We start from the raw sequence: 57,671 nt of genomic DNA on the forward strand, positions 1-57,671 counted from the left end.
TCAGCCAGTCCTTCCACGAAAGGCTGCACCAGATCCTGTTCTTTAACATGACCGGATGCCAACGCAGCATCCAGCGACATGCGCTTCACGCCTTGCAGACCGTCGGCCAGCAGCGCGTTGGCTCTGTCTTCAACCACTTTGGTAACATTAGTATCAGCCGGACCACCGTTAGGCGGATTGTACTTAATACCGCCGTCTTCCGGCGGGTTGTGAGACGGCGTGATCACAATGCCATCAGCCAGCGGGCCGCCTTTTTTATTATGGACCAGTATTGCATTCGACACGGCAGGCGTTGGCGTAAAGCCGTTATTTTCCTGCACGATGACATCAACGCCGTTCGCCGCCAGCACTTCCAGTACAGAGATGAAAGCCGGTTCAGACAACGCGTGGGTGTCCTTGCCCACATAGCACGGGCCAGTAATCCCGTTTTTCGCACGCTCTTCAGCAATCGCCTGAGCGATAGCCAGAATATGCGGCTCGTTAAAACTATGACGACCTGCACTGCCGCGATGTCCGGACGTACCGAACTTGACGGCGTGCTCAGCGTTCCCTGCCGTTGGTTTCAGTACGTAGTACTGTGCCGTCAGTTGAGCGACGTTAATCAAATCACTCTGTTGCGCAGGTTGACCTGCACGGTTGTGGATTGCCATTGCCTGGTCCTTCTAATGCAAGGATTAAATTGTTCCGCAAACCTTTTCAATCAATTCCGCAGGGAATTGCATTGACTGCATGATGTGCTCAACCATGCTGCATTTACGGCCGGTATTGGTATTGGTGATCACCCAGTACGGCGTGCCTGGCACGTGCTTCGGTTTGGTTTGATTACCATTTTTCAACAGCGTCTGTTCATCCGCTGCAAAATAAACGCGCGTACGTCCGTGCAACGATTCCGTTGCTTCGGCGAACGCGTTGTGATCCAGTGAATAGAGTGTAGACAGCACCAGCATAAAGCGATTTACTGCTTTCTTCTGTTCAGCGTATTCGTCGGACAGCAGCAGTTCACGCATCGCGCGCACTTTATCTTTTACGGGGTTAACCGGCTTGGCTTCCACGACAGCTTGCACAGCGCGGACTTCTTTTACTACCGGAATGACAGGCTGTGATGCGGCGGAAAATTTCAACATACGCCGTAAAATGTCGGATGCGCTCTCGCCGATATGCTTGGTGTGGCTGGCAATATAGCTATAGAGTTCATCATCAACTTCAATCGTTTTCATCTTAATCCAGTGCAGTGTTTAGCTGAATACAAGTTGTTGGGTCAACACGCGTAGTGTAAAGGCAAATCCCAACAGCGGATAGCGTCAAGCCTGGTGGCACGCAAAACTCGGAGTAACCGTAGTTGTTGCAGCCATGTGGCAGAATGGTCAACATGATACCCTAACCCGTCAGTGTGAAAAAAAGAACTTTGCCATGAAATTGAATATCCGAGCGCAATCTGCGCAAAACCTGCACAATAATTCTCCCATCGTCCTGGTTCACGGCCTGTTTGGCAGTCTGGATAACCTCGGGATCCTGGCACGCGATCTAGTGGCCGATCACGATATCATCCAGGTTGATATGCGAAATCATGGCCTCTCCCCTCGTTCACCTGAGATGAATTATCCGGCTATGGCGCAAGATCTGCTGGATACACTGGACGATCGGCAGATCGAAAAAGCGATCTTTATTGGTCACTCGATGGGTGGCAAAGCCGTCATGGCGCTGACCGCGCTGGCCCCTGAACGTGTCGAACGGCTGGTCGCCATCGACATTGCTCCCGTTGACTACCATGTTCGCCGCCACGATAAGATTTTTGCTGCCATTAACGCGGTAACTGACGCGCAATCCTCTTCGCGTCAGCAGGCGGCGAGCGTTATGCGTCAGCACCTGCATGAAGAAGGTGTGATCCAGTTTCTGCTGAAATCCTTTGTTGACGGCGAGTGGCGCTTTAATGTTCCTGTGCTGTGGGATCAATATCCTCATATCGTCGGTTGGGAGACCATTCCGGCATGGGAGCACCCGGCGCTGTTTATCCCGGGTGGCAATTCACCGTATGTTACCGAAGCGTATCGTGACCAACTGCTGGCGCAATTCCCGCAGGCTCGGGCGCACGTTATAGCAGGTGCCGGGCATTGGGTGCATGCAGAAAAACCGGAGGCGGTGCTGCGCGCCATCCGTCGTTATCTGAATGAACAGGCTAACTGATTAAAAACTCAGCGTCTGTGCGCGATTACGCGCGTGGACGTTGGCGTGTCTCCCCTGCTGATGTATTATGGCGCGCTATCCATCCGGGCAGACGCCTGGCTGATTGTTTCCCCGAAGTCACCAAGATCATGGCCAAAGAACAAACGGACCGTACGACATTAGATCTGTTCGCGCAGGAGCGTCGCCCGGGACGACCCAAAACTAATCCGCTCTCGCGTGATGAACAGTTACGTATTAACAAACGTAATCAGCTTAAACGCGATAAAGTTCGCGGGCTTAAGCGTGTCGAACTGAAACTGAACGCTGATGCCGTTGACGCTCTGAACGAGCTGGCCGAGGCGCGCAACATGAGTCGCAGTGAACTCATCGAAGAGATGCTGATGACCCAACTCAGCGCGTTGCGCGATCAGGCATAGTCTGAATTTCTGCTCTAAATCATAAATCGTGTAGCACAGAGTGCAGTCCTGTGTGTTTGCTGTTTCCGCATGCCTGACTGTTCTGCTATGATTGCCCTTATCCGTGGGCAATGCGCCACCACCATTTCAATAAGTTTCAAGAGGTTATTTTACTCATGGCAATCACTGGCATCTTTTTCGGCAGCGACACCGGTAACACCGAAAATATCGCAAAAATGATTCAAAAACAGCTTGGTAAAGACGTTGCCGACGTTCATGACATTGCAAAAAGCAGCAAAGAAGATCTCGAAGGGTATGACATTCTGCTGCTTGGCATTCCAACCTGGTACTACGGTGAAGCACAGTGTGACTGGGACGATTTCTTCCCTACCCTCGAAGACATTGATTTTAACGGCAAACTGGTTGCATTGTTCGGCTGCGGCGACCAGGAAGATTACGCAGAATACTTCTGCGACGCGTTAGGTACCATTCGCGACATCATCGAACCGCGCGGCGCAACCATCGTTGGTCACTGGCCGACTGCAGGTTATCACTTTGAAGCGTCCAAAGGTCTGGCTGACGACGACCACTTTGTCGGGCTGGCTATCGATGAAGACCGTCAGCCTGAGCTGACCGCAGAGCGCGTAGAAAAATGGGTTAAGCAGATCTCTGAAGAGCTGCACCTCGACGAAATCATCAATGCCTGATTTTGTACGGCGTAGATTTCTATCTGCGCCGCATCAATAGATAAAACCAATCAAAATAATTGCTACAAATTTGTAACTTTTCCGTCTGACCCTGTACAATGGCTGGATGCCAATCGGGTGTTGCACAGTGTGTTTGTCGGCGATACCACGTTTTGATTAACAATATTTGCCAGAGACTTGCAGTTTTCATTTAGCCATGGCAGTTCTATAATGAATCGCATTATCTCAAGTGCAATTTCTGTCACTTCTGTTAATGAAGTGAATCGTTTAGCTACAGGACAGATTCCGCATGACTGACAACAATACCGCATTAAAGAAGGCTGGCCTGAAAGTAACGCTTCCTCGTTTAAAAATTCTGGAAGTTCTTCAGGAACCGGATAACCATCACGTCAGTGCGGAAGACTTGTACAAACGCCTGATCGATATGGGTGAAGAAATTGGTCTGGCGACCGTGTATCGCGTGTTGAACCAGTTTGATGATGCCGGTATCGTGACCCGCCATAATTTTGAAGGTGGTAAATCCGTCTTCGAACTGACTCAACAGCATCATCACGATCACCTCATTTGCCTCGACTGCGGCAAAGTGGTCGAGTTCAGCGATGATTCCATCGAAGCGCGCCAGCGTGAGATTGCGGCTAAACATGGTATTCGTTTAACCAACCATAGCCTGTATCTTTACGGTCACTGCGCCGAAGGTGATTGTCGCGAAGATGAGCACGCGCACGACGGCAAGTAATGTGATGCTTTCTGAAAAGCCAACCATCCGGTTGGCTTTTTTTATGCACGTTTTCAGCCCGTTCCCCCCTTCCCTCCACTCTTGTGTTGCTTTAATGTAAAAATCAATTGTCCCTTCCGGAGAATCGAAATGGAACTTCGCCAGCTACGTTATTTTGTTCGCATTGTCGAAACTGGCAGCATGGGTAGTGCGGCGCTCGATCTCAATATTGGGGTTTCGGCACTCAGCCAGCAAATGTCCCGCCTGGAAAATGAACTTGCTATTCGCCTGCTGCAACGCACCTCGCGTGGCGTGACGCCCACCAGCGCCGGGCTGGCATTTTACGCCCAGGCGCAGCTGGCGCTCCGTCACGCAGACGATGCAATCCTCGCCGCACGAGAATCCCGCCTTTCCGGACACGTCAGCGTCGGCATGGCCCCCAGTACCGCTTCCATTCTCGGCATGCCTTTTATCAACGCCATGCGAGAAACCTATAGTGATGTCCGTCTGCATGTGGTGGAAAGCCTCTCTGGTAACCTGGAACGAATGATCAGCACTCGTCAGATTGACCTGGCCGTTGTGTTTCAAAAAGAAAAGCTCCTGCGCTGGAGCGCCAGACCGATTCTCGAAGAGCGGCTGTTTTTAATTGGCACCCATGCTTTACTGGCTGATATTACTGATGACAATATTGCTCCAGCCCAATTGGCACATATTCCATTGATAATGCCTAGCCCAGGCCACGGTCTGCGCGGCAGGCTGGAAGCGATTTGTCAGGAACACGCGCTACGCATTGAGATCGCAACAGAAATTGATGGTCTGGCGCTACTAATGCGCGCCGTTCGCAGTGGGATCGGCGCTACTCTCCAGCCCGGCGCGGCAATTTCCCATCTCGATAAAGAGACGCTAAGAGTGATCGGCGTCCATAATCCAATACTGAGTCGCCCCAACTTTCTGGTCAGCCTCTCTGACGATGAACTCACCCCGGCGGGGCTCGCAGCCCGCGTGGTGCTGACGAAAGTGATGCATCAACTGGTAGAAGCGGGACGCTGGCCTGGCGCTATCCTTTACAATAACTAAAACCCCCTTTAGCACTGCGTTATAGCGCCCGCACAAGCTGCACGTATACATTTCAATTACAAATTTAACAATTAGTTAAATGGTAATGGAGTATACGATGGTTGACGTTCTGGTGATTGGCGGTGGCAATGCCGCGTTATGTGCTGCCCTAACCGCCCGGGAGCAAGGAGCTTCGGTACTCCTGCTCGAAGCAGCCCCCCGGGAATGGCGCGGGGGAAACTCCCAACACACGCGTAATCTGCGCTGTATGCATGATGAGCCGCAGGATGTGCTGGTGGAAAGCTACCCTGAAGAGGAGTATTGGCAGGATCTGCAGCGCGTCACGGAGGGAAATACCAACGAAGCCCTGGCACGTCTGGTGATCCGCACCTCTTCACAATGCCGCGACTGGATGCGCCGACATGGCGTGAATTTTCAACCTCCCCTCTCTGGCGCTTTACACGTGGCGCGAACCAACGCCTTTTTTATGGGCGGCGGGAAAGCCCTCGTGAATGCCTATTATCGCAGCGCAGAAAAGTTAGGTGTGCAAATCCGCTATAACACCCCGGTACAGGCGCTTGAACTGCATAACGGCGAATTCGTGGCGGCGCTGGCGGGCAAAGAGCGTATTACAGCGAAATCCTGCGTGCTTGCCGCTGGCGGGTTTGAATCAAACCGCGAATGGCTACGTGAAGCCTGGGGGGAAAATGAACGCGGTGAGTGGCCTGCGGATAACTTCCTGATTCGCGGCACACGCTTTAATCAGGGCGTACTGCTCAAATTTATGATCGACGCCGGGGCGGACATCATCGGCGACCCCTCCCAGTCACACTGTGTAGCCATTGATGCCAGAGCACCATTATATGACGGCGGAATTTGCACCCGCGTGGACTGCGTTTCGCTTGGCATTGTCGTCAACCGTGACGCTGAGCGTTTTTATGATGAAGGCGAAGATTTCTGGCCCAAACGCTACGCCATCTGGGGACGACTGGTCGCCCAACAGCCAGGGCAGATTGGTTACTCCATTATCGACAGTAAGGCCATCGGCCACTTCATGCCACCAGTCTTTCCTGGCGCACAGGCCAATACGCTGGCGGATCTGGCGCATCAGTTGGGTCTCAATGCTGAACGTTTTACCCACACCGTAACGCAGTATAACAACGCCTGCCAGCCAGGCCATTTCGACCATACCATTCTGGATAACTGCACGACGAAAGCGTTAGCCCCCGCAAAGACACACTGGGCGCGACCGCTGGACCAGCCGCCTTACTACGGGTATGCCCTGCGGCCAGGGATCACCTTCACCTATCTCGGATTGAAAGTGAATGAACGCGCTGCCGTACACTTTGCAGGGCTTCCAAGCCGCAACCTGTTCGTCGCCGGAGAGATGATGGCAGGCAATGTGCTGGGCAAGGGCTACACCGCAGGCGTGGGGATGTCGATCGGCACCACTTTTGGCCGCATTGCCGGAAAGGAGGCTGCTCTGGCAGCACAGAAGGAGGTACGTTATGAAACAGCTTGAGAAATTGATCATCGACGCGCAAATCATCACCGAGTCGGAAGCTGAAGTTGAACGTGTGATGCAGGTGTGTAACGCCTGCCGCTATTGTGAAGGATTTTGCGCCGTGTTCCCGGCAATGACGCAGCGTCTGGAATTCGGTAAAGCGGATATCAACTATCTGGCGAACCTGTGCCATAACTGCGGCGCCTGCCTGCACGCGTGTCAGTATGCCCCGCCTCATGAATTTGCCATCAACGTGCCGAAGGCAATGGCGGAAGTCCGGCTGGAAACCTATCAGCACTACGCACAACCCGCCGCCTTTGGTGCGCTTTATCGTCGTGCTGGCGTCACCGTGACGCTGGCACTGGTTTTCGGTCTGATCCTGTTTTTACTTCTCGCCATGGGGTTAAAGGGCTCGTTACTCCATCCTCCACTGGCCGGTGATTTCTATCAAATTTTCCCGCATAACCTGCTGGCCTGGATGTTTGGTTCAGTCTTTATTCTGGCAATCGTTCTGCTGATGGCGGGCGTTATCCGATTCTGGCGCGAAATTTCTCCGGGAATACCGCTTTCCACCGACATTGCTGAAGCCTCACACAATGCGCTGACGCTGAAATATCTCGATGGTGGGCACGGCAAAGGGTGTAACGAAGCAGATGATGCCTTCACCCTGATGCGCCGCCGTTACCATCACTTTACCTTCTACGGTTTTATGCTCTGCTTTGCCGCCACCGTGGTGGCGACGGGCTATCACTATTTCGCAGGTATTGAAGCGCCCTATCCGTTCCTCAGCGTGCCGGTAATATTGGGCACATTAGGCGGTATTGGCCTGATTATCGGCCCAGCGGGTTTGTTATGGCTGAACGTTAAGCGTTCACCGCTGCATGGCAACGCACGGCAAAAACCGATGGATCGCGGTTTTATTTTACTGCTGCTGCTGACCAGTCTGACCGGTTTAGCGCTTCTGGCGGGAAGAGACACGTCATGGATGGCTGTTTTACTCGCCATTCACCTCGGCGTGGTCATGGCGCTCTTTCTGACCATTCCTTACGGAAAATTTGCCCATGGATTTTACCGCTGCGCAGCCTTACTCAAGTGGGCGATTGAGAAACGGCGCGGCAAACAGGCGGGGATCACAGACAACTAACCCGCACACTCTTACCTCTATAAATATTATGATAAGACAGTGGAGCAAACCCAATGACACAACATCCATCGCGTGCCGGAACTTTCGGCGCAATACTGCGGGTAACCAGCGGTAATTTCCTCGAACAGTTCGACTTTTTTCTGTTCGGGTTTTACGCCACCTATATCGCAAAGACCTTCTTTCCCGCGGAGAGTGAATTTGCCGGGCTAATGTTAACTTTCGCCGTTTTTGGTTCGGGTTTCTTAATGCGACCCGTTGGCGCCATTGTACTGGGTGCTTACATCGACAGAATTGGTCGTCGTAAAGGTCTGATGGTAACGCTGGCGATTATGGGCTGCGGTACTCTGCTGATTGCCCTGGTACCCGGCTATCACAGTATTGGTCTGCTGGCTCCCGTGCTGGTATTGCTTGGACGATTATTACAGGGATTTTCTGCAGGCGTGGAGTTAGGCGGCGTCTCAGTTTATCTTTCTGAAATCGCCACGCCTGGCAATAAAGGCTTCTACACCAGCTGGCAGTCCGCCAGTCAACAGGTCGCCATTGTGGTGGCGGCGCTGATTGGTTATGGCCTGAACGCCACCCTGGGACATGATGAGATCTCGGAATGGGGCTGGCGCATTCCCTTCTTTATTGGTTGCATGATTATTCCTTTGATCTTCGTGCTCCGCCGCTCGCTGCAGGAAACAGACGCATTTTTACAACGCACGCACCGCCCCGACACTCGGGAAATTTTCACCACTATCGTCAAAAACTGGCGTCTTATCGCTGCAGGTACGCTGCTGGTGGCGATGACCACAACAACGTTTTACTTCATCACCGTCTATACCCCGACCTACGGCAGGGCTGTACTCCACCTGAGCGCGCGCGACAGCCTGGTAGTCACTATGCTGGTCGGGATTTCTAACTTTATCTGGCTGCCGATTGGCGGAGCGATTTCTGACCGAATTGGTCGTCGTCCGGTGCTGATGGGTATAACTGTACTTGCACTGATCACCACCTGGCCGGTAATGCACTGGCTCACCGCCGCGCCAGATTTCACGCGCATGACACTGGTTCTGCTTTGGTTTTCGTTCTTTTTTGGTATGTACAACGGGGCAATGGTTGCCGCACTCACCGAGGTGATGCCTGTCTACGTCCGTACAGTGGGTTTTTCACTGGCATTCAGCCTTGCCACAGCTATTTTTGGCGGCCTTACACCCGTTATATCCACAGCGCTGGTCCAGCTAACCGGGGATAAAAGTTCACCAGGATGGTGGCTGATGTGTGCGGCACTTTGCGGACTCGCCGCTACAGCAATGCTGTTTATCCGGTTGAGCCGGGGTTATCAGCCGCTCGAACATAAACTCTGAAATGCAAACGGGCGGAGAAATCTCCGCCCGTTGTCTTTTTCATTTTTTGAATTACTGCGCGGCATTCTTGCTGCGAATTTCCTGCCAAACTTTGTCACAATCAGCATTAACGGCCTGATCGTTCCCCGTACGTGTGGCCTGGATACACTGCTGATAATCCAGCACACGTACGCTTTCTTCATTGGCAAACTGCTGATGCTGTTTTTCTTTCTTCAGTACATTCAACACGCTTTGGCAGGCTTCTATTTTTTCCGGCGATCCTTGCGCGGTATTAATACACGCGCTGTAGGCTTCTTTCAGGCGGCTGTCTTCTTTCGGTGCAGGGGATTGCGTACAAGCCACCAGCCCTGATGCCATAACGGCGATGAGTATCAGTTTTTTCATAGCACTTTCCTCAACGAGGCGGCAGGCGCCCGGCCTGCCGCTATTGGCATTAGAAGATGGTGAATGGAGCAATAACGATGAACTTCACGTCGCGCTCATCCTGGAAGATGTTGCCGTAACCACCGCCCCAGCTCGGAATGTCTGAATGGTTGTCGTACTGGGTGAAGTGCAGTTTAAACATAGTGCCCTTCGCACGACCATCTTGCAGGGTGTAGACCGCATCCAGGCTGTAAGAGGACTCTTCGATAGTGCGGTTTTTGTCGTAGTACGCATCCGGGTTGAGCTGCCAGGTCGCTGGTTTAGCATCCCATGCGTAAACGTAGGACGCGCCCACTGCCCAGCCAGGCAGGTTCCAGTTCTTCAGATCATACATTGCGCCGAAGAAAACTGCCTTTTCGCCGTTGGCGTTGAAGTCAGAACGGTTATCCCACCAGATATCCAGGCGACCGTTTGATGAAGCGTAGGTCGGGGTCATACGCTGCAGGAAGTAGCCCTGCTGCCCGTCCGCTTTAACCCAGGTACCTTCCAGACGCAGGTCAACCACTTCCGCTACTTTATAACCGAAGGTCAGCGCCTGCAGCCAGGCCGTACCGTCATAAATATCGTTCACGGTGCGATCGTCAACTTTGTCACGTGCGCCGTAGAACTGATAGCTGGTGGTAAACGGATTACCCCCTAAATCGAATTTGTAGCTGGCTTTGGCGAAGTACTGATCGACGTAGCCCTCTGACTGGCCAAATGCCGCTTCCAGTAGCAGGTTATTTTTGAAATCATATTTCGCACCGATTGAGTGCAGGTAATCTACGCTGGTTTTCTTATCGGCCTGATAGAATTTATCAACTTCGGTGTGCCACGGTGCTTTATATTCATTGGCCCACATATAGGAGAAGCTCAGCGCACCAGCATCGCCATAGTCGAAGTTGGCGCCAGCTTCAGCACCCTGATAGGTACCTGGCATAAAGCTCCAGTGCGGAGCCAGCAAAGTCTGTCCGGTTGGTTGAATGTAACCGGCACGCGCCCAGGCTGGACCATATTTAAATTTAGCTGCTGCTTTATAAAGGCTAATCCCGCTCTTATCGCCGGAGTAATCTTCGTCATAGCCTTTATTTTTGGAAGAGAATGCAATTTCGTTTGGATGGCCGCTTTCGCTACTTTCGTTCATTTCAATAGCAGTGAATGCTGCGATATCAATACCAAACATATCAGCCGCGTAACCGGACTGGAAGTCGAGGTTAGCATTCCAGGTGGAGTGAGAAAGGTTGGTTTTGTATTTGTCGTGATCGGTCACATCTTTACGGTCACGCTCACGCTGCCAGTAGTAGATGCCGCCGGTTAAGGTAGAGTCATCAATAAATCCTTCGGCGTGTACCTGGGGAGCGACAACAAAACCCGACATTGCTGTGATACCGGCGATAGCCAGCGCCAGCGTACTACGTTTGCCACTAAACGTACGCATATGTTAATCCTCTTTGACATAAAAATGCTGCCGACAAAAGCGGACAGCGAAAAAAATAAAAAAAGTAGCGCTAAGAAAACCTCAGTGACTACAATGAATAGACTATTTTTCGCGACGCGAATTATCAATCTCTTTCTGTAACGAGTATGTAATAGTATGAGCAACCGCACATATTTGATTGCTTTCTGTTACATTTTCATCGACAGATAAAAAAGCGTTGAAAAGTTGAAAAAATCGCTTGTTTTCCATGAGGATGAAATCGGTTTCAGCCTATTTCATATTGAGGTAAGTTATTTAAACGTAAAAATATTCAGCCATTCCATTATTACAGACATGTAATTAATTCGCTCCGCAAACGGAGCCTGGCGTACGGTTTTTTTGCGAAAAAAAACGCCGCATGACGCGGCGTTTAGACTGGAGGTATTGCGACTTATTCGCCGACTTTAGCCCACGTGTCGCGCAGACCAACGGTGCGGTTAAACACCAGCTTGTCTGCTGTTGCATAGCGGCTGTCCAGACAGAAGTAACCTTCACGCTCAAACTGGAACGCTTTGCCTGCAACCGCAGCCTGCAGCGATGGCTCACCGTAGCCCTGCTTAATGACCAACGATTCCGGGTTAATGACGGACAGGAAGTCTTCCGCCGCGCCTGGGTTTGGAACGCTAAACAGGCGATCGTACAGACGGATTTCAATCGGCAGCGCATGGGACGCGCTCACCCAGTGAATAACGCCTTTAACTTTACGACCATCAGCCGGATCTTTGCTCAGGGTATCGGCATCATAGGTGCAGAAAATGGTGGTGATATTCCCTTCCGCATCTTTCTCGACACGTTCGGCCTTGATCACGTAAGCGTTACGCAGACGCACTTCTTTGCCCATCACCAGACGTTTGTATTGCTTGTTCGCTTCTTCGCGGAAGTCTGCACGATCGATCCAAATTTCACCGCTAAACGGTACTTCACGGCTGCCCATTTCCGGTTTGTTCGGATGGTTAGGCATAGTGACCAGCTCGCTTTCGCCCTGCGGGTAGTTTTCGATAACCAGTTTCACCGGATCGATAACCGCCATCGCGCGCGGAGCGTTTTCGTTCAGATCTTCGCGGATACAGGATTCCAGAGAAGCGATCTCAATGGTGTTGTCCTGCTTAGTTACGCCAATGCGTTTGCAGAACTCGCGGATCGCGGCAGCAGTGTAACCGCGACGACGCAGGCCAGAAATTGTTGGCATACGCGGATCGTCCCAGCCTTCAACGTGCTTGTCGGTCACCAGCAGGTTTAGCTTACGCTTGGACATCACGGTGTATTCCAGATTCAGGCGCGAGAATTCGTACTGGCGCGGATGAACCGGAATGGTGATGTTGTCCAGCACCCAGTCGTACAGACGACGGTTATCCTGGAACTCCAGCGTACACAGTGAATGCGTAATGCCTTCCAGCGCATCGCTGATGCAGTGGGTAAAGTCGTACATCGGGTAGATGCACCACTTATTGCCGGTCTGGTGGTGTTCAGCGAACTTGATACGGTACAGCACCGGATCGCGCATCACGATAAATGGCGAAGCCATATCGATTTTCGCGCGCAGACAGGCTTTACCTTCTTCAAAACCACCGGTACGCATTTTTTCGAACAGCGCGAGGTTCTCTTCGACGCTACGATCGCGGAACGGGCTGTTTTTGCCCGGCTGAGTCAGCGTGCCACGGTATTCGCGGATTTCGTCCGCTGACAGTTCGTCAACGTACGCCAGACCTTTATTAATAAGCTCTACCGCATAGGCGTGAAGCTGATCGAAGTAATCCGACGAGTAGCGAATGTCGCCAGTCCAGTGGAAACCTAACCATTCAACGTCGTTTTTAATCGACTCAACGTACTCGATATCTTCTTTAACCGGGTTCGTATCATCAAAACGCAGGTTGCACTGGCCCTGGTAATCTTGCGCAATGCCAAAGTTCAGACAAATGGATTTCGCGTGGCCAATGTGCAGATAGCCATTTGGCTCCGGCGGAAAACGTGTATGGATAGTGGTGTGCTTACCACTGGCCAGATCTTCATCGATGATCTGACGAATAAAGTTACTCGGGCGGGCTTCAGCCTCACTCATCGTGGATTCCTCAAAGCGTAAACAACGTATAACGGAACATGATCTTATAAGCGACGTCAGGAGACAACTATTAGTTGCACAAAAAAGGTGTTTCAGCAGGATATATGAGGGTATTTGCTGTAAAAAAAAGCGGCGGAGGATTATCCCCCGCCGCTTGAGGCACTTAACTTACTTTACTCAGGAGCAGTTATTTACCTTTAATCTCATACAGCGGTGTCTGACCAGCAACCACATGACCTTCGGCTTTAATGACCAGCGCGCCGAAATCATCGCTGTTGCTGCACACAACCGGGCTAATCATGGAACGTGCGTTGGCGTTCAGGAACTCCAGATCCATTTCCAGAATCGGTTGACCTGCCGTTACTTCCGCACCTTCTTCAACCAGACGCTTAAAGCCTTTACCTTCCAGCGCTACAGTATCGATGCCCATATGGACCACAATTTCCGCGCCTTTCACGGTTTCCAGGCAGAACGCATGGTTAGTGTTGAAGATTTTCACGATAGTGCCCGCAGCCGGAGCAACCACGATTTTATCCGTCGGTTTTACCGCCACGCCGTCGCCTACTGCTTTGCTGGCGAAGGCTTCATCAGGAACCTGCTCCAGTGCAACCACATCACCGGTAATAGGAGATACCAACGCTTCAACGGTGACCGCATTCGCGACAGCCTGCGGTTTTGCAACTGGAGCTGCTGCCGCTGGCGCACTTTCACCAAACGCTGCCGCCACCGGACCACGCGCGACAACTTTCTTCATTTCATCGCCAATGGATTCAGCTTTTGCACCCACGATGACCTGAATAGTTTGCTTGTTCAGCTTAACCACACCAGAAGCGCCCAAGCGTTTACACATCGCATCATTTACGCGACCAGAGTCGGCAACGGTCAGACGCAGACGGGTAATACAGGCATCAATCGCTTTCAGGTTATCGGTACCGCCAACCGCTGCAATGTAGCTGGTTGCCAGTTGAGCCAGACCTTCCTCAGTATTGCTGTTCGCTTCTTCAGTGACGATATCGTCTTCTTTATCTTCGCGGCCCGGCGTTTTCAGGTTAAACAGACGAATAACCGCGCTGAACAACACGAAGTAAATAACGAAGAACACCAGCCCCATCACCACCAGCATCCAGACGTTCTTACTTGCTGCCGGCAGGTTGTACATCAACACGTAGTCGATAGCACCTGCGGAGAAGGAGAAGCCCGCGTGGATCCCCAGCAGTGTCGCAACGAACAGGCTGATACCCGTTAACACTGCGTGCAGGAGGTACAGCAGCGGAGCCAGGAACATGAACAGGAATTCCAGCGGCTCGGTAACACCAGTCAGGAATGCAGTGATCGCCACGGACAGCAGCATACCGCCAACCATCGGACGACGTGCTTTTGGAGCCGCGAAGTACATCGCCAGCGCCGCACCCGGCAGACCAAACATCATGATCGGGAAGAAGCCAGACATGAACATACCCGCAGTACCGTCACCCGCATAGAAGCGGTTGATGTCACCGTGGAATACGGTTCCTGCGGCGTTAGTAAATTCGCCAATCTGGAACCAGGCGATGGTGTTCAGAACCTGATGCAGACCGGTTGGGATCAGCAGACGGTTGATGAAACCAAAGATACCTGAACCCAGCGCGCCAGCGCCTACGATCCACTCACCACCCGCGTGGATGGCGTTCTGCACCGGCGGCCACACGTAGCCAAAGATTGCAGCCAGCACCAGACAGAAAAAGCCAGTGGCGATCGGCACGAAGCGTTTGCCGCCAAAGAAGCTCAGGAAGTCAGGCAGTTTGATACCAGACCAGCGGTTATAGACGGCGCCGCCGACCAGACCGGTAATGATACCCGCCAGCACACCCATGTTGATGGCTGGGTTAATGGTAACCATTGCTTTGGTCAATATGAAATAACCGACCGCACCCGCCAGCGCTGCCGCACCTGCGCTGTCTTTTGACCAGCTGGATGCCACACCGATCGCGAAAATTAACGCGAGGTTATCAAAAATGGCCCCACCCGCTTGCGCGATGAAGGGTACGTTAAGTAAATCTGGTTGGCCGAATCGCAGCAGCAGTGCCGCGACTGGCAGCACAGCGATGGGGAGCTGTAACGCCCTACCCAGCCGCTGGAAAAAACCTAAAATATTCATTTTATTCCCCCTACGAGACCCCGATTAGGCTTCTTTGAAGCCATATTTTTATTGTGCGACCATTCCTGACAACAAGATTCTGGAACAACGATATTAACCATTCATCTACATTCAGAGTGTGTGAAAATTTAATTCGTATCGCAAATTAAAAGCATGTTTTTTGTGATTTCAGTCACCAAATATCGTTATTAACCCTCCCTTTCACTGGCTAACTACGAAAACTTATTTTATCATTCAAAAAATCGAAACGGATTGATCCTTACCGATGCAAAACCAGGTTACGCTTAATACTGCACAGAGACTCAATCCGCCAATTGCTTACATTTACTTTTGAGGTGAAGAATGAGACTGATCCCCCTGAATACCGCTGAACAAGTCGGCAAATGGGCTGCTCGCCATATCGTTAACCGTATTAACGCGTTCAAACCAACGGCAGATCGTCCGTTCGTTCTGGGCCTGCCGACTGGCGGTACTCCGCTGACAGCCTATAAAGCATTAGTCGAAATGCACAAAGCGGGCCAGGTGAGCTTCAAACATGTTGTCACTTTCAACATGGATGAATATGTAGGCCTGCCGAAGGAACATCCGGAAAGCTATCATAGTTTCATGCATCGTAACTTCTTTGATCACGTTGATATTCCAGCAGAAAACATCAACCTCCTCAATGGTAATGCGCCGGATATTGATGCAGAATGCCGTCAGTACGAAGAAAAAATCCGTTCTTACGGTAAAATCCACCTGTTCATGGGCGGTGTAGGTAATGATGGTCACATCGCGTTCAACGAACCGGCTTCCTCTTTGGCTTCCCGTACCCGCATCAAAACGCTGACTCACGACACGCGTGTTGCTAACTCACGCTTCTTTGACGGTGACGTAAACCAGGTGCCTAAATATGCGCTGACCGTTGGCGTGGGTACTCTGCTGGATGCTGAAGAAGTGATGATTTTGGTTCTGGGTCACCAGAAAGCGCAGGCCCTACAAGCCGCCGTTGAAGGCAATGTTAACCATATGTGGACCATCAGTTGCCTGCAGTTGCATCCGAAAGCCGTTGTGGTCTGCGATGAGCCTTCCACCATGGAACTGAAAGTGAAAACGCTGAAATACTTTAACGAGTTAGAAGCGGAAAATATTAAAGGTCTGTAATTGATGTCTCCGCCCTGTCGATGAGTTGCAGGGCGGCATTTTTTGAAATCGGGGGTCGGAATGTATGCTTTAACCCAGGGCCGGATCTTTACCGGTCACGAAATTCTTGATGACCATGCGATTGTTGTCGCCAATGGCCTGATTGACAGCGTTTGCCCACTGGCTGAGTTACCGTCAGGAATTGAACAGCGCTCACTGAATGGGGCCATTATTTCCCCCGGTTTTATCGATGTACAGCTAAACGGCTGCGGCGGCGTACAGTTTAACGATACGGCAGAAGCCGTAACCGTTGAAACGCTGGAAATCATGCAGAAAGCCAATGAAAAATCGGGCTGCACCAGCTTCCTGCCAACGCTTATCACCACCAGCGATGACCTGATGAAGCAGGGCGTTCGCGTCATGCGTGAATACCTGGCGAAACACCCGAATCAGGCATTAGGGCTTCATCTGGAGGGTCCGTGGCTGAATCTGGTGAAAAAAGGCACGCATAATCCGGGATTTGTCCGTCAACCGGACGCTGCGCTTGTCGATTTCCTGTGCGATAATGCCGATGTCATCACTAAAGTGACGCTGGCGCCAGAAATGGTTCCGGTAGAGGTCATCACCAAACTGGTGAATGCCGGTATTGTGGTTTCTGCGGGTCACTCAAATGCAACGGTCAAAGAAGCCAAAATCGGCTTCCGCGCAGGCATCACCTTTGCGACCCATTTGTTCAACGCGATGCCGTACATTACCGGTCGTGAACCGGGACTGGCGGGCGCAATTCTTGATGAAGCCGATATCTACTGCGGTATCATCGCCGATGGCCTGCACGTTGACTACGTTAACATTCGTAATGCCAAGCGCCTGAAAGGCGACAAGCTGTGCCTGGTCACCGACGCGACCGCGCCAGCAGGTGCAAACATTGAACAGTTCATTTTCGCTGGTAAAACAATATACTACCGCAATGGATTGTGCGTTGATGAGAACGGTACGTTGAGCGGTTCATCATTAACCATGATTGAAGGCGTACGCAATCTGGTCGAACATGCGAATATCGCTCTCGACGAAGTCCTGCGCATGGCAACGCTCTACCCTGCTCGCGCCATTGGCGTCGACAAACAACTCGGCAGCATCGCGCCAGGCAAAGTAGCCAACCTGACTGCGTTCACGCACGACTTTAAAATTATCAAGACCATCGTTAATGGCAACGAGGTCGTTACTGAGTAAGAGAAAGAATGACACCAGGCGGACAAGCTCAAATAGGTAATGTTGATCTCGTAAAACAGCTTAACAGCGCGGCGGTTTATCGCCTGATTGACCAGCATGGGCCAATCTCGCGAATTCAAATTGCCGAGCAAAGCCAGCTTGCCCCCGCCAGCGTAACCAAAATTACGCGTCAGTTGATCGAACGCGGGTTGATCAAAGAAGTCGATCAGCAGGCCTCCACCGGGGGCCGCCGCGCTATCTCCATCGTCACCGAAACCCGCAATTTCCACGCGATTGGTGTGCGACTGGGCCGTCACGATACCACGCTCACGCTCTATGACATGAGCAGTAAAGTGGTCGCTGAAGAGCACTACCCTCTCCCGGAGCGTACCCAGGAAACGCTGGAGTATGCGCTGCTCAACACCATTGCCTCCTTTATTGAGAGCTGCCAGCGGAAAATCCGCGAGCTGATTGCGATTTCCGTCATCCTGCCAGGCCTGGTTGACCCTGAAAGCGGTGTTATTCGCTATATGCCACACATTCAGGTTGAAAACTGGGGGCTGGTCGAAGCGCTTGAAAAACGCTTTAAGGTCACCTGCTTTGTCGGTCACGATATTCGCAGTCTGGCGCTGGCCGAGCACTATTTCGGGGCAAGTCAGGATTGCGAAGACTCCATTTTGGTGCGTGTTCACCGCGGAACCGGCGCGGGAATTATTTCCAATGGTCGCATTTTCATCGGTCGCAATGGCAACGTAGGTGAGATTGGTCATATTCAGGTAGAACCGCTGGGTGAGCGCTGTCACTGCGGTAATTTCGGCTGTCTGGAAACCATTGCGGCTAATGCTTCTATCGAACACCGCGTACAAAACTTGCTAAAACAAGGCTATCCAAGTCGGCTCACGCTGGATGATTGCAGTATCAAAGCCATCTGCAGGGCAGCGAATAAAGGCGACAATCTGGCAGCAGAAGTCATCGAGCACGTTGGTCGACACCTGGGTAAAACCATCGCTATCGCCATCAACCTGTTTAACCCGCAAAAAATCGTCATTGCAGGCGAAATTACCGAAGCGGATAAAGTGCTACTGCCAGCCATAGAGAGCTGTATCAACACGCAGGCGTTGAAGGCGTTTCGTCACAATTTACCGGTGGTTCGTTCCACGCTGGATCACCGCTCCGCCATTGGCGCCTTTGCGCTGGTGAAGCGTGCAATGCTCAACGGGACTTTGCTGCAACGTTTGCTGGAAAGCTAATACATGTCATCCTTCAAGCTGCCTCTGCGTTAGCTGCATCTGCTCAGCCCGGTCACTTACTTCAGTAAGCTCCAGGGTTTCGCAGACTTGCCGCCTTGATGCAACTCGAATGATGTCGTGTATTTTGTGTATAGTAATGCCTTCTTTTTTTAATGTCGGATTGTCCATGGCCATTAAGAATGTAATTTGTGATATCGACGGCGTGCTGATGCACGACAATGTTGCCGTACCGGGTGCGGCAGAATTTCTGACCGGGATTCTGGAAAAAGGTCTGCCGCTCGTTTTGCTGACTAACTACCCTTCACAGACCGGGCAAGATCTGGCCAACCGCTTCGCCACCGCAGGTGTGAATGTCCCCGATAGCGTCTTTTATACTTCTGCCATGGCTACCGCTGATTTTCTTCGTCGCCAGGAAGGTAAAAAGGCCTACGTGGTAGGTGAAGGAGCGCTGATCCACGAACTGTATAAAGCCGGATTTACGATTACCGACGTGAACCCGGATTTTGTGATTGTTGGCGAGACGCGTTCCTATAACTGGGACATGATGCATAAAGCCGCCTATTTTGTGGCTAACGGCGCCCGTTTCATCGCCACAAACCCGGATACTCACGGCCGTGGCTTTTATCCTGCCTGCGGTGCGCTGTGCGCCGGTATCGAAAAAATCTCTGGCCGTAAGCCGTTTTATGTGGGGAAACCCAGCCCGTGGATTATTCGTGCAGCGCTCAACAAAATGCAGGCGCACTCGGAAGAGACGGTTATCGTTGGCGACAACCTGCGTACCGATATTCTGGCGGGCTTCCAGGCGGGTCTCGAAACCATCCTGGTATTGTCTGGCGTATCGACGCTTGATGACATCGACAGCATGCCGTTCAGACCGAGCTGGATTTACCCGTCCGTTGCTGAGATAGACGTCATTTAATCCCCCTGGCCGGATAACACCACCTGCAAGTTACCCGGCCTGAAAAATCCATCCATTCAATAAAATCACCATTTCATTGCTGATTCATCAATAACAATGTTCATTACATAATCTTTTTTCACCAATCCACAATGACCATTGCGTTTTTTATTTTCTGACCCGTAATTCGCTTGCGCCCTCTCCCGCTTTGCGGCATTTTCTTTATCAAGCAAACATAAAAAGCATCACGCAACAGGTTAACGGAGAAGGTTATGTGTTCTATTTTTGGCGTATTCGATATTAAAACTGACGCAGTTGAACTGCGTAAAAAAGCCCTGGAATTGTCTCGTCTGATGCGCCATCGCGGTCCGGACTGGTCGGGTATTTACGCCGATGATAACGCCATTCTGGCGCATGAACGTCTGTCCATCGTCGACGTCAATGCCGGAGCTCAACCGCTGTACAACGTAAAGAAAACGCATATCCTGGCAGTTAACGGTGAAATTTATAACCATCAGGCGCTGCGCGCTGAATACGGCGATCGCTACCAGTTCCAGACCGGTTCCGACTGCGAAGTTATCCTCGCGCTGTACCAGGAAAAAGGCCCAGAGTTCCTGGATGACCTGCAAGGCATGTTTGCTTTTGCCCTGTACGACAGCGAGCAGGACGCTTATCTGATCGGTCGCGATCATATTGGGATCATCCCGCTATATATGGGTTACGACGAGCACGGTAACTTCTACGTCGCGTCTGAAATGAAAGCCCTTGTTCCTGTATGCCGCACGATCAAAGAATTCCCGGCAGGTAGCTATTTATGGAGCAAAGACGGCGAAATTCGTCAGTACTACCAGCGCGACTGGTTTGAATATGATGCGGTTAAAGACAACGTTACCGATAAAAACGAGCTGCGTCAGGCGCTGGAAGATGCGGTGAAAAGTCACCTGATGTCAGATGTTCCTTACGGTGTATTGCTGTCCGGCGGTCTGGATTCTTCGGTCATTTCCGCAATCACCAAAAAATACGCGGCGCGTCGTGTTGAAGATCAGGAACGTAGCGAAGCATGGTGGCCGCAACTGCACTCCTTCGCCGTCGGCCTGGAGGGCGCACCAGATCTGAAAGCCGCACAAGAAGTGGCGAACCATCTGGGTACCGTGCACCACGAGATCCACTTCACCGTGCAGGAAGGTCTGGATGCTATCCGCGACGTGATTTATCACATTGAAACTTACGATGTCACAACCATTCGCGCCTCGACGCCAATGTACTTAATGTCGCGTAAAATTAAAGCGATGGGCATTAAAATGGTGCTGTCGGGTGAAGGTTCGGACGAAGTGTTTGGCGGCTATCTCTATTTCCACAAAGCGCCGGATGCAAAAGAGCTGCATGAAGAGACCGTGCGCAAGCTACAGGCGCTGCATATGTTCGACTGCGCTCGCGCCAACAAAGCCATGTCAGCCTGGGGCGTGGAGGCTCGTGTGCCCTTCCTGGATAAGAAATTCCTTGATGTGGCGATGCGCATCAACCCGCAGGATAAAATGTGCGGCAACGGCAAAATGGAAAAACATGTTCTGCGCGAATGTTTTGAATCCTACCTGCCGGCAAGCGTCGCATGGCGGCAGAAAGAGCAGTTCTCTGACGGTGTCGGTTACAGTTGGATTGATACACTGAAAGAAGTCGCTGCTGAACAAGTTTCTGACCAACAACTGGAAACCGCCAGCTTCCGTTTCCCGTACAACACGCCATCATCTAAAGAGGCGTATTTGTATCGTGAAATTTTCGAAGAGCTGTTCCCGGTTGCGAGCGCGGCAGAATGTGTACCAGGCGGGCCGTCGGTTGCCTGTTCTTCGGCCAAAGCGATCGAATGGGATGAAGCGTTTAAAACCATGAACGATCCTTCAGGTCGTGCAGTTGGCGTACACCAATCCGCTTATAAATAAGTTAATCCCTAGAAAAGGGCCCTGCGGGGCTCTTTTTTTATGTCTGTTTTCTGTGCTAAAAAACAATTAATAAATAATAATTGCCGAATATTGCGTCATGCTGTTCGCAACCTAACCAAACAGTCACATTCCAGCTATTTTCAATGAAAAAGGGGTTGACGCTTCAAGGCTCAATACGCATAATGCGCCCCGCAACGCCGATAAGGTTACGCGAAAAAAAGATGGCTACGTAGCTCAGCTGGTTAGAGCACATCACTCATAATGATGGGGTCACAGGTTCGAATCCCGTCGTAGCCACCATCTTTTTTGCGGGAGTGGCGAAATTGGTAGACGCACCAGATTTAGGTTCTGGCGCCGCAAGGTGTGCGAGTTCAAGTCTCGCCTCCCGCACCATTCACCCGTAAGCGTTGCACGGATGGGGTATCGCCAAGCGGTAAGGCACCGGTTTTTGATACCGGCATTCCCTGGTTCGAATCCAGGTACCCCAGCCATTTTTTCTTCGATATAGCGGTTCACCGCAACGGTCATTGGGGTATCGCCAAGCGGTAAGGCACCGGTTTTTGATACCGGCATTCCCTGGTTCGAATCCAGGTACCCCAGCCATCGAAGATTAAGTAGTATATGGCTACGTAGCTCAGCTGGTTAGAGCACATCACTCATAATGATGGGGTCACAGGTTCGAATCCCGTCGTAGCCACCATATTAAAGGCCTGTCGACTCGCTCGATAAAGTCAAAAAATTGTTGGGGTATCGCCAAGCGGTAAGGCACCGGATTCTGATTCCGGCATTCCGAGGTTCGAATCCTCGTACCCCAGCCAATTTTAACAAGTCGTCCATTTTGTGGATGCGCCCGTTGGGGTATCGCCAAGCGGTAAGGCTCTGGTTTCTGATACCAGCATTCCGAGGTTCGAATCCTCGTACCCCAGCCATATAAAAAAAGCTCGCTTCGGCGAGCTTTTTGCTTTTCTGCATTCCTGGATTGATTGTCTGATGGCACTCCGCTTATCAGGCCTACAACGTTTGCTATAGGCCTGTCTGAATTATAATCCTAACGCATACTTCAGCGCCTGACGCTTCAGCACACCTGCGCGCTCTGCAGCCATTAGCCCGAGATTACGCATGATACGCAGCGGCTGCAGGTTGTTGCTAAAACCGGCGTAAAACAGATCCATGCCGCTTTGCATAATGAAATTGTCAGTCATACGACGATTCTGATAGCGTTTCAGCACCGGTTGGCTGGCCCAGGTCTCGCCGTAGCTACGCGCATTCACCAGCACGTCAATCAGCGCATCCACATCACGGAATCCCAGATTAACGCCCTGCCCTGCCAGCGGATGAATGGTATGCGCAGCGTCACCCACCAGCGCCAGGCCCGGCTGCACATATTGCAGTGCGTGGCGACGCGTAAGCGGAAATGCTCCCGCCGCCACAGGCGTCACGTTGCCCAGTCGAGACGGGAAATGTTTGGCGATCTCCGTCTGCAGCTGGGGCATGTTCAGGCCTTGCAACTGGCGGATGCGCGCCGGTGAGTCGTACCACACCAGCGAGGCCCAGTTATCGAACAGCGGTAAAAACGCGCGCGGACCGTCAGGCGTAAATTGCTGCCAGGTACTGTCTCCCGGCGAATTCTCGCATTGTACGGTTATCAACATACAGGACTGCGCATACTGCCAGGCATGAATGCCAATCCCGGCCATTTTACGCACCTGAGAATTGGCCCCATCCGCACCGATGACCAGCTTCGCGCTGATTTTTTCACCGTCTGCCAGTTCAAGTTCATGCCGATCGTGATGTTGATGCAAAGAGAGAAGCGATGCAGGCACGCGCAGCGTAACTTTGGGGTGAACTTCCAGCGCCTGCCAGAGTGCCTGTTGCAGAACCGTGTTTTCGACCATATAGCCGAGCAAAGGTAACTTAAGTTCGGCGGCATCAAACATTACATGGGCATTTTCCCATTCCCACGTTTCCAGACGACGGTAAGGATGACTGCGCATCCCCTGAATCGTATCCCAGACACCCAGCCCTTTCAGCAACGACACGGACGCGGAGCTAATGGCCGAAATTCTGACATCAGGCTGTCCGTCAATCACAAATGGCGCAGGAGCGGCATGTTCAATAACCGTTACCGTAAATCCATGCTGCGCCAGTCCCAGCGCCAGCGCACCGCCGACCATCCCCCCGCCGACAATGGCAATTTCCGTTGGTTGATTTGTCATGGTCAATTATCCTGTTACATGTATTGCTTAAGTTTACAGGATTTTTTACCCCTTGAGGCTGACATCCGTCATACTGGTCACAACCGCGCCAAAGCAGTACACTATGCGCCCTGCATTTCAGCCACAATTTCGCAAGAGCAAGTCGATGACCAAAAAACTCCATATTAAAACCTGGGGCTGTCAGATGAACGAATACGATTCATCGAAGATGGCCGATCTGCTGGATGCCACCCATGGCTATCAACTGACCGACGTGGCCGAAGAAGCAGATGTGCTACTGCTGAATACCTGCTCTATCCGTGAGAAGGCTCAGGAAAAAGTCTTCCATCAGTTAGGTCGCTGGAAGCTGTTAAAAGAGAAGAATCCCAAGCTCATCATCGGTGTCGGTGGTTGTGTTGCGTCTCAGGAAGGCGACCATATTCGCCAGCGCGCCCACTATGTCGATATTATTTTTGGGCCGCAAACCCTGCACCGTCTGCCGGAAATGATCAACAAAGTGCGTGGAAGCACGACTCGTAGCCCAGTGGTTGATATCAGTTTCCCGGAGATCGAAAAGTTCGATCGCCTGCCGGAACCGCGTGCTGAAGGTCCAAGCGCGTTTGTGTCCATCATGGAAGGTTGTAATAAATATTGTACTTATTGCGTGGTGCCCTACACCCGCGGTGAGGAAGTCAGCCGTCCGGCGGATGATATCCTGTTTGAAATCGCCCAGCTGGCAGCGCAAGGCGTGCGTGAAGTGAACCTGCTGGGGCAAAACGTCAACGCCTGGCGCGGTGAGAACTACGACGGCACGATCGGATCTTTTGCCGATCTGCTGCGTCTGGTCGCGGCGATCGACGGCATTGACCGTATCCGCTTCACCACCAGCCATCCGATCGAATTTACCGACGATATCGTGGAAGTTTATCGCGATACGCCGGAACTGGTCAGCTTCCTGCACCTGCCGGTACAGAGCGGTTCAGATCGCGTGCTGAATCTGATGGGGCGCACCCATACCGCACTGGAATATAAAGCGATCATCCGCAAACTGCGCGCAGCACGTCCGGATATCCAGATTAGCTCCGATTTCATCGTTGGCTTCCCGGGTGAAACTACGCAGGATTTCGAGCAGACCATGAAGCTGATTGCTGACGTCAATTTTGATATGAGCTACAGCTTTATCTTCTCTGCACGTCCAGGCACACCTGCCGCCGATATGGTTGATGACGTACCAGAAGAAGAGAAAAAACAACGTTTATACATTCTGCAGGAACGTATTAACCAGCAAGCCATGGCCTGGAGCCGTCGTATGGTCGGCACGACCCAGCGCATTCTGGTTGAAGGCACATCGCGTAAGAGCATCATGGAACTGTCAGGGCGTACCGAAAATAACCGCGTGGTGAACTTTGAAGGTACTCCGGATATGGTCGGTAAGTTTGTGGATGTTGAAATTACCGATGTCTGGACGAACTCCCTGCGCGGCAAAGTGGTACGTACTGAAGACGAAATGGGCCTGCGCATCGCAGAATCCCCTGAGTCGGTTATTGCGCGTACCCGCAAAGAAAACGATCTGGGCGTCGGTATTTATCAGCCTTAATCCTGCTGAAAAACGCAAACAATGCCCGATGGCACCACGCCTATCGGGCCTAAACTTCCTGGCTCGCTGCTCCGGCGAGCCTTGTAATTTGCCCTGGCACCCCCATATTTATTGCAATGCTTGCGCCTTTCCCCCATGGCGTGAATAATTTCCTTAGGTGCCGGTAAATGTTCAACGTCCGGCAAGACATGCATAAGAGGAACAGTTTGAACATAGACACTCGCGAAATCACCCTTGAACCCGCAGACAATGCCCGCCTGTTGAGCCTTTGCGGCCCATTTGATGACAACATCAAACAGCTGGAGCGTCGCCTCGGCATCGAAATTAACCGCCGTGATAACCATTTTAAACTGACAGGTCGCCCAATTTGCGTCATCGCAGCGGCAGATATTTTACGCAGCCTGTACGTCGATACCGCCCCCATGCGCGGTCAGACGCAGGATATTGAGCCTGAACAAATTCATCTGGCAATCAAAGAAGCGCGTGTGCTTGAGCAAAGCGCAGACAGCGTGCCGGAATTTGGCAAAGCGGTGAATATCAAAACCAAGCGCGGAGTCATTAAACCGCGTACGCCGAACCAGGCGCAGTACATTGCGAATATCCTCGACCACGACATCACCTTCGGCGTTGGCCCTGCGGGTACGGGTAAAACGTATCTTGCGGTTGCTGCCGCGGTCGATGCGCTTGAGCGTCAGGAGATCCGTCGTATTCTGCTGACCCGTCCAGCAGTGGAAGCAGGTGAAAAACTCGGTTTCCTGCCTGGCGACCTGAGCCAGAAAGTCGATCCCTATTTACGACCGCTGTATGACGCGCTGTTCGAAATGCTCGGTTTTGAGAAGGTTGAAAAGCTGATTGAGCGTAACGTCATTGAAGTTGCGCCGCTGGCCTATATGCGCGGACGTACACTCAACGATGCGTTCATCATTCTTGATGAGAGCCAGAACACCACCATCGAACAGATGAAAATGTTCCTGACCCGTATCGGCTTTAACTCCAAAGCGGTTATCACCGGCGATATCACCCAAATTGACCTGCCGCGTAGCACCAAATCCGGTCTGCGTCATGCCATTGAAGTGCTGGCTGAGGTCGACGAGATTAGTTTTAATTTCTTCCATAGCGAAGACGTGGTTCGCCATCCGGTGGTGGCCCGTATCGTCACGGCGTATGAAGCCTGGGAAGAAGCAGAACAGAAACGCAAAGCCGAGCAGGCTGCAGAACGCAAGCGCGAAGCTCAGGAGCAGGAACAAAAATGAGTCAGGTTATTCTCGATTTACAGCTGGCATGTGAAGACGAATCCGGTTTACCCACAGAAAGTCAGTTTCAGGGGTGGCTCGATGCGGTGATCCCGCAGTTTCAGGAAGAGTCTGAAGTAACTATTCGTCTGGTCGATGACGCGGAAAGCCATGAGCTAAACCTGACCTATCGCGGGAAAGATAAATCAACCAACGTGCTCTCTTTCCCGTTTGAAGCTCCGCCGGGCATTGAGATGCCGCTGCTGGGCGATTTGATCATCTGCCGTCAGGTCGTCGAGAAGGAAGCGCAGGAACAAGGTAAGCCGCTTGAAGCCCACTGGGCGCACATGGTGGTGCACGGAAGCCTGCATTTACTCGGCTACGATCATATCGAAGACGGTGAAGCGGAGGAAATGGAATCCCTCGAAACTGAGATTATGCTTGCTCTGGGCTATGAGGATCCGTACATTGCCGAGAAGGAATAAGCCGTCGGGCATCAGCCCGGGCTTCCCATAAAGCCATGCGCTGAGTTTACGCGCATTGAGCGACCTATTAACTAACATGAGAACCCATACGACGCCATGAGCGACGACAATTCACACAGTAGTGACACCTTAAACAGCAAAAAGGGATTTTTTTCCCTGTTACTGAGCCAACTTTTCCACGGTGAACCCAAAAACCGCGACGAACTGTTGGAGCTGATCCGTGATTCCGGGCAAAACGACCTTATCGATGAAGATACGCGCGATATGCTCGAAGGGGTGATGGATATTGCGGACCAACGCGTGCGCGACATCATGATCCCCCGCTCTCAGATGATTACCCTGAAACGCAACCAGACCCTGGATGAATGTCTCGATGTCATTATCGAGTCTGCCCACTCGCGTTTCCCGGTGATCAGCGAAGATAAAGATCACATTGAAGGGATTCTGATGGCCAAAGATCTGCTGCCGTTTATGCGCAGCGATGCCGAAGCCTTCAGCATGGAGAAAGTGTTACGCCAGGCGGTTGTCGTACCTGAAAGCAAGCGGGTTGACCGCATGCTGAAAGAGTTTCGCTCCCAGCGTTATCATATGGCTATCGTCATCGACGAATTTGGCGGTGTCTCAGGTCTGGTGACCATTGAAGACATCCTTGAACTGATCGTCGGTGAAATTGAAGATGAGTACGACGAAGAAGACGATATTGACTTCCGTCAGCTCAGTCGCCACACCTGGACTATCCGCGCTTTGGCGTCGATTGAAGACTTCAACGACGCTTTTGGGACCCACTTTAGCGACGAAGAAGTCGATACCATTGGCGGGCTGGTTATGCAGGCCTTTGGTCATCTGCCCGCACGTGGGGAAACTATCGACATTGATGGTTACCAGTTTAAAGTGGCAATGGCCGACAGCCGTCGTATTATTCAGGTTCATGTCAGAATTCCGGACGACTCACCCCAGCCCAAACTGGACGAATAAACCCGAAACTGGATCTAAGACTACATGGCATTTGCCCCATTAATCGAACGCCAGCGCATTCGCCTGCTGCTGGCGTTATTATTCGGTGCCTGCGGGACGCTGGCTTTCTCTCCGTATGATATCTGGCCCGCCGCGATCGTTTCGCTGATGGGCCTGCAGGCTCTTACCTTCAACCGTCGCCCGCTCCAGTCTGCCGCTATCGGCTACTTCTGGGGACTAGGGCTGTTTGGCTCAGGTATTAACTGGGTTTACGTCAGCATCGCGCAGTTTGGTGGTATGCCGGGCCCGGTTAATGTTTTCCTCGTGGTTCTGCTTGCCGCATACCTTTCCCTTTATACCGGTCTGTTTGCCGGCGTTTTGGCGCGATTGTGGCCGAAAACCACCTGGCTACGCGTGGCGATTGCCGCGCCGGTAGTCTGGCAAATCACTGAATTCCTGCGCGGCTGGGTATTGACCGGCTTCCCATGGCTGCAATTCGGCTACAGCCAGATCGACGGTCCGTTAAAAGGGCTCGCGCCGGTGATGGGCGTTGAGGCGATTAACTTCCTGCTGATGATGGTCAGCGGCCTGCTGGCGCTGGCGCTGGTGACGCGTAACTGGAAGCCGCTGATTGCCGCGCTGGTGCTCTTTGCCCTGCCCTTTCCGTTGCGCTATATCCAGTGGTACACGCTTGAGCCGGAAAAAACCACTCAGGTATCGATGGTGCAGGGTGACATTCCGCAGTCACTCAAATGGGATGAAGGTCAGTTACTCAACACCCTGAAGATTTATCTCGACGCCACCCAGCCCGAGATGGGCAAATCACAGCTCATCATCTGGCCAGAATCTGCTATTCCGGATCTGGAAATTAACCAGCAGCGCTTTCTGAGCATGATGGATGACTTGCTGAAATCGAAAAACAGCACGCTAATTACCGGGATCGTAGATGCACGTCTGAACAAGCAGAATCGTTACGATACCTACAACACTATCATCACGCTGGGTAAAGACAGTCCGTACAGCTACGATTCCAACAATCGCTACAACAAAAACCATCTGGTGCCGTTTGGCGAGTTTGTCCCGCTGGAATCGATCCTGCGTCCGTTAGCGCCGTTCTTTGACCTGCCTATGTCTTCGTTTAGCCGTGGGTCTTATGTACAACCGCAGCTGCATGCGCACGGCTTTAAGCTGACGGCAGCCATCTGCTACGAAATCATTCTTGGCGAACAGGTTCGTGATAACTTCCGCCCGGATACGGACTACTTGTTAACTATCTCCAACGATGCCTGGTTTGGTAAGTCTATTGGACCGTGGCAGCACTTCCAGATGGCGCGGATGCGTTCCCTGGAGCTGGCGCGCCCTCTGCTGCGTAGCACCAATAACGGTATTACGGCGGTGATTGGTCCTCAGGGTGAGATTCAGGCGATGATCCCGCAGTTTACCCGTCAGGTTCTGACCACCAGCGTGACGCCAACGACGGGCCTGACCCCTTATGCCCGTACCGGTAACTGGCCGCTCTGGCTGCTGACCGCACTGTTTGGCTTTGGTGCGGTGGTAATGAGCCTGCGTCAACGTCGTAAGTAACCCTTCTTCCCCTGGCCGGATAACACCTCGCTTATCCGGCCCACACACATTCCCGCATCCCATTCTGGCACGCCTATTGCTTTGTTCTACAAGGCAAACGTAGTTTTGGCTGAATGTGCAACCTGGTCGCACCAAAGTTGAGCATAGGTAGCACCTGGAAAGTGCAACAGGATATTTTTGCCCCCAAATGGTGCGGCGCACCTCGCAAAAATAAACAATAAAACATCAAATTCTTTACATTCATCCAAACTAAATGTTAACAAACACATACAAGACTGCACTTTTTAGTAGCAAACAATAACAACATCACAATGGGTATCAATGCGTCCCTGGCGCAGACGATAAAGGAGTTGGATATGCAATTACGTAAGCTCGCCACTGCCATGCTGGTCATGGGAATGTCCGCCGGTCTGGCGCACGCAGAAGACGCAGCACCAGCGGCAGGCAGCACGCTGGACAAAATCGCCAAAAACGGTGTGATCGTGGTTGGTCACCGTGAATCCTCGGTGCCGTTTTCTTACTACGATAACCAGCAAAAAGTGGTCGGTTATTCACAGGATTACTCCAACGCGATCGTTGAAGCGGTGAAGAAAAAGCTGAACAAGCCCGATCTGCAGGTGAAACTGATCCCGATTACATCACAGAACCGTATCCCACTGCTGCAAAACGGTACTTTCGACTTTGAATGTGGTTCCACCACTAACAACGTTGAGCGCCAAAAACAAGCGGCTTTCTCTGACACTATTTTCGTTGTCGGTACCCGTCTGCTGGCGAAAAAAGGCGGCGACGTCAAAGATTTTGCGGACCTGAAAGGTAAGGCCGTGGTCGTGACTTCGGGTACGACCTCAGAAGTACTGCTGCACAAACTGAACGAAGAACAAAAAATGGATATGCGCATCATCAGCGCGAAAGACCACGGTGACTCTTTCCGTACTCTGGAAAGCGGTCGCGCCGTTGCCTTTATGATGGATGATGCACTGCTGGCTGGCGAACGCGCAAAGGCGAAGAAACCAGACAACTGGGAGATCGTCGGCAAACCGCAGTCTCAGGAAGCCTACGGCTGCATGCTGCGCAAAGATGATCCGCAGTTCAAAAAGCTGATGGACGACACTATCGCCAAGGCTCAGACCTCAGGCGAAGCTGAGAAATGGTTTGATAAGTGGTTTAAAAATCCAATTCCACCCAAGAACCTGAACATGAATTTCGAACTGTCAGACGAGATGAAAGCCCTGTTCAAAGAACCGAATGATAAAGCGCTTAACTAACTAAAATAAATGGGAGGCTTCCCCTCCCTCTCGATTGCTATTCGGTACGGACAGACTATAAGCCTGATGGTCGTTCCCCATCAGGCCTGAAAACCGCAAAACGCCGAATAACAATCTTCGAGGGTAGCGCTGCTACCCTTTTTTTTCTGGAGTAGATTTATGTCTATAAACTGGAACTGGGGTATTTTTTTACAACAGGCCCCGTTCGGCAACACCACCTATCTCGGCTGGCTCTGGAGTGGTTTCCAGGTCACAGTCGCGTTATCTATCACCGCCTGGATTATCGCTTTCCTCATAGGCTCTTTATTCGGCATATTACGTACCGTACCAAACCGTTTCCTTTCCGGGATCGGCACGCTGTACGTTGAGTTGTTTCGTAACGTTCCACTCATCGTCCAGTTCTTTACCTGGTATCTGGTCATTCCTGAACTGCTGCCGGAAAACATTGGCATGTGGTTCAAGTCAGAACTGGATCCCAACATTCAGTTCTTCCTCTCATCCATGCTTTGTCTTGGGCTGTTTACCGCCGCGCGCGTCTGTGAGCAAGTTCGTGCAGCGATTCAGTCCCTGCCTCGCGGGCAGAAAAACGCCGCGCTGGCGATGGGCCTAACGCTGCCGCAAGCCTATCGCTATGTCCTGCTGCCAAACGCTTACCGCGTGATTGTTCCGCCAATGACCTCAGAGATGATGAATCTGGTGAAGAACTCCGCGATCGCCTCCACTATCGGTCTGGTGGATATGGCTGCGCAGGCGGGAAAACTGCTGGATTACTCCGCTCACGCGTGGGAATCGTTTACCGCCATCACGCTGGCCTACGTATTGATTAACGCCGTCATCATGCTGGTAATGAATCTCGTCGAACGCAAAATCCGCCTGCCTGGCAATTTGGGAGGCAAATAATGTACGAATTTGACTGGAGTTCTATCGTCCCTTCCCTGCCGTATCTGCTGGACGGGCTGATCATCACGTTGAAAATCACCGTTACAGCGGTCGTCATTGGTATCGTCTGGGGGACCATCCTTGCCGTCATGCGTCTGTCCAGCTTCGCGCCAATTGCCTGGTTTGCGAAAGGCTACGTCAACGTATTTCGCTCCATTCCGCTGGTAATGGTACTGCTGTGGTTCTACCTGATTGTGCCCGGCTTCCTGCAAAACGTGTTGGGCCTGTCGCCAAAAACCGATATTCGCCTGATCTCGGCGATGGTCGCGTTTTCGATGTTTGAAGCCGCGTACTATTCCGAGATTATCCGTGCCGGTATCCAGAGTATTTCTCGTGGGCAGTCGAGTGCCGCGCTGGCGCTGGGAATGACCCACTGGCAGTCGATGAAGCTGATCATTCTGCCACAGGCATTCCGCGCAATGGTACCGCTACTGCTTACTCAGGGCATCGTACTGTTCCAGGATACCTCGCTGGTGTATGTATTGAGTCTGGCAGACTTCTTCCGTACCGCCTCCACCATTGGCGAGCGTGACGGCACGCAGGTTGAAATGATCCTGTTTGCTGGCGCCGTTTATTTTGTATTCAGTCTGAGCGCATCGTTGTTGGTCAGCTATTTGAAGAAAAGGACAGTTTAATGATTACCCTGAAAAATGTTTCTAAATGGTATGGTCACTTTCAGGTGCTGACCGACTGCTCCACGGAAGTGAAAAAAGGTGAAGTAGTGGTGGTCTGCGGCCCGTCAGGTTCAGGTAAATCAACGCTTATCAAAACGGTGAACGGACTGGAGCCGGTACAAAAGGGCGTCATCACCGTTGACGGCACCGTGGTAAATGATAAAAAAACCGATCTGGCCAAACTGCGCTCACGCGTTGGCATGGTGTTCCAGCACTTTGAACTGTTCCCGCATCTGTCGATCATTGAGAACCTGACTCTGGCGCAGGTAAAAGTGCTTAAGCGCGATAAAAAGCCTGCTCGTGACAAAGCGCAAAAGTTACTGGAACGCGTTGGTCTGTCAGCGCACGCCGATAAGTTTCCGGCTCAGCTCTCCGGGGGCCAACAACAGCGTGTCGCCATTGCCAGGGCGCTGTGTATGGATCCTATCGCCATGCTGTTTGACGAACCGACATCAGCGCTTGATCCTGAAATGATCAACGAAGTGCTGGACGTCATGGTTGAACTGGCCAATGAAGGGATGACCATGATGGTAGTCACCCACGAAATGGGCTTTGCGCGTAAAGTGGCGAACCGAGTGATCTTCATGGATGAAGGGAAGATTGTTGAAGACTCGCCGAAAGAAGAGTTCTTCGCCAATCCGAAATCAGACCGAGCCAAAGACTTCCTCGCAAAAATCCTGCACTAATCTTGCTGGCGCGCACCGCCATGTGCGCGCCATCTCACGATTTACCTCTTCACTTCTCGAAACAGATACAGCCCAGCGTTAACCTTGTCACAGAGTCCCACTTACAAGGAGCAACAATGGCACTTCCTATCCTGTTTGATTGCGATCCAGGTCATGACGACGCTATCGCAATTGTTCTCGCCCTCGCCTCACCAGAGCTGGACGTTAAAGCCATAACCTCTTCTGCCGGGAATCAGACGCCCGACAAAACGCTGCGTAACGTATTGCGCATGCTAACGCTGCTCAATCGTAGTGATATTCCCGTCGCCGGTGGCGCTGTGAAACCGCTGATGCGCGATCTGATTATTGCCGATAACGTCCACGGCGAGAGTGGGTTAGATGGCCCGGCGCTCCCGGAACCAACCTTTGCGCCGCAGCCATGCACAGCTGTGGAACTGATGGCGAAAACACTGCGTGAAAGCCCGGAACCGGTGACCATCGTCTCCACCGGGCCGCAAACAAACGTGGCATTGCTGCTGAATAGCCATCCAGAACTGCACGCCAACATCGCCCGTATCGTGATAATGGGTGGGGCAATGGGTCTCGGAAACTGGGCGCCCGCCGCCGAGTTCAATATTTTTGTGGATCCTGAAGCTGCTGAAATTGTATTCCAGTCAGGCATTCCGGTGGTGATGGCTGGTCTGGACGTGACACATAAAGCGCAAATTCATCGCGAAGATACCGAGCGGTTCCGCGCTATCGGCAATCCTGTTTCAACGATCGTTGCTGAACTACTCGACTTCTTCTTCGAATACCACAAAGACGAAAAATGGGGATTCATTGGCGCGCCGCTGCACGACCCCTGCACCATTGCCTGGCTGCTGAAACCTGAGCTGTTTACTACCGTTGAGCGTTGGGTTGGTGTAGAAACCCAGGGCAAATACACGCAGGGCATGACCGTGGTGGATTACTACTTCCTGAGCGGCAATAAGCCAAACGCCACCGTGATGGTGGACGTGGATCGCGAAGGGTTTGTCGATCTGCTAGCGGAGCGTTTAAGGTACTACGCATAAAAACTGCAGGCCTGATGGTGGCGCATGTTATCAGGCCTGCAATTGACGATTAGCACGCCTAATTATCACGGCTCAAACGGTCGCCGCTGGAACTGATCGTGACCGCATTTCGGACACAGCGGCAGCACATCCGGCGTGTAAACCGCTAAATGGAAATGGCACTTCTCGCAGACCAGATTTCCCAGTCCCACTACTTCGCCACTGTGATAAACCCCATGATGGCTAAGATCCTGAAATACCTCACGCCATTCAAGCTGCGTTTTGTCGGTGATATCGGCCAGCTCTTGCCAGATACTCTCCTTGATAACCCGCATAAAGACGCTGTCGGTCTCCTCATCAAGGCTCTCTTCATAGCTCAGAGCAAACTCTTCCAGGTCGCGTCTGACGGCCCGGGTGAGTTCTTCCACCTCGGTTCGCGTTAACTCCCCGGTCTGCATAACTCTCTGCCGCGCCTGCTCCACCAATGCATCAATATCGCGTTCGCCGTTGCGCAGACGTTCGCTCAGTGAAGCCACCAGTTCACGGTAATATTGAGCAACCTTGTTCATCGCTTCGCCTCCTGGGTCGTTAACTGTCTATAATAATAGACGTTATTTACACAACGCTTTGCAAGGCTGCCCACAGAGTGTGTAAATTTGTGCAAGAATTATCCTTGCAGGAATTCAACGCTGAATGCGCGAAAGGCTGTTTTGACGCGGGCGTTTGGGCTATGCTATGCGGATCTGAAACACCACATCTAGAGCTACGTTTGTAGCTGTATTGAAAACAGGACCACTGGCTGCCATGCAAGAGCAATACCGCCCGGAAGAGATAGAATCCAAAGTACAGCTTCACTGGGATGAGAAGCGCACATTTGAAGTTACCGAAGACGAGAGCAAAGAGAAGTATTACTGCCTGTCTATGCTTCCCTATCCTTCTGGTCGACTACACATGGGCCACGTACGTAACTACACCATCGGTGATGTGATCGCCCGCTATCAGCGTATGCTGGGTAAAAACGTCCTACAGCCCATTGGCTGGGATGCCTTCGGCCTGCCTGCGGAAGGCGCGGCGGTTAAAAATAACACCGCCCCAGCACCATGGACGTACGACAACATCGCTTATATGAAAAACCAGCTCAAAATGCTGGGTTTTGGTTACGACTGGAGCCGTGAGCTGGCAACCTGTACCCCGGAATACTACCGCTGGGAACAGAAATTCTTCACCGAGCTGTACAAAAAAGGCCTGGTGTACAAGAAAACGTCTGCGGTCAACTGGTGCCCGAACGACCAGACCGTACTGGCGAACGAACAGGTTATTGACGGCTGCTGCTGGCGTTGCGATACCAAAGTAGAGCGTAAAGAGATCCCGCAGTGGTTTATCAAAATCACCGCTTACGCTGACGAACTGCTGCGTGACCTGGATAACCTGGATCACTGGCCTGACACCGTGAAAACGATGCAGCGCAACTGGATTGGCCGTTCTGAAGGCGTGGAAATCACCTTTGATGTGAACGGTTACGACAACACGCTGACCGTTTACACTACCCGCCCGGACACCTTTATGGGGGCGACCTACCTGGCCGTTGCCGCAGGTCATCCGCTGGCGCAGAAAGCCGCTGCAAATAACCCTGAACTGGCTGCCTTCATTGACGAATGCCGTAATACCAAGGTTGCTGAAGCCGAAATGGCGACCATGGAGAAAAAAGGCGTCGACACTGGCTTTAAAGCCGTTCATCCGCTGACTGGCGAAGAAATCCCGGTTTGGGCGGCAAACTTCGTCCTGATGGAATACGGCACAGGCGCCGTCATGGCCGTTCCGGGTCACGATCAGCGCGACTACGAATTTGCCACCAAATACGGCCTGACCATCAAGCCGGTAATTCTGACTTCTGAAGGCGCAGAGCCGGATCTGTCTGAACAGGCGCTGACCGACAAAGGCGTGCTGTTTAACTCCGGTGAGTTTGACGGTCTCGACTTCGACGCTGCCTTCAACGCCATTGCTGACAAACTGGTCGATAAAGGCGTGGGTAAGCGTAAAGTTAACTACCGCCTGCGTGACTGGGGGGTTTCCCGTCAGCGTTACTGGGGGGCGCCAATCCCGATGGTGACGCTGGAAGATGGCACCGTGCTGCCGACGCCAGAAGATCAACTGCCGGTTATTCTGCCGGAAGACGTGGTCATGGACGGTATTACCAGCCCGATCAAAGCCGACCCGGAGTGGGCAAAAACCACCGTTAATGGTATGCCTGCGCTACGTGAAACCGACACCTTCGATACCTTTATGGAGTCATCATGGTACTACGCGCGCTACACCTGTCCGCAGTATCAGGAAGGCATGTTGGATTCCAAAGCCGCCAACTACTGGCTGCCGGTTGATATCTACATTGGCGGTATTGAACACGCCATCATGCACCTGCTCTACTTCCGCTTCTTCCATAAACTGATGCGCGATGCGGGCATGGTCAACTCTGACGAACCGGCTAAACAACTGCTGTGTCAGGGGATGGTGCTGGCCGATGCGTTCTACTACGTGGGCGCAAACGGCGAACGCAACTGGGTTTCTCCGGTTGATGCCATCGTTGAACGCGACGAAAAAGGTCGTATCGTTAAGGCTAAGGACGCAGAAGGCCATGAACTGGTGTATACCGGCATGAGCAAAATGTCCAAGTCGAAAAACAACGGTATCGACCCGCAGGTTATGGTTGAACGCTATGGTGCCGACACCGTACGTCTGTTCATGATGTTCGCCTCTCCGGCTGACATGACCCTGGAATGGCAGGAATCCGGCGTTGAAGGGGCGAACCGCTTCCTGAAGCGTGTCTGGAAACTGGTTTACGAACACACTTCACAGGGTGATGCACCGGCGCTTAACGTTGCAGCACTGACAGAAGATCAAAAAGCGCTGCGTCGCGACGTGCACAAAACCATTGCTAAAGTTACCGATGATATCGGTCGTCGTCAGACCTTTAACACCGCAATTGCGGCGATTATGGAGCTGATGAACAAGCTGGCGAAAGCACCGCAGGAAGACGAGCAGGACAGAGCTCTGATGCAGGAAGCATTGCTTGCCGTTGTACGCATGCTCAACCCGTTCACTCCACACGTTTGCTTCACCCTGTGGCAAGCGCTGAAAGGTGAAGGCGATATCGACAACGCGCCGTGGCCGGTAGCTGACGACGCCGCAATGGTTGAAGACTCAACGCTGGTTGTGGTTCAGGTAAACGGCAAAGTACGTGGCAAAATCACCGTTCCGGTAAACGCCACTGAAGAGCAGGTTCGTGAACGTGCGGGCCAGGAGCCTCTGGTGGCAAAATATCTTGATGGCGTTACCGTACGTAAAGTGATTTATGTACCGGGTAAACTCCTCAATCTGGTCGTTGGCTAAGCGCGGGAGGAAGCGTGCGATTTCTGACAACATTGTTGTTATCTCTGGCGGTGCTGGTCACCGCCGGGTGTGGCTGGCATCTGCGTAGCACTACGCAGGTTCCACCCTCAATGAAAACCATGATCCTGAACTCTGGCGATCCGAACGGCCCGTTAAGCCGTGCAGTCCGTAACCAGCTGCGTCTGAACGGTGTGACGCTGCTTGAAGACGGTACAATGCGTAAAGACGTAACATCCTTACGTCTTGGCGCGGTCAGCATTTCACAGGATACGGCGTCGGTATTCCAGAACGGTCAAACGGCTGAATACCAGATGGTGTTGTCCGTAAGTGCTACTGTGCTGATTCCAGGTCATGATATATACCCAATCAGCGCCAAAGTTTATCGTTCGTTCTTTGACAACCCACAGGCTGCACTGGCGAAAGATAACGAGCAGGACATGATCATCAAAGAGATGTATGACAAAGCGGCTGAACAGTTGATTCGTAAGCTGCCAAGCGTACATCTGGCCGATACTCAGTCATCCAATGCTGATGCTGAACCGGCGGTAAATAAAGCCGCGACGCCGGCGTCATCTCCGGCGCGTGTTTCCACCACGCTGGGTAACTGATGCTCAAGTTGTACCCTGAACAACTCCGCGCACAGCTCAATGAAGGGCTGCGCGCGGCGTATTTACTCTTAGGTAACGATCCCCTTTTATTGCAGGAAAGTCAGGACGCCATCCGTCAGGCTGCCGCAACGCAAGGATTCGAAGAACATCACGCTTTCACTCTGGACAACAGCACCGACTGGGGAGAGATTTTTTCGCTCTGCCAGGCGATGAGCCTGTTTGCCAGCCGCCAAACGCTACTTCTGCAACTGCCTGAAAATGGGCCTAACGCTGCCATTAACGAACAACTCGCTTCGCTCGTCACGCTGTTACATGACGATCTGCTGCTGATTGTTCGCGGCAACAAACTCACCAAAGCGCAGGAGAACGCCGCGTGGTGTACCGGACTGGCGAATAACGCGGTTCAGGTAAGCTGTCAGACGCCAGAGCAGGCGCAGCTCCCGCGTTGGGTCGCCGCGAGGGCAAAACTTAACAACCTGCAACTGGATGACGCAGCCAATCAGCTATTGTGCTATTGCTATGAAGGCAACCTGTTAGCACTGGCGCAAGCGCTGGAACGGTTAGCATTGCTTTGGCCTGACGGCAAACTAACGCTACCTCGCGTGGAGAAAGCCGTTAACGATGCCGCGCACTTTACCCCGTTCCACTGGGTGGATGCGCTGCTGATGGGCAAAAGCAAACGCGCGCTGCACATTCTGCAACAGCTACGTCTGGAAGGCAGTGAGCCGGTTATTTTGCTGCGTACGATACAGCGTGAATTGCTGTTGCTGGTCAACCTAAAACGGCAGTCGGCGAATACCCCCTTGCGCACGTTGTTTGATAAACACCGGGTGTGGCAAAATCGCCGGGGCATGATGGGTGATGCACTAAACCGGCTGAACCCGGCACAGCTACGTCAGGCAGTAACGCTGTTAACGCGTACAGAAATTACGCTTAAACAAGACTATGGTCAGTCAGTGTGGGCTGAACTTGAGGGACTTTCCCTTTTGCTCTGCCATAAATCACTGGCCGATGTTTTTATTGATGGTTGATATGAAATCATTGCAGGCTCTGTTCGGCGGCACCTTTGATCCGGTGCATTATGGTCATCTTAAACCGGTTGAAATTCTGGCGAATCTGATTGGCCTTTCCCGGGTCATCATCATGCCCAATAACGTCCCACCACATCGCGCACAGCCTGAAGCATCCAGTGAGCAACGTAAGCGCATGGTTGAACTGGCCATTGCTGATAAACCGCTGTTTTCCCTGGATGAACGCGAACTGAAACGCGATACCGCCTCCTACACCGCGCAAACGCTAAAAGAGTGGCGCGAAGAGCAAGGCCCGAACGTGCCGTTAGCGTTTATCATTGGTCAGGATTCGCTGCTGACCTTCCCTTCCTGGCACGACTACCACACGATTCTGGGCAATACCCATCTCATCGTGTGCCGACGTCCGGGTTATCCGCTCGAAATGGTGCAGGAAAAGCACCAGCAATGGCTGGAGGATCATCTGACTCATTCTCCGGATGACCTGCACAACCTGCCTTGCGGGAAAATTTACCTGGCCGAAACGCCGTGGTTCAACATCTCCGCCACGCTCATTCGCGAGCGCCTGGAAAAAGGCGAGCCGTGCGACGACCTGATGCCAGGCGCAGTGCTTGACTATATCAATCAGCAGGGGTTGTACCGCTAAGCGTGTTGTTTAATGCCGCCAGCAGGCGGTCATTTTCTTCCTGACTGCGAACAGCAACCCGGTAATAACGCGCGTCCAACCCAGGGTAATTGGCACAACTGCGAATCAAGACATGCTGTTCCAGCAACATCCGTTGCAAATCAATATCCGCGCGATCGCAGCGTAATAAACGATAATTTGCCTGGCCGGGATACACCGTCAGGCCAGGCAGGTTTTGTAGCTGTTGCTCAAACCGCGCTCCCTCTTGTTCCAGCCATTTCCACGTCGCCTGCTGATAAGCGCTGTCGCATAAAATAATCTCGCCTGCCAGAGCAGCAAACGCATTAATTGACCATGGCATTTGTCGGCTGCGCATTTGTGCAACGGCCTGCTCGTTACTGTTGACCAGATATCCCAGACGCAGCCCCGGTATCGCATAAAACTTGGTGAGAGAGCGTAGCACCCAAATATGCGGGTTCTCATGCAGCAGCGGAATAAACCCCGGTTCCCCGGCTATAAAATCGATGAACGCTTCATCCAGGATAAGATTGATCCCAAGCCATTTACAACGTGCGGCAATCTCACGTAGCAGGCGGTTATCCGGTAGTAACCCGGTGGGGTTGTTGGGCGTGCAGAGAAACAGGCAGTCCAGCTCTGAGGTTAACGCATCGAGGATCGCATCGGTAAGCTGCCAGCCATCGTCTTCGCGCAGCGCAAATTCATGGATCGTACAGTCTCCCCATTGCAGCGCCCGACGATATTCCGCAAACCCGGGGGTCACGATCATCGCATGACGTGGCTTCAGGCCATCTACCAGGGTAAAAATAGACTCGGTCTCACCGTTTCCCGCAAGGATCCACGAGGCCGGAATCTGATGATGCTCCGCCAGCGCTGCATGCAGCTGCGCGTAATCGACATCCGGGTAACGCTCCGCGCAGTCCATATTGTCGATAATTGCGCGTTTTAAACCTGCTGGCATACCCAGTGGATTAATATTCGCACTAAAATCCAGCAATTGCTCAGGCGAGATGCCCAACAGTTCGGCGGCTTCTCGGGTATTACCGCCATGCGCGCTCTTGAATAAAGACATCGTGCCGCTCCACATAAAAAAGGGTATTTTAGTGAAAAATCTCTGTGCAATCAGGGCAAACATCATATTTTGCGCGAATAGCCTTACGAGGGAAACATGAGACTCTGGTTAGTGCGTCATGGCGAAACAGAAGCCAATGTCGCGGGTTTATATAGCGGACACGCCCCCACACAGCTAACAGAAAGGGGAATAGCTCAGGCGCAAACGCTGAGTACACTATTACGCAATGTCCCTGTCGATAACGTTCTGTGCAGCGAGCTGGAGCGCGCCCGCCATACAACGCAGTTGATCTTAGGCGATCGCGAGATTCCCGTGCGTAATATGCCTGAGCTCAATGAGATGTTTTTTGGCGACTGGGAAATGCGCCACCATCGCGATCTGGCGCACGAAGATGCCGAAAATTACGCCGTGTGGTGTAACGACTGGCAGCATGCGACGCCCACCAATGGCGAAGGTTTTCAGGCGTTTTCCCAGCGAGTGGAACGCTTTATTACCCAACTTACTGAATATAAAGCGAACCAAAACCTGCTGGTAGTCAGTCATCAGGGCGTGTTGAGTGTGTTGATAGCCCGCCTGCTTTCCATGCCAGCCGCAGCAATGTGGCATTTCCGCGTCGAACAAGGCTGCTGGAGCGCCATTGATTTTTGTGACGATTTTGCGGTTCTGAAAGTACTCAATAGCCGGGCCGTATGGCGTGAAGGCGAGTGAAAGCGCTGTTTTTTCTGTTGAAGGGCCTCTCTCCCATTGACACCCCATGACAGGCTGTTATTCTCCGCAACCTGACTTTCCCTGCCCTTCAGAGCTTTGCAAAAATTGTTTTACAAAAATGGCGATGCATTCTGTGGCGTGGGGTGGGATGATAGCGCACTTCACAAGCGCTTTCGGAGACATTTGTCCCGATATCGCCTCTGGTTCAGGTATACTAACAGACGTTTTTAACTCTTTTTCACCCAGGGGGAACACTTGCAGGGTAAAGCACTCCAGGATTTTGTAATCGACAAAATTGATGACCTGAAGGGTCAAGACATCATCGCCTTAGACGTTCAGGGCAAATCCAGCATTACTGATTGCATGATTATCTGCACCGGTACTTCCAGCCGTCACGTTATGTCTATTGCAGACCACGTTGTTCAGGAGTCCCGCTCTGCTGGCCTGATGCCGCTCGGCGTAGAAGGCGAGAATGTCGCTGACTGGATCGTCGTTGACCTCGGCGATGTGATTGTCCACGTAATGCAGGAAGAGAGTCGTCGCCTGTATGAACTGGAAAAACTCTGGAGTTAATGCGTGAAGCTGCAACTTGTCGCTGTCGGTACGAAAATGCCTGACTGGGTGCAAACCGGATTTACCGAGTATCTGCGTCGGTTTCCGAAAGATATGCCCTTTGAGCTGATCGAAATCCCGGCAGGAAAACGCGGCAAGAACGCGGACATTAAACGCATTCTCGACAAAGAGGGTGAGCAGATGCTGGCCGCCGCAGGCAAAAACCGCATCGTCACCCTTGATATCCCGGGAAAACCCTGGGATACGCCGCAACTGGCGACCGAACTGGAGCGCTGGAAACTGGACGGTCGTGATGTCAGCCTGCTGATTGGCGGGCCGGAAGGCCTCTCACCGGCCTGTAAAGCGGCAGCGGAACAAAGCTGGTCACTCTCTGCGTTAACCCTCCCTCACCCTCTTGTTCGAGTTCTGGTCGCGGAGAGTCTGTACAGGGCGTGGAGCATTACCACCAACCATCCTTATCACCGTGAGTGATCATTGATTCTTGAGTAGATTAAGCAGCGGATGAAACTACAGAATTCTTTTCGCGACTATTCGGCTGAGTCCGCGCTGTTTGTGCGCCGGGCGCTGGTCGCTTTTTTGGGGATTTTGCTGCTAACCGGCGTGCTAATCGCCAACCTTTATAATCTGCAAATCGTTCGCTTCACTGATTACCAGACTCGCTCGAACGAGAACCGCATCAAACTGGTGCCTATCGCCCCCAGCCGCGGCATCATTTATGACCGCAACGGAATTCCGCTCGCCCTTAACCGCACCATCTATCAAATAGAAATGATGCCGGAAAAGGTCGACAACATTCAGGATACGCTCGACGCGCTACGTAGCGTCGTCGATCTAACGGACGACGACATTGCCGCCTTTAAAAAAGAGCGCGCCCGTTCACATCGCTTCACCTCTATCCCGGTAAAAACCAACCTGACTGAAGTTCAGGTCGCACGGTTTGCCGTTAATCAGTATCGTTTTCCGGGCGTCGAAGTTAAAGGCTATAAACGCCGCTATTACCCATACGGCTCAGCACTGACTCACGTGATCGGCTACGTATCGAAGATCAACGATAAAGACGTGGATCGCCTGGACAAAGACGGCAAGCTGGCCAACTACGCGGCGACGCACGACATCGGCAAGCTGGGTATTGAACGTTATTACGAGGACGTGCTTCACGGTCAGACCGGCTATGAAGAGGTTGAAGTGAACAACCGTGGCCGTGTCATTCGCCAGCTTAAAGAAGTGGCGCCGCAGGCCGGGCATGATATCTATCTTACCCTTGATTTGAAACTTCAGCAGTACATTGAAACGTTGCTGGCAGGCAGTCGCGCTGCCGTGGTGGTTACCGACCCACGTACCGGCGGTGTACTGGCGCTAGTGTCCATGCCAAGCTATGACCCGAACCTGTTTGTGGATGGCATCTCCAGCAAAGATTACTCCGCGTTGCTCAATGACCCGAACACCCCATTGGTTAACCGCGCCACGCAGGGCGTTTACCCTCCAGCGTCAACGGTTAAACCTTACGTTGCGGTTTCTGCGTTAAGTGCAGGCGTTATCACCCGTAATACCAGCCTGTTCGATCCGGGCTGGTGGCAGCTACCTGGCTCTGAGAAACGTTACCGAGACTGGAAAAAATGGGGGCATGGTCATCTGAACATCACCCGCTCTCTGGAAGAGTCCGCGGATACGTTTTTCTATCAAATCGCCTATGATATGGGGATTGACCGACTTTCAGAGTGGATGAGTAAATTTGGCTACGGCAAATATACCGGCATCGATCTTGCTGAAGAACGCTCCGGTAATATGCCAACCCGCGAGTGGAAGCAAAAACGGTTTAAAAAGCCATGGTACCAGGGTGATACCATTCCGGTCGGCATCGGTCAGGGTTACTGGACAGCAACCCCAATCCAGATGAGTAAAGCGCTGATGATCCTTATCAACGACGGTTTGATAAAAGTCCCACATCTGTTGATGAGCACGGCAGAAAACGGCAAACAGGTACCGTGGGTACAGCCACAAGAACCGCCCGTTGGCGATATTCATTCTGGTTACTGGGAAATCGCGAAAGATGGTATGTACGGCGTAGCGAACCGCCCGAACGGGACTGCACACAAGTATTTTGCTGGCGCACCTTACAAAATTGCGGCGAAATCCGGTACCGCACAAGTCTTTGGCCTGAAAGCGAATGAAACCTATAACGCGCATAAGATCGCCGAGCGTTTACGTGACCACAAGCTGATGACGGCCTTCGCACCCTATGATAAACCCCAGGTCGCTGTCGCCATGATCCTTGAAAACGGCGGAGCAGGTCCGGCGGTAGGCACCATTATGCGCCAAATCCTTGACCACATTATGTTGGGCGACAACAACACCAATCTGCCAGCAGAAAACCCCGCGGTTGCAGCAGCTGAGGACCAATAATCGTGACGGATAATCCGAACAAAAAAACATTTTGGGACAAAATTCACATCGATCCCACAATGTTGCTTATCTTACTGGCACTGCTGGTCTACAGTTCGTTAGTCATCTGGAGCGCCAGCGGCCAGGATATTGGCATGATGGAGCGCAAAGTCGGCCAGATCGCAATGGGTCTGGTCATCATGGTGGTAATGGCGCAAATTCCGCCCCGGGTTTATGAAGGCTGGGCGCCTTATCTCTATATCTTTTGCATTATTCTGTTAGTCGCGGTAGACGCCTTCGGCGCCATTTCCAAAGGCGCGCAGCGCTGGTTGGATTTGGGTATTGTGCGTTTTCAGCCCTCAGAAATCGCTAAAATTGCCGTCCCACTGATGGTCGCGCGCTTTATCAACCGTGACGTCTGTCCACCGTCGTTGAAGAATACCGCCATCGCGCTGGTATTGATTTTCATGCCGACGCTGCTGGTTGCTGCACAACCTGACCTCGGCACCTCTATTCTGGTTGCCCTTTCCGGTCTGTTTGTCCTGTTCCTTTCCGGCTTGAGCTGGCGCTTAATCGGTGTTGCGGTGGTTCTGGTTGCGGCGTTTATCCCGATACTGTGGTTCTTCCTGATGCATGATTACCAGCGTCAGCGCGTCATGATGTTGCTCGACCCGGAAACCGATCCGCTGGGCGCGGGTTATCACATCATTCAGTCAAAAATTGCTATTGGCTCCGGCGGGCTGCGCGGCAAGGGCTGGCTGCACGGCACGCAGTCGCAGCTTGAGTTTTTACCCGAGCGTCACACCGACTTTATCTTCGCGGTGTTAGCAGAAGAGCTGGGTTTGGTGGGCATTTTGATTCTGCTGACGCTGTACATTTTGCTGATTATGCGCGGGTTATGGATCGCTGCTCGCGCGCAAACCACCTTTGGCCGCGTCATGGCGGGTGGCTTAATGTTGATATTATTCGTTTATGTCTTCGTAAATATTGGTATGGTGAGCGGTATTCTGCCCGTGGTTGGCGTTCCACTCCCACTGGTCAGTTACGGAGGCTCAGCACTTATCGTGCTGATGGCCGGGTTCGGGATTGTTATGTCGATCCACACCCATAGAAAAATGTTGTCGAAAAGCGTGTAAGGGGTACGCAATGCGTAAGCAGTGGCTTGGTATCTGCATCGCAGCAGGAATGCTCGCGGCGTGTTCGAATGATGATGGTCAGCAACAGGTTGCTGTCGCCCCGCAGCCTGCGGTGTGTAATGGTCCGATTGTTGAAATCAGCGGGGCCGATCCGCGCTTTGAACCCCTGAACCCAACGGCGAATCAGGATTACCAACGAGATGGTAAGAGTTACAAAATAGTCCAGGATCCCTCTCGCTTTAGCCAGGCCGGGCTTGCCGCTATTTATGATGCGGAGCCAGGAAGCAACCTGACGGCCTCTGGTGAAACGTTCGACCCGATGCAGCTGACCGCTGCTCATCCGACGCTGCCCGTTCCAAGCTATGCCAGAATTACCAATCTGGCAAACGGCAGAATGATCGTCGTACGCATTAACGATCGCGGTCCTTATGGCAACGATCGTGTAATTTCACTTTCGCGTGCCGCCGCCGATCGTCTGAACACCTCCAACAATACCAAAGTGCGTATCGACCCGATCATCGTCGCCCAGGATGGTTCATTGTCCGGGCCGGGTATGGCCTGTACCACCGTCGCGAAACAAACGTATGCCCTGCCTTCGCGTCCTGATTTAAGCGGTGGCGGCAGCATGGGAAGCATGCCTTCTCCATCGGATGCAGGTCAGCCGCAGGGCGATATTCGTCCGATCAGCAATTCCACGCTGAAAAGCGATGATCCAACCGGCGCGCCAGTAAACAGCGGTGGATTCCTCGGTGCGCCGACTACGCTCGCGGCAGGCGTGCTGGAAGGCAGCGAACCTACTCCTGCACCGCAACCGGCAACCACCACACCGGTAACACCAACCACACCGGCAACAACACCAGCAACCGTTGCGGCTCCTGCTCCGGCAGCAACGGCTAACGGACGTTACGTGGTTCAGGTTGGTGCGGTGAGCGATCAAGCTCGTGCGCAACAGTACCAAAAACGCTTAAGTCAGCAGTTTGGCGTCCCAGGGCGAGTGGTGCAAAACGGTGCAGTCTGGCGTATCCAGATGGGGCCTTTCGCCAGCAAAACTGAAGCCTCCACATTGCAGCAGCGTCTTCAATCCGAAGCGCAATTACAGTCCTTCATCACTGGCGTGTAATAACTTCAATCAGGCATCTGAATTGTCAATTTCTGTAAATGACATTAACAAAGTCACGCGGAAAGTCAGATGCCTGCCAGTTATGTATTTGCTATAGTAGGGCTCTTTTTTTAATTTCATCACGGACGTCGTAGTTCTGACCATGAAGACCACTTTTTCCGCTCGTTTCGTGCAGCGTATGGCGCTCACCGCGGCTCTCTGCGCAGCCTCTCTCTCTGCTGCCCATGCCGATGACCTGAATATTAAAACCATGATCCCGGGTGTTCCGCAGATCGATGCGGAGTCGTATATCCTGATTGATTACAATTCAGGTAAAGTTCTCGCAGAACAGAATGCGGACACTCGCCGTGACCCCGCCAGTCTGACCAAAATGATGACCAGCTACGTCATCGGCCAGGCAATGAAAGCCGGGAAATTTAAAGAAACCGATCTGGTCACCGTCGGCAATGACGCATGGGCTACAGGTAACCCGGTGTTTAAAGGTTCATCGCTGATGTTCCTCAAACCTGGTATGCAGGTTCCTGTTTCTCAGTTGATCCGTGGTATTAACCTGCAATCAGGGAACGATGCGTGCGTGGCGATGGCGGACTTCGCGGCCGGTAGCCAGGATGCTTTCGTTGGTCTGATGAACAGCTATGTGAACGCGCTGGGCCTGAAAAATACCCACTTCCAGACTGTTCATGGTCTCGATGCTGACGGTCAGTACAGCTCGGCCCGCGATATGGCAATGATTGGCCAGGCGCTGATTCGCGACGTGCCTAACGAATACTCTATCTATAAAGAAAAAGAGTTCACCTTTAACGGCATTCGTCAGTTAAACCGCAACGGCTTGCTGTGGGATAACAGCCTGAATGTCGACGGTATCAAAACCGGTCACACCGACAAAGCTGGCTATAACCTCGTTGCATCCGCAACCGAAGGCCAGATGCGTCTGATCTCCGCCGTTATGGGGGGGCGCACCTATAAAGGCCGTGAAACTGAAAGTAAAAAACTGCTGACCTGGGGCTTCCGTTTCTTCGAAACAGTGAATCCGCTGAAAGTGGGTAAAGAGTTTGCTTCAGAACCAGCCTGGTTTGGTAATACCGATCGTGCATCGTTAGGCGTCGATAAAGACGTGTACCTGACGATTCCGCGCGGCCGCATGAAAGATCTGAAAGCAAGCTATGTGCTGAACACTACGGAACTGCACGCACCGCTGCAGAAAAACCAGGTGGTCGGCACCATCAACTTCCAGTTGGATGGTAAAACCATTGAGCAGCGCCCGCTGGTAGTCCTGCAGGAAATCCCTGAAGGCAACTTCTTTGGGAAAATCATTGATTACATTAAATTAATGTTCCATCACTGGTTTGGCTAAAAATCGAACACTTGAAAGTGTGATTTACGTCCCCATATACTAGGTATCCAGATAACTCCCACACGCCGTGGGAGTTATTATTTATTGATGTAACGCCGGAGCTGACATGAAAACCAAACTTAACGAACTGCTTGAATTCCCTACTCCATTTACTTACAAAGTAATGGGGCAGGCGTTGCCTGAGCTGGTTGATCAGGTGGTTGAAGTGGTACAGCGCCATGCGCCAGGTGATTACTCTCCGACGGTAAAACCGAGCAGCAAAGGCAATTACCACTCGGTCTCAATCACCATTACCGCTACGCACATTGAGCAGGTTGAAACGCTGTACGAAGAGTTAGGTAATATCGATATCGTACGCATGGTGCTGTAAAAACCTGTCGGTTACCCGCGCATCCCCGCCCGGGTAACCCCTCCCCCCCTGTGATATACTTTCCCCTCTTTAACATTCTCTACTCTATGTGAGTATCTACGGAGATGCCGTTTTGTATCAGGATAAAATTCTTGTCCGCCAGCTCGGTCTGCAATCCTACGAGCCAGTCTCTCTGGCCATGCACGAATTCACCGATACCCGCGATGAAAACAGCCATGACGAAATCTGGCTGGTAGAGCATTATCCTGTCTTTACCCAGGGCCAGGCAGGTAAAGCAGAACACGTATTGATGCCAGGAGATATTCCGGTGATCCAGAGCGATCGTGGTGGTCAGGTGACCTACCACGGGCCAGGCCAGCAGGTCATGTATGTGCTGTTGAACCTGAAACGTCGTAAACTTGGCGTTCGCGAACTGGTAACGCTGCTGGAGCAAACCGTTGTGAATACGCTTGCGGAAATCGGTATTGATGCCCACCCGCGAGCCGATGCGCCTGGCGTATACGTCGGGGAGAAGAAGATCTGCTCTTTGGGATTACGTATTCGTAGAGGATGTTCGTTTCACGGCTTAGCGCTCAACGTAGATATGGATTTGTCGCCTTTCTTGCGTATCAATCCTTGTGGTTACGCCGGGATGGAGATGGCGAAAGTATCGCAGTGGAATAGCGCAGCCACGACCGAGAGCGTTCGCCCCCTACTGCTGGCTAACATCTTAGCGCTGTTGGGTAACCCACCGCACGAGTATGTTGCAGACTAAAATTCGGTCATACTTTGCCACGGCAAATGTTGTGGCAAATGGCACAAAACAACAACTATTTTACATTTTGCCAGCCTGTCAGGCTGCTTTCTGGCCCGTTTCAATGATATACTGCGTATCACTAATTCAAAAATAGTTGATAAATGCAACATTCCCTTGAATTGAAACGCTTTCCTTCGTAATTCGCAACTGGAACACGCAAGCTATGAGTAAACCCATTGTGATGGAACGCGGTGTTAAATACCGCGATGCCGATAAGATGGCTCTTATCCCGGTAAAAAATGTGGCAACAGAGCGTGAAGCCCTGCTGCGTAAACCGGAATGGATGAAAATAAAACTGCCAGCGGACTCCACCCGCATCCAGGGCATCAAAGCAGCAATGCGCAAAAATGGCCTGCACTCTGTCTGCGAAGAAGCGTCCTGCCCTAACCTGGCGGAATGTTTCAATCACGGAACCGCAACCTTTATGATCCTCGGCGCAATCTGTACCCGCCGTTGCCCATTCTGTGACGTTGCCCATGGCCGCCCGGTTGCCCCTGATGCCAACGAGCCGTTAAAACTGGCTCAGACGATTGCTGACATGGCGCTGCGCTATGTGGTCATTACCTCCGTTGACCGTGACGATCTACGTGACGGCGGTGCTCAACACTTTGCTGACTGCATCACTGCTATTCGTGAGAAGAGCCCGTCAATTAAAATCGAAACGCTGGTGCCTGACTTCCGTGGTCGTATGGATCGTGCGTTGGATATCCTCACAGCCACACCGCCGGACGTGTTTAACCACAACCTCGAAAACGTACCGCGTATTTATCGCAATGTACGTCCTGGCGCAGATTACAACTGGTCGCTGAAGCTTCTGGAACGTTTCAAAGAAGCACACCCTGAGATTCCGACGAAATCAGGTCTGATGGTGGGTCTGGGTGAAACCAATGCTGAAATCATTGAGGTTATGCGTGACCTGCGTAATCATGGCGTGACCATGCTGACGCTGGGGCAATATTTACAGCCAAGCCGTCACCACCTGCCGGTTCAACGCTATGTAAGCCCGGATGAGTTTGATGAGATGAAAGCAGAGGCCATGGCCATGGGCTTTACCCATGCAGCTTGCGGCCCATTCGTTCGCTCTTCATACCATGCTGACATGCAGGCCAAAGGGCTGGAAGTGAAGTAATCGTGTAATACTCACTTACATATCACCAATAAAAAACCGGCAAATTGCCGGTTTTTTTTCATGCAGAGTATGCAGTATGAGCATCATGCTCCTGACATTACTCTTTATGAGAAAGCTTCTCAGCCTGAACGCTACCATCAGCCTCTTTCTTGGCATCAGCATTATCATCGTTCATAGCTTTCTTGAAGCCCTTGATTGCCGTCCCCAGGTCTCCACCCAGCGTACGTAACTTCTTGGTACCAAACAGCAGAACAACCAGTGCGGCAACCACCAGCAGTTTGGTAATACTAATCTCACCCATAGATACCTTCTTGACTTAAACCAGGCTGCATAAAGCGCCATATTAACCTGAGAATATTAACGGCCTTTCGACGCGCGCACACAATAGCAATCTGTAACAAGGTGAATCAAGCCTTGTTTAAAAAAACGTCATAATAATTGCGGTGGCGCAAAACGCCGGTTACTTAACACCGGAAGTTGTGCCCTGACTTGTCTCACCCGCTCGGCAGAAACCTCGGCGATAATGAGTGCGGGCGTTTCTGCCGCGGCGGCAATGGTTACACCAAAGGGATCGATAACCCGGCTTTGACCAATATTCTTGTTACCACACTCTCCAGCCGCAATCAGGTAGCAAGTCGCATCTAACGCTCTTGCCGCCAAAAGCGTAGCCCAGTGATGCTCTTTAAGCGCTCCTCGCACCCAGGCCGCGGGCAAAACGAGGATCTCTGCCCCCTGCAATGCGTGCGCCAAGGCCAGCTCAGGGAAGCGCAGGTCATAACAGGTCATTAACCCTACCTTTAATCCGCCAACGTCCAGCAGCGGCGCGATGGTGTCCCCAGCATCCACATTACGTGACTCCTGAATCGAAAAGGCATCGTAGAGATGTAATTTCGCGTAATGGGCCACGACCCGGCCTGCACGTAGCGCCACCAGCATGTTAAATGCCCGCCCTGGAACAGAGGGGACATGAATGGTCAGGATTGTCGTCATCTCATTTTGCGCGCTTTCACGCAATAAACGCGTCATAAACCCACCTTCCAACAACTGGGCTGATTTCACGGACAGATCAGGGTCAGAATCGTCGCGTGCCAGCAAAGCCTCCGGTAATACCAGCAGCGACGCCCCCTCACCTGACGCCTGAGACATCAGTAAGGCACAGGTTTCTGCATTCTTTTTCCATGAAGGTCCTACGGCAAATTGCCCTGCTGCAACAAACATATTCCCTCCAGAAATCTTTGTTAAGCTCGCCAACAATGATTATTCAGCGTTAAACTCACTCTCTATACAATCAAATAGCAGGATTACGTAGTGTTACAACTCCTTTTAGCGGTTTTTATCGGCGGTGGTACAGGTAGCGTAGCAAGATGGATGTTGAGTATGCGGTTTAACCCGCTGCATCAGGCTATTCCGTTCGGTACGCTTGCGGCAAACTTACTTGGGGCGTTTATCATTGGGATGGGTCTGGCATGGTTTAATCGCATGACCAACATTGACCCTATGTGGAAAGTGTTGATCACCACAGGCTTTTGCGGTGGGTTAACAACGTTCTCCACCTTTTCAGCCGAAGTGGTGTTTTTACTTCAGGAAGGACGCTTAGGTTGGGCTATGGTGAATGTACTGGTTAATCTGTTGGGATCATTTGCGATGACCGCCCTGGCATTCTGGCTGGTTTCCGCCTCACCCGCACATTAGAGCGAAAAAAACCCGCAATTAAGCGGGTTTTGAATGCTTGCTGTCGTATGCTTACAGAGCGATTACGTTTGCAGCAGAAGGGCCTTTGGCACCGTTAGTGATTTCGAACTCTACACGCTGACCTTCAGCCAGAGTTTTAAAACCATTGGTCTGGATTGCAGAGAAGTGTACGAACACATCTTTGCTGCCATCTTCCGGAGTAATGAAACCGAATCCTTTGGACTCATTAAACCACTTAACGTTACCTTTAATCTTAGACATCAAAATTACCTTTACATGAAAAATAGACACAAATGCTGTGTCGGGTATCAGTACAACAATTGTGATGCACTTTGTCCAGTCGAACTTTATCAAAAAGTGATAAATGTCGCGTTATTTTTCAGTTAAACCTCTTATATATCTGTTTTTAAAAAGTTTTTTAATAAACCACCTGACAATACAGGTAGTCTATCAAAACTGAAAACGCATCCAGGCAAAGTAGACGTTGCCGTTGTTATACGTTCCTGGAATGTAGGTCATCTGAAACGTTGCCGGACCATAGCCAATTGATGCCAGCGGTAACAGCACCGGGATCGGAATGTAGTTCCAGTTATCGCGCGCAGTGAAACCGGCGGTAAAACCGAGGCCCGCATGAAAATTTTCATCAGCCAGTGGTCGCCAGGTTTTTTCCCAGCCATAACCGCCAATGGGTTCCCATTTATTGTAGGAATCCTTAAAGGCCATTATATAAAGTCCGTGCCAGTTACCTTTATCATCCCAACGGGATTGACCAAATCCAGCCCCCCAGGGACGTTCATTGTAGCGATCCGTTTTTTCTTTATCGTAGGCAAAACGCGCATGCCAGGTAATAGCAGGTACATACAGATCATAATGTTCTGGTTGCTGCCAGGTTTCACTGACATTATCTTTAAAAGTAGCAAACCAGCCTTTATCATCAGCTGCTCCCTGTGGAATGAAAGCTAACTGAATAAAAAGAAATGAAAAATGAGAAAATATCGTTTAGCAACAATCACAACTTAATTACCATCCTGGGATTTATTACTAATTTTAGCAAACCCAACCTTAATGTTAGCTTAACAAAAACGCACAAATAAAAAATCAGAATAATCCTCAGCCTATAATTTTTAAGATAATTATCCCTTTATATATTGAGCCATCTCAGAGGAACTATTTTCTCTTTATTGCCAATAAATTGCCCTTTCCTCCGGAAAAAGTTAAATAAAATCACAATAAATTAACAAATTGGAATCAATATAGCTACAAAACACTCACGTTAGCGCTGCGCGTCACAGTTTTTTATTGTGAGATTCTTTTTTTTGCCGCGATGCTGAAAAAACGACTTAGCTATCGCTTTAATCCGTATTTTTATTGATTTCAATCAGCAAGAGTTATCAGTTTATTAGGCACATTCTGTCACCACTTTTTACTTTTTTTAGTTTTTTTACTTTCCGGGCAGCAATGCGACAGGGGAAACAATGTTGACAATTATTGAACTCCTTATTGGGGTTGTGGTTATTGTGGGTGTGGCGCGCTACATCATTAAAGGTTATTCAGCCACAGGCGTACTGTTTGTTGGTGGTCTGGTTTTGCTGATTATCAGTGCGCTGATGGGGCATAAAGTTTTGCCGTCCAGCGCGGCAACGACGGGCTATACTGCAACAGATATTGTTGAATATATTAAAATTTTGCTGATGAGCCGTGGTGGCGATCTCGGCATGATGATTATGATGCTGTGTGGTTTTGCTGCCTATATGACGCATATTGGCGCAAACGATATGGTAGTTAAGCTTGCCTCTAAGCCGCTGCAGTACATCAATTCACCTTATCTGCTTATGATTGCCGCCTATTTTGTCGCCTGTCTGATGTCCCTGGCCGTCTCGTCAGCTACCGGCCTGGGCGTATTGCTGATGGCAACGCTGTTCCCGGTCATGGTTAACGTTGGAATCAGCCGTGGTGCTGCAGCGGCTATTTGTGCCTCTCCTGCTGCTATTATTCTTTCGCCGACATCCGGTGATGTGGTGCTGGCTGCCAAAGCCGCGGAAATGCCGCTGATCGATTTCGCGTTTAAAACCACGCTGCCGATTTCCATTGCCGCCATCATTGCTATGGCGATTGCCCACTTTTTCTGGCAGCGCTACCTGGATAAAAAAGAGCACATTTCTCACGAAATGTTAGACGTGGCAGAAATCACCACTACCGCTCCGTCGTTTTATGCCATCCTGCCGTTTACACCGATCGTTGGCGTGCTGATTTTTGATGGTAAATGGGGTCCACAACTGCACATCATCACAATTCTGGTGCTGTGCATGCTCATCGCTGCTGTTCTGGAATTTGTGCGCGGATTCAACACCCAGAAGGTGTTTTCAGGTCTGGAAGTCGCTTACCGGGGCATGGCGGACGCCTTTGCTAACGTAGTGATGCTGCTCGTCGCGGCGGGTGTATTTGCCCAGGGCTTGAGCACTATCGGCTTTATTCAGAGCCTGATTTCTATCGCCACCTCGTTTGGCTCAGCGAGTATTATTCTGATGCTGGTGCTGGTTATCCTGACCATGCTGGCGGCAATGACCACAGGTTCCGGTAACGCACCGTTCTATGCCTTCGTTGAGATGATCCCTAAACTGGCTCACTCTTCTGGCCTTAACCCAGCATATCTTGCTATCCCGATGTTGCAGGCATCAAATCTTGGACGCACCATCTCCCCGGTCTCCGGCGTGGTTGTCGCTGTCGCAGGTATGGCAAAAATATCTCCGTTCGAAGTAGTTAAACGTACCTCGGTTCCGGTTCTGGTTGGACTGCTGGTGGTGATTATCGCCACTGAAGTGATGGTACCCGCTACGTCTGCTCTGATTGGCGGTTGACGATAACTTTCATTATCTGACCGTGATACACAAAATCATTTAAGCTGCATTGAGGCGGCAAGTGAAGACATCCCCAGGAGCATAGATAACTATGTGACTGGGGTTTCTTCACGCCGCCAACAAAGTGGCAGCTTAAAGGATGACGTGTATTAACCGCCGTGATAAATACGCTGCGGTCTGCCTACTTTACCGTGAATAATTTCCGCAATAATCAAATGACGGCTGGCACAGTACTCGAGGTAGCGCCTGGAGGTGGTACGGCTGATGGTGAGAGCCTGAGCGATCGTTTCCGCTGTGTGCTGTACCGTCGGATCGGCAAATAACTTCAACACCGCATTCAGGGTTAACGCATCAATCCCGGTCGGCAAATCACCTTTCGGCTCGCCACGGGCATAGGCATTAAACATTTCGTCAATCTGTTTTTGACTGGCGCTGTCATTACCGGCCAGCATGCGTCTGCGCTGTTGATAGCGCGTCAGCGTCTGCCCCAGGCGCTCGTAGGCTATGGGTTTGACCAGGTAATCAAACGCGCCGCTGCGCACAGCCTCGGAGACCGTTTCCATATCGCTGGCAGCCGTGGTAAACACGATGCCGCCCGGATAGCGCGCCTGAGTCAGCTCATGCAACAACGTAATTCCCTTGCCGTCCGGCAAGTAGTTATCGAGCAGTATCAGACCGGGTTTAAAACGCTCAATCATCATCCTTGCTTGTGCAAGATTACCCGCCAGCCATATCTGGCTAAATCCGGGTATATGGCGGATATATTCAGCATGCATTTCCGCCAGTAGCGTTTCATCCTCAACGATCAACAGCGTTAATGGTTCCGTCATTATTTTTTTTCACTTTCGGAAGAAATAAAGAAAATAAGGTACCGCAAGGGGAGTTATCTTCGAGCGTAATCACCCCATCACAGCGCCTCACATAACTTGCAATCAGATACAAACCGATGCCATGTTCACCGGGTTCATCGGTACGGGTGCTCACACCCTGCTCAAATATTTTTTCACGTAGCGCGTCCGGCACACCGCATCCCTGATCGGCAACTTCGATGACGACGTCATCCCCTTCATCACTCAAATAGAGTTCGACGACCTTGTTGCCTTGCTGGGTGCGCAAACTCGCTTCAAATGCATTATCAAGCAGATTGCCAACAATTGCTGCAAACTCTGTGCTATCCAGCCCCTCGGGGAGTTGATGCAACTGGCTGCCAGGAACGATGATCATAGTAAGGCCCAGCTCCCGCGCGCGCTGCACCTTGCCAAATAAGAGACCAGCGACCTGGCGATCGGCAAACGCACCGCGCAGGCTGTCAATCAGCTGCTGCTGCGCCTGGGATTCCCCCTGCACCATTGCCAGAACCCGATCATATTCTTTCATTTGCAGCAGGCCATTAATGGTCGACATCCAGTTCAGATGCTCATGGCGCAGCGTTCTCAGGCTTTCTACATACTGTTTGATTTGCGTTAATTGCGCATTAAGGGTAGCAATTTCATCTTTACTACGAAAACTGATGATGGCGCCGAGCAGCTCATCGCCGGAGCGAATCGCCTCCCGGTTGGCGATAACGCTCAGGCCATTAAAGTTCACCATTGCGTCCTGACGTTTTTCCGCAATCTGCTGGGTAAAAAAGTCTGCAGGTTTAACCACCTCGCTAACCGGTTTTCCTAGCCACTTTCGCCCAGGTGAAGACAACCCCAGCATCTTCCTCGCGCTGCGGTTTATTGCGGTGATATATCCATCAGGATCCACGGCAATCAACCCTTCATACACCGAGCTGAAGAGCGCTTCCTGTTGGCGCACCACCCGCGCGATTTGTTTGGGCTCCATCCCCAACATCTGCCGCCGAATATGGGCGGCAAAGAACCAGGAGAGCAGCATCAGTACCAGCAACAACAGAATAAACACCCCTGCCATGGGGAGTAAAAAGTCCGAACGCCAGCTGTCGATTTTACTGATTAGATAGCCAATGGAGACCACACCAATGATTTTACCATCGTTGTCAAAGATCGGGGTTTTGGCGCGCATCGCCATCCCAATCGACCCTTTGCCGGTAATAAAATAACTCTCCCCTTTTTCCAGCGCACCAGGCTTGGTGAACTGCATCGGGTAGCCAATTTTTTCCGGATTCGGATGATAAAGCCGGATAGAGTGGGTATCCCCGATAACCACATAGTCAAAGTCAGTCCCGCTCTGCAGTTTGTCGGCAATGGTCGCCAGACGCTTGTAATCGCGATGTTTCACCGCAGTGATGATACTGTCGTTAGAGGCGATGATTTTGGCCTGGTTCATCGCCATATCTCGGACATGCGTTGCCAGATAATCCTCAAAGCTGGCGGTAAAGTATTGCGCTAGCGCGGCGATAATAAAAACGGAAACGACCAAAATAAGCAGAAAGATACGCAATGGAAATGCCAGGCGACGAAAAAAAGGAAACCTTGTTTTATTTTTCTGTTCTGTCATCACCCCTTCCCTCACCGACATTAACCAAAACTTATTTATCATTGTAGTTGTAATTAAAATGTTCTATTTACACGTTACGGTATAAAGCAAGATCGTTGCAGATTCCCCACCTTAAATCAATTAAACAAATAAAAACCACCGGTTATTTGGGGGTTAAATTAATTAAAA

The 57,671-nt window shown here is 51.7% G+C and carries 54 protein-coding genes, 7 tRNA genes and 1 pseudogene (1 of these 62 cut by a window edge); 47 read left to right on the forward strand and 15 right to left on the reverse strand.

Annotation, left to right across the window (positions count from 1 at the left end; translation table 11 throughout):
* Together pgm and seqA are read right to left on the reverse strand one after the other, a co-directional pair.
* Positions 1-650, reverse strand: the 5' end (the start) of a protein-coding gene (gene pgm / locus ACU8YC_RS09980) for a phosphoglucomutase (alpha-D-glucose-1,6-bisphosphate-dependent) (RefSeq protein ID WP_187252807.1). Its footprint begins 991 nt before the window's first position; only the first 650 of its 1,641 coding nucleotides appear in the window; the start codon lies at positions 648-650; the stop codon falls past the left edge of the window.
* Positions 651-674: 24 nt separating this feature from the next.
* Positions 675-1,217 (reverse strand): replication initiation negative regulator SeqA, encoded by a 543-nt coding sequence (gene seqA, locus ACU8YC_RS09985; protein WP_151219526.1) that lies wholly within the window; start codon positions 1,215-1,217, stop codon positions 675-677.
* Between the two features lie 193 nt (positions 1,218-1,410).
* Here seqA and ybfF point away from each other — a divergent pair, with 193 nt between their 5' ends.
* The 9 genes from ybfF to tcuC all read left to right on the forward strand — a co-directional run bounded on the left by ybfF (position 1,411) and on the right by tcuC (position 9,054).
* The gene (ybfF, locus tag ACU8YC_RS09990) at positions 1,411-2,184 is read left to right on the forward strand and encodes an esterase (RefSeq protein WP_286543660.1); all 774 of its coding nucleotides are present in this window, start codon (positions 1,411-1,413) and stop codon (positions 2,182-2,184) included.
* Positions 2,185-2,312: 128 nt separating this feature from the next.
* The gene (gene ybfE, locus ACU8YC_RS09995; RefSeq protein ID WP_151225090.1) at positions 2,313-2,600 is read left to right on the forward strand and encodes a LexA regulated protein; all 288 of its coding nucleotides are present in this window, start codon (positions 2,313-2,315) and stop codon (positions 2,598-2,600) included.
* A gap of 155 nt (positions 2,601-2,755) precedes the next feature.
* On the forward strand, positions 2,756-3,286 hold the full coding sequence (gene fldA / locus ACU8YC_RS10000; protein ID WP_003022839.1) for a flavodoxin FldA: 531 nt from the start codon (positions 2,756-2,758) through the stop codon (positions 3,284-3,286).
* Positions 3,287-3,496: 210 nt separating this feature from the next.
* Complete coding sequence (locus ACU8YC_RS10005; protein ID WP_049259739.1) at positions 3,497-3,583, forward strand: ryhB-regulated fur leader peptide; 87 nt, start codon at positions 3,497-3,499, stop codon at positions 3,581-3,583.
* Complete coding sequence (fur, locus tag ACU8YC_RS10010; protein ID WP_003022836.1) at positions 3,576-4,022, forward strand: ferric iron uptake transcriptional regulator; 447 nt, start codon at positions 3,576-3,578, stop codon at positions 4,020-4,022. The genes ACU8YC_RS10005 and fur overlap by 8 nt, the downstream gene beginning before the upstream one ends.
* A gap of 129 nt (positions 4,023-4,151) precedes the next feature.
* The gene (gene tcuR, locus ACU8YC_RS10015; RefSeq protein WP_151219523.1) at positions 4,152-5,078 is read left to right on the forward strand and encodes a tricarballylate utilization LysR family transcriptional regulator TcuR; all 927 of its coding nucleotides are present in this window, start codon (positions 4,152-4,154) and stop codon (positions 5,076-5,078) included.
* 97 nt (positions 5,079-5,175) lie between these two features.
* Entirely contained in the window at positions 5,176-6,579 is a 1,404-nt protein-coding gene (gene tcuA / locus ACU8YC_RS10020; RefSeq protein ID WP_187252809.1) for an FAD-dependent tricarballylate dehydrogenase TcuA, read from the forward strand.
* Positions 6,566-7,705, forward strand: a complete 1,140-nt coding sequence (gene tcuB, locus ACU8YC_RS10025; RefSeq protein WP_414437944.1) for a tricarballylate utilization 4Fe-4S protein TcuB — start codon at positions 6,566-6,568, stop codon at positions 7,703-7,705. The genes tcuA and tcuB overlap by 14 nt, the downstream gene beginning before the upstream one ends.
* Positions 7,706-7,758: 53 nt before the next feature.
* Positions 7,759-9,054, forward strand: a complete 1,296-nt coding sequence (tcuC, locus tag ACU8YC_RS10030) for a tricarballylate/proton symporter TcuC (protein WP_446895304.1) — start codon at positions 7,759-7,761, stop codon at positions 9,052-9,054.
* A gap of 51 nt (positions 9,055-9,105) precedes the next feature.
* Here tcuC and chiQ read toward each other — a convergent pair whose 3' ends face one another.
* From chiQ to nagE, 4 genes are all read right to left on the reverse strand, one after another.
* Complete coding sequence (chiQ, locus tag ACU8YC_RS10035) at positions 9,106-9,438, reverse strand: ChiQ/YbfN family lipoprotein (RefSeq protein ID WP_003022817.1); 333 nt, start codon at positions 9,436-9,438, stop codon at positions 9,106-9,108.
* Between the two features lie 49 nt (positions 9,439-9,487).
* Entirely contained in the window at positions 9,488-10,894 is a 1,407-nt protein-coding gene (chiP, locus tag ACU8YC_RS10040) for a chitoporin ChiP (RefSeq protein ID WP_151219521.1), read from the reverse strand.
* A 430-nt stretch (positions 10,895-11,324) separates the two neighbouring features.
* Complete coding sequence (gene glnS, locus ACU8YC_RS10045; protein WP_210904821.1) at positions 11,325-12,992, reverse strand: glutamine--tRNA ligase; 1,668 nt, start codon at positions 12,990-12,992, stop codon at positions 11,325-11,327.
* 187 nt (positions 12,993-13,179) lie between these two features.
* Positions 13,180-15,129: a PTS N-acetyl glucosamine transporter subunit IIABC gene (nagE, locus tag ACU8YC_RS10050; protein ID WP_151219520.1), complete on the reverse strand. Its 1,950-nt coding sequence runs from the start codon at positions 15,127-15,129 to the stop codon at positions 13,180-13,182.
* Between the two features lie 342 nt (positions 15,130-15,471).
* Between nagE and nagB the strand changes: the two genes are divergently transcribed.
* From nagB to ACU8YC_RS10110, 12 genes are all read left to right on the forward strand, one after another.
* Entirely contained in the window at positions 15,472-16,272 is an 801-nt protein-coding gene (nagB, locus tag ACU8YC_RS10055; protein ID WP_085047509.1) for a glucosamine-6-phosphate deaminase, read from the forward strand.
* Positions 16,273-16,332: 60 nt separating this feature from the next.
* The gene (gene nagA / locus ACU8YC_RS10060; protein WP_151224925.1) at positions 16,333-17,481 is read left to right on the forward strand and encodes an N-acetylglucosamine-6-phosphate deacetylase; all 1,149 of its coding nucleotides are present in this window, start codon (positions 16,333-16,335) and stop codon (positions 17,479-17,481) included.
* Between the two features lie 8 nt (positions 17,482-17,489).
* Entirely contained in the window at positions 17,490-18,710 is a 1,221-nt protein-coding gene (nagC, locus tag ACU8YC_RS10065) for a DNA-binding transcriptional regulator NagC (protein WP_151219518.1), read from the forward strand.
* A gap of 166 nt (positions 18,711-18,876) precedes the next feature.
* Complete coding sequence (gene nagD / locus ACU8YC_RS10070; RefSeq protein WP_005121413.1) at positions 18,877-19,629, forward strand: ribonucleotide monophosphatase NagD; 753 nt, start codon at positions 18,877-18,879, stop codon at positions 19,627-19,629.
* A 251-nt stretch (positions 19,630-19,880) separates the two neighbouring features.
* Positions 19,881-21,545, forward strand: a complete 1,665-nt coding sequence (gene asnB / locus ACU8YC_RS10075; protein ID WP_151219516.1) for an asparagine synthase B — start codon at positions 19,881-19,883, stop codon at positions 21,543-21,545.
* 223 nt (positions 21,546-21,768) lie between these two features.
* Positions 21,769-21,845: transfer RNA gene (locus tag ACU8YC_RS10080), tRNA-Met, on the forward strand.
* 8 nt (positions 21,846-21,853) lie between these two features.
* Positions 21,854-21,938, forward strand: a tRNA-Leu gene (locus ACU8YC_RS10085).
* A gap of 23 nt (positions 21,939-21,961) precedes the next feature.
* Positions 21,962-22,036: transfer RNA gene (locus tag ACU8YC_RS10090), tRNA-Gln, on the forward strand.
* 37 nt (positions 22,037-22,073) lie between these two features.
* A tRNA-Gln gene (locus ACU8YC_RS10095) sits at positions 22,074-22,148 on the forward strand.
* 20 nt (positions 22,149-22,168) lie between these two features.
* A tRNA-Met gene (locus ACU8YC_RS10100) sits at positions 22,169-22,245 on the forward strand.
* A gap of 43 nt (positions 22,246-22,288) precedes the next feature.
* Positions 22,289-22,363: transfer RNA gene (locus ACU8YC_RS10105), tRNA-Gln, on the forward strand.
* 36 nt (positions 22,364-22,399) lie between these two features.
* Positions 22,400-22,474, forward strand: a tRNA-Gln gene (locus ACU8YC_RS10110).
* A 111-nt stretch (positions 22,475-22,585) separates the two neighbouring features.
* Here the strand turns inward: ACU8YC_RS10110 and ubiF are convergent.
* Positions 22,586-23,761: a 3-demethoxyubiquinol 3-hydroxylase gene (ubiF, locus tag ACU8YC_RS10115; RefSeq protein ID WP_187252812.1), complete on the reverse strand. Its 1,176-nt coding sequence runs from the start codon at positions 23,759-23,761 to the stop codon at positions 22,586-22,588.
* A gap of 145 nt (positions 23,762-23,906) precedes the next feature.
* Here ubiF and miaB point away from each other — a divergent pair, with 145 nt between their 5' ends.
* The 10 genes from miaB (at position 23,907) to rihA (ending at position 34,208) form a co-directional block, all read left to right on the forward strand.
* Complete coding sequence (gene miaB, locus ACU8YC_RS10120; protein ID WP_003022779.1) at positions 23,907-25,337, forward strand: tRNA (N6-isopentenyl adenosine(37)-C2)-methylthiotransferase MiaB; 1,431 nt, start codon at positions 23,907-23,909, stop codon at positions 25,335-25,337.
* Positions 25,338-25,543: 206 nt separating this feature from the next.
* Positions 25,544-26,590, forward strand: a complete 1,047-nt coding sequence (locus ACU8YC_RS10125; protein WP_286538788.1) for a PhoH family protein — start codon at positions 25,544-25,546, stop codon at positions 26,588-26,590.
* Complete coding sequence (ybeY, locus tag ACU8YC_RS10130; protein WP_151218763.1) at positions 26,587-27,054, forward strand: rRNA maturation RNase YbeY; 468 nt, start codon at positions 26,587-26,589, stop codon at positions 27,052-27,054. Before ACU8YC_RS10125 ends, ybeY begins: the two co-directional genes overlap by 4 nt.
* A 96-nt stretch (positions 27,055-27,150) precedes the next feature.
* A complete protein-coding gene (corC, locus tag ACU8YC_RS10135; protein WP_048212288.1) occupies positions 27,151-28,029 on the forward strand; it encodes a CNNM family magnesium/cobalt transport protein CorC in 879 nt (292 codons plus the stop codon).
* Positions 28,030-28,053: 24 nt separating this feature from the next.
* Positions 28,054-29,592, forward strand: a complete 1,539-nt coding sequence (lnt, locus tag ACU8YC_RS10140; protein WP_151218762.1) for an apolipoprotein N-acyltransferase — start codon at positions 28,054-28,056, stop codon at positions 29,590-29,592.
* A gap of 356 nt (positions 29,593-29,948) precedes the next feature.
* Positions 29,949-30,857, forward strand: a complete 909-nt coding sequence (gltI, locus tag ACU8YC_RS10145) for a glutamate/aspartate ABC transporter substrate-binding protein GltI (protein WP_016152242.1) — start codon at positions 29,949-29,951, stop codon at positions 30,855-30,857.
* Positions 30,858-31,016: 159 nt separating this feature from the next.
* The gene (gltJ, locus tag ACU8YC_RS10150; RefSeq protein ID WP_187252813.1) at positions 31,017-31,757 is read left to right on the forward strand and encodes a glutamate/aspartate ABC transporter permease GltJ; all 741 of its coding nucleotides are present in this window, start codon (positions 31,017-31,019) and stop codon (positions 31,755-31,757) included.
* A complete protein-coding gene (gene gltK / locus ACU8YC_RS10155) occupies positions 31,757-32,431 on the forward strand; it encodes a glutamate/aspartate ABC transporter permease GltK (RefSeq protein ID WP_003022757.1) in 675 nt (224 codons plus the stop codon). The genes gltJ and gltK overlap by 1 nt, the downstream gene beginning before the upstream one ends.
* Positions 32,431-33,156, forward strand: coding sequence for a glutamate/aspartate ABC transporter ATP-binding protein GltL (gene gltL, locus ACU8YC_RS10160; protein WP_151218761.1), 726 nt, complete (start codon positions 32,431-32,433; stop codon positions 33,154-33,156). The genes gltK and gltL overlap by 1 nt, the downstream gene beginning before the upstream one ends.
* Before the next feature lie 116 nt (positions 33,157-33,272).
* Positions 33,273-34,208, forward strand: a complete 936-nt coding sequence (gene rihA / locus ACU8YC_RS10165) for a pyrimidine-specific ribonucleoside hydrolase RihA (protein ID WP_252837997.1) — start codon at positions 33,273-33,275, stop codon at positions 34,206-34,208.
* A 65-nt stretch (positions 34,209-34,273) separates the two neighbouring features.
* Here the strand turns inward: rihA and ACU8YC_RS10170 are convergent, their stop codons facing one another.
* Complete coding sequence (locus ACU8YC_RS10170) at positions 34,274-34,756, reverse strand: zinc ribbon-containing protein (RefSeq protein ID WP_003022748.1); 483 nt, start codon at positions 34,754-34,756, stop codon at positions 34,274-34,276.
* 235 nt (positions 34,757-34,991) lie between these two features.
* Between ACU8YC_RS10170 and leuS the strand changes: the two genes are divergently transcribed.
* From leuS to nadD, 4 genes are read left to right on the forward strand one after another with little or no spacing between them, the layout of a single operon-like run.
* Positions 34,992-37,574 carry a leucine--tRNA ligase gene (leuS, locus tag ACU8YC_RS10175; RefSeq protein WP_252837996.1) on the forward strand — a complete coding sequence of 861 codons (2,583 nt, stop codon included), beginning with the start codon at positions 34,992-34,994 and terminating at the stop codon, positions 37,572-37,574.
* A 14-nt stretch (positions 37,575-37,588) separates the two neighbouring features.
* The gene (gene lptE / locus ACU8YC_RS10180; protein WP_151218759.1) at positions 37,589-38,182 is read left to right on the forward strand and encodes an LPS assembly lipoprotein LptE; all 594 of its coding nucleotides are present in this window, start codon (positions 37,589-37,591) and stop codon (positions 38,180-38,182) included.
* A complete protein-coding gene (gene holA / locus ACU8YC_RS10185) occupies positions 38,182-39,213 on the forward strand; it encodes a DNA polymerase III subunit delta (protein WP_151218758.1) in 1,032 nt (343 codons plus the stop codon). The genes lptE and holA overlap by 1 nt, the downstream gene beginning before the upstream one ends.
* A gap of 1 nt (position 39,214) precedes the next feature.
* Positions 39,215-39,856, forward strand: a complete 642-nt coding sequence (gene nadD / locus ACU8YC_RS10190; RefSeq protein ID WP_151218757.1) for a nicotinate-nucleotide adenylyltransferase — start codon at positions 39,215-39,217, stop codon at positions 39,854-39,856.
* Here the strand turns inward: nadD and cobD are convergent.
* On the reverse strand, positions 39,831-40,925 hold the full coding sequence (cobD, locus tag ACU8YC_RS10195) for a threonine-phosphate decarboxylase CobD (RefSeq protein WP_370618746.1): 1,095 nt from the start codon (positions 40,923-40,925) through the stop codon (positions 39,831-39,833). The two genes, nadD and cobD, sit on opposite strands and share 26 nt — an antisense overlap.
* Before the next feature lie 96 nt (positions 40,926-41,021).
* Between cobD and ACU8YC_RS10200 the strand changes: the two genes are divergently transcribed.
* The 10 genes from ACU8YC_RS10200 to lipA all read left to right on the forward strand — a co-directional run bounded on the left by ACU8YC_RS10200 (position 41,022) and on the right by lipA (position 50,493).
* The gene (locus ACU8YC_RS10200; protein WP_446895305.1) at positions 41,022-41,633 is read left to right on the forward strand and encodes an adenosylcobalamin/alpha-ribazole phosphatase; all 612 of its coding nucleotides are present in this window, start codon (positions 41,022-41,024) and stop codon (positions 41,631-41,633) included.
* Positions 41,634-41,888: 255 nt separating this feature from the next.
* Positions 41,889-42,206 carry a ribosome silencing factor gene (rsfS, locus tag ACU8YC_RS10205; protein WP_151224921.1) on the forward strand — a complete coding sequence of 106 codons (318 nt, stop codon included), beginning with the start codon at positions 41,889-41,891 and terminating at the stop codon, positions 42,204-42,206.
* 3 nt (positions 42,207-42,209) lie between these two features.
* Positions 42,210-42,677, forward strand: coding sequence for a 23S rRNA (pseudouridine(1915)-N(3))-methyltransferase RlmH (rlmH, locus tag ACU8YC_RS10210; RefSeq protein ID WP_003022725.1), 468 nt, complete (start codon positions 42,210-42,212; stop codon positions 42,675-42,677).
* Between the two features lie 30 nt (positions 42,678-42,707).
* Positions 42,708-44,609 (forward strand): peptidoglycan DD-transpeptidase MrdA, encoded by a 1,902-nt coding sequence (gene mrdA, locus ACU8YC_RS10215; protein WP_187252818.1) that lies wholly within the window; start codon positions 42,708-42,710, stop codon positions 44,607-44,609.
* A gap of 2 nt (positions 44,610-44,611) precedes the next feature.
* Positions 44,612-45,724, forward strand: a complete 1,113-nt coding sequence (mrdB, locus tag ACU8YC_RS10220; protein ID WP_006685529.1) for a peptidoglycan glycosyltransferase MrdB — start codon at positions 44,612-44,614, stop codon at positions 45,722-45,724.
* Between the two features lie 10 nt (positions 45,725-45,734).
* On the forward strand, positions 45,735-46,844 hold the full coding sequence (gene rlpA, locus ACU8YC_RS10225; protein WP_187259429.1) for an endolytic peptidoglycan transglycosylase RlpA: 1,110 nt from the start codon (positions 45,735-45,737) through the stop codon (positions 46,842-46,844).
* A 142-nt stretch (positions 46,845-46,986) separates the two neighbouring features.
* Positions 46,987-48,198 carry a D-alanyl-D-alanine carboxypeptidase DacA gene (gene dacA / locus ACU8YC_RS10230; RefSeq protein WP_003022711.1) on the forward strand — a complete coding sequence of 404 codons (1,212 nt, stop codon included), beginning with the start codon at positions 46,987-46,989 and terminating at the stop codon, positions 48,196-48,198.
* A 106-nt stretch (positions 48,199-48,304) separates the two neighbouring features.
* Positions 48,305-48,568 carry a DUF493 family protein YbeD gene (ybeD, locus tag ACU8YC_RS10235; RefSeq protein WP_003022706.1) on the forward strand — a complete coding sequence of 88 codons (264 nt, stop codon included), beginning with the start codon at positions 48,305-48,307 and terminating at the stop codon, positions 48,566-48,568.
* Between the two features lie 112 nt (positions 48,569-48,680).
* Positions 48,681-49,322 carry a lipoyl(octanoyl) transferase LipB gene (gene lipB / locus ACU8YC_RS10240; protein ID WP_278238654.1) on the forward strand — a complete coding sequence of 214 codons (642 nt, stop codon included), beginning with the start codon at positions 48,681-48,683 and terminating at the stop codon, positions 49,320-49,322.
* A gap of 205 nt (positions 49,323-49,527) precedes the next feature.
* Entirely contained in the window at positions 49,528-50,493 is a 966-nt protein-coding gene (lipA, locus tag ACU8YC_RS10245; RefSeq protein ID WP_151218752.1) for a lipoyl synthase, read from the forward strand.
* A 97-nt stretch (positions 50,494-50,590) separates the two neighbouring features.
* On the opposite strand, the gene tatE is transcribed toward lipA, so the two are convergent.
* Entirely contained in the window at positions 50,591-50,794 is a 204-nt protein-coding gene (tatE, locus tag ACU8YC_RS10250) for a twin-arginine translocase subunit TatE (protein WP_016152230.1), read from the reverse strand.
* 128 nt (positions 50,795-50,922) lie between these two features.
* Positions 50,923-51,711, reverse strand: coding sequence for a deaminated glutathione amidase (locus ACU8YC_RS10255; RefSeq protein ID WP_151218751.1), 789 nt, complete (start codon positions 51,709-51,711; stop codon positions 50,923-50,925).
* A 90-nt stretch (positions 51,712-51,801) separates the two neighbouring features.
* Between ACU8YC_RS10255 and crcB the strand changes: the two genes are divergently transcribed.
* Entirely contained in the window at positions 51,802-52,185 is a 384-nt protein-coding gene (gene crcB, locus ACU8YC_RS10260) for a fluoride efflux transporter CrcB (protein ID WP_151224920.1), read from the forward strand.
* Between the two features lie 51 nt (positions 52,186-52,236).
* Here crcB and cspE read toward each other — a convergent pair whose 3' ends face one another.
* Together cspE and pagP are read right to left on the reverse strand one after the other, a co-directional pair.
* Complete coding sequence (cspE, locus tag ACU8YC_RS10265; RefSeq protein WP_000034825.1) at positions 52,237-52,446, reverse strand: transcription antiterminator/RNA stability regulator CspE; 210 nt, start codon at positions 52,444-52,446, stop codon at positions 52,237-52,239.
* A gap of 189 nt (positions 52,447-52,635) precedes the next feature.
* Positions 52,636-53,198 (reverse strand): annotated as a pseudogene (gene pagP, locus ACU8YC_RS10270) (lipid IV(A) palmitoyltransferase PagP).
* Positions 53,199-53,660: 462 nt separating this feature from the next.
* Between pagP and dcuC the strand changes: the two are divergent.
* Positions 53,661-55,043: an anaerobic C4-dicarboxylate transporter DcuC gene (gene dcuC, locus ACU8YC_RS10275; protein WP_446895306.1), complete on the forward strand. Its 1,383-nt coding sequence runs from the start codon at positions 53,661-53,663 to the stop codon at positions 55,041-55,043.
* 149 nt (positions 55,044-55,192) lie between these two features.
* On the opposite strand, the gene dpiA is transcribed toward dcuC, so the two are convergent.
* Both dpiA and dpiB read right to left on the reverse strand, forming a co-directional pair.
* A complete protein-coding gene (gene dpiA / locus ACU8YC_RS10280) occupies positions 55,193-55,873 on the reverse strand; it encodes a two-component response regulator DpiA (protein WP_151218747.1) in 681 nt (226 codons plus the stop codon).
* Positions 55,842-57,503 carry a sensor histidine kinase DpiB gene (dpiB, locus tag ACU8YC_RS10285; protein WP_187252822.1) on the reverse strand — a complete coding sequence of 554 codons (1,662 nt, stop codon included), beginning with the start codon at positions 57,501-57,503 and terminating at the stop codon, positions 55,842-55,844. Before dpiB ends, dpiA begins: the two co-directional genes overlap by 32 nt.
* Positions 57,504-57,671 lie beyond the last annotated feature (168 nt).

This window comes from Citrobacter sp. VF227 (assembly GCF_052950715.1).

Excerpts from the sequence above, each read along its gene's own strand:
- seqA (WP_151219526.1), bottom strand. The coding sequence starts at position 1,217 with ATGAAAACGATTGAAGTTGATGATGAACTCTATAGCTATATTGCCAGC.
- ybfF (WP_286543660.1), top strand. The coding sequence starts at position 1,411 with ATGAAATTGAATATCCGAGCGCAATCTGCGCAAAACCTGCACAATAAT.
- ybfE (WP_151225090.1), top strand. The coding sequence starts at position 2,313 with ATGGCCAAAGAACAAACGGACCGTACGACATTAGATCTGTTCGCGCAG.
- fldA (WP_003022839.1), top strand. The coding sequence starts at position 2,756 with ATGGCAATCACTGGCATCTTTTTCGGCAGCGACACCGGTAACACCGAA.
- ACU8YC_RS10005 (WP_049259739.1), top strand. The coding sequence starts at position 3,497 with ATGAATCGCATTATCTCAAGTGCAATTTCTGTCACTTCTGTTAATGAA.
- fur (WP_003022836.1), top strand. The coding sequence starts at position 3,576 with ATGACTGACAACAATACCGCATTAAAGAAGGCTGGCCTGAAAGTAACG.
- tcuR (WP_151219523.1), top strand. The coding sequence starts at position 4,152 with ATGGAACTTCGCCAGCTACGTTATTTTGTTCGCATTGTCGAAACTGGC.
- tcuA (WP_187252809.1), top strand. The coding sequence starts at position 5,176 with ATGGTTGACGTTCTGGTGATTGGCGGTGGCAATGCCGCGTTATGTGCT.
- tcuB (WP_414437944.1), top strand. The coding sequence starts at position 6,566 with ATGAAACAGCTTGAGAAATTGATCATCGACGCGCAAATCATCACCGAG.
- tcuC (WP_446895304.1), top strand. The coding sequence starts at position 7,759 with ATGACACAACATCCATCGCGTGCCGGAACTTTCGGCGCAATACTGCGG.
- chiQ (WP_003022817.1), bottom strand. The coding sequence starts at position 9,438 with ATGAAAAAACTGATACTCATCGCCGTTATGGCATCAGGGCTGGTGGCT.
- chiP (WP_151219521.1), bottom strand. The coding sequence starts at position 10,894 with ATGCGTACGTTTAGTGGCAAACGTAGTACGCTGGCGCTGGCTATCGCC.
- glnS (WP_210904821.1), bottom strand. The coding sequence starts at position 12,992 with ATGAGTGAGGCTGAAGCCCGCCCGAGTAACTTTATTCGTCAGATCATC.
- nagE (WP_151219520.1), bottom strand. The coding sequence starts at position 15,129 with ATGAATATTTTAGGTTTTTTCCAGCGGCTGGGTAGGGCGTTACAGCTC.
- nagB (WP_085047509.1), top strand. The coding sequence starts at position 15,472 with ATGAGACTGATCCCCCTGAATACCGCTGAACAAGTCGGCAAATGGGCT.
- nagA (WP_151224925.1), top strand. The coding sequence starts at position 16,333 with ATGTATGCTTTAACCCAGGGCCGGATCTTTACCGGTCACGAAATTCTT.
- nagC (WP_151219518.1), top strand. The coding sequence starts at position 17,490 with ATGACACCAGGCGGACAAGCTCAAATAGGTAATGTTGATCTCGTAAAA.
- nagD (WP_005121413.1), top strand. The coding sequence starts at position 18,877 with ATGGCCATTAAGAATGTAATTTGTGATATCGACGGCGTGCTGATGCAC.
- asnB (WP_151219516.1), top strand. The coding sequence starts at position 19,881 with ATGTGTTCTATTTTTGGCGTATTCGATATTAAAACTGACGCAGTTGAA.
- ubiF (WP_187252812.1), bottom strand. The coding sequence starts at position 23,761 with ATGACAAATCAACCAACGGAAATTGCCATTGTCGGCGGGGGGATGGTC.
- miaB (WP_003022779.1), top strand. The coding sequence starts at position 23,907 with ATGACCAAAAAACTCCATATTAAAACCTGGGGCTGTCAGATGAACGAA.
- ybeY (WP_151218763.1), top strand. The coding sequence starts at position 26,587 with ATGAGTCAGGTTATTCTCGATTTACAGCTGGCATGTGAAGACGAATCC.
- corC (WP_048212288.1), top strand. The coding sequence starts at position 27,151 with ATGAGCGACGACAATTCACACAGTAGTGACACCTTAAACAGCAAAAAG.
- lnt (WP_151218762.1), top strand. The coding sequence starts at position 28,054 with ATGGCATTTGCCCCATTAATCGAACGCCAGCGCATTCGCCTGCTGCTG.
- gltI (WP_016152242.1), top strand. The coding sequence starts at position 29,949 with ATGCAATTACGTAAGCTCGCCACTGCCATGCTGGTCATGGGAATGTCC.
- gltJ (WP_187252813.1), top strand. The coding sequence starts at position 31,017 with ATGTCTATAAACTGGAACTGGGGTATTTTTTTACAACAGGCCCCGTTC.
- gltK (WP_003022757.1), top strand. The coding sequence starts at position 31,757 with ATGTACGAATTTGACTGGAGTTCTATCGTCCCTTCCCTGCCGTATCTG.
- gltL (WP_151218761.1), top strand. The coding sequence starts at position 32,431 with ATGATTACCCTGAAAAATGTTTCTAAATGGTATGGTCACTTTCAGGTG.
- rihA (WP_252837997.1), top strand. The coding sequence starts at position 33,273 with ATGGCACTTCCTATCCTGTTTGATTGCGATCCAGGTCATGACGACGCT.
- ACU8YC_RS10170 (WP_003022748.1), bottom strand. The coding sequence starts at position 34,756 with ATGAACAAGGTTGCTCAATATTACCGTGAACTGGTGGCTTCACTGAGC.
- leuS (WP_252837996.1), top strand. The coding sequence starts at position 34,992 with ATGCAAGAGCAATACCGCCCGGAAGAGATAGAATCCAAAGTACAGCTT.
- holA (WP_151218758.1), top strand. The coding sequence starts at position 38,182 with ATGCTCAAGTTGTACCCTGAACAACTCCGCGCACAGCTCAATGAAGGG.
- nadD (WP_151218757.1), top strand. The coding sequence starts at position 39,215 with ATGAAATCATTGCAGGCTCTGTTCGGCGGCACCTTTGATCCGGTGCAT.
- cobD (WP_370618746.1), bottom strand. The coding sequence starts at position 40,925 with ATGTCTTTATTCAAGAGCGCGCATGGCGGTAATACCCGAGAAGCCGCC.
- ACU8YC_RS10200 (WP_446895305.1), top strand. The coding sequence starts at position 41,022 with ATGAGACTCTGGTTAGTGCGTCATGGCGAAACAGAAGCCAATGTCGCG.
- mrdA (WP_187252818.1), top strand. The coding sequence starts at position 42,708 with ATGAAACTACAGAATTCTTTTCGCGACTATTCGGCTGAGTCCGCGCTG.
- rlpA (WP_187259429.1), top strand. The coding sequence starts at position 45,735 with ATGCGTAAGCAGTGGCTTGGTATCTGCATCGCAGCAGGAATGCTCGCG.
- dacA (WP_003022711.1), top strand. The coding sequence starts at position 46,987 with ATGAAGACCACTTTTTCCGCTCGTTTCGTGCAGCGTATGGCGCTCACC.
- ybeD (WP_003022706.1), top strand. The coding sequence starts at position 48,305 with ATGAAAACCAAACTTAACGAACTGCTTGAATTCCCTACTCCATTTACT.
- lipA (WP_151218752.1), top strand. The coding sequence starts at position 49,528 with ATGAGTAAACCCATTGTGATGGAACGCGGTGTTAAATACCGCGATGCC.
- tatE (WP_016152230.1), bottom strand. The coding sequence starts at position 50,794 with ATGGGTGAGATTAGTATTACCAAACTGCTGGTGGTTGCCGCACTGGTT.
- ACU8YC_RS10255 (WP_151218751.1), bottom strand. The coding sequence starts at position 51,711 with ATGTTTGTTGCAGCAGGGCAATTTGCCGTAGGACCTTCATGGAAAAAG.
- cspE (WP_000034825.1), bottom strand. The coding sequence starts at position 52,446 with ATGTCTAAGATTAAAGGTAACGTTAAGTGGTTTAATGAGTCCAAAGGA.
- dcuC (WP_446895306.1), top strand. The coding sequence starts at position 53,661 with ATGTTGACAATTATTGAACTCCTTATTGGGGTTGTGGTTATTGTGGGT.
- dpiA (WP_151218747.1), bottom strand. The coding sequence starts at position 55,873 with ATGACGGAACCATTAACGCTGTTGATCGTTGAGGATGAAACGCTACTG.
- dpiB (WP_187252822.1), bottom strand. The coding sequence starts at position 57,503 with ATGACAGAACAGAAAAATAAAACAAGGTTTCCTTTTTTTCGTCGCCTG.